Below are 57671 nucleotides of genomic sequence, written 5' to 3' on the forward strand. Positions count from 1 at the left end.
TAGGTTATTGATCAATCACTTCCTTGGTGTAGAGTATACCTCCCAACTCAAAAATTAACAAGCCTATATTTTATTTTTTGGTAAGCAAAAGCAGCTTCATCGTCTTTACAGGAGTATGGGCTTCCCGTAACAGCGAAAATAGAAAAGGCCACACACACGTGAGGCCTAACAGATAAATTTACTATTTTACTTAAGCGAACCCGTCTATGCGAGCTTAATCGCGGCTCCGCAGCTTAGCCAGCAGGCGAAGAATTTCAACGTAAAGCCATACAAGTGTGACCATGAGGCCGAATGCTCCGTACCACTCCATATATTTTGGAGCGCCTTCCTCTGCCCCTTTTTCAATAAAATCGAAGTCGAGCACCAGATTGAGCGCAGCCACGATGACGATAACAACCGAAATACCGATGCCAATCGCGCTGTTGCTGTGAAGATAAGGTACGGTTACACCGAACAGCCCAAGCACAAAGCTCAGTAAATACATGATTGCAATTCCGGCTGTCGCGGCGAATACGCCAAGCTTGAAATTTTCCGTCGCCTTGATGATTCTTGTCTTATAGGCAAGCAGCAAAGCTACAAATATACTTACCGTCAAAAGGGCAGCCTGCAGCGTTATGCCATAGTACAGAGTCTCATACGACGCTGACAGAGCGCCGAGGAACAATCCTTCAGCAAGCGCATAAAAAGGTACCAGATAAGGTGCGGCTGCCGGCTTGAAGCTGATGATCAGCGCGAGTACGAACCCGGTAATCACGCCCCCGATAGCAAGAGCGCCCACATCTTGACCGTTGAAATACATCGACCAGGCGCTAAAAGCTCCTGCCAGCAAAATGGTCAGTGTAATGAAGGTTTTGTTGACTGTTCCGTTAATGCTCATCCGTTCCTGACCCGAGTACCGCTCTTCACGCTCAAAGGTCTTGTCATTTAGAGTAGGGTTGCCACTGCGTCCGATCAAAGGATCATCTCTTTTCATCAATTATTTGTGTTCAATCTATTATATCGGCAGGAATGTAAATATTCGACTGCAAGCTCTTATTTCGTATGATGAAAGGGACAGACCGGTTCTGCCGTTTGGCCCGAGTGAGGTTCTGGAGCTTTGCTACGAGCAATATTCTCTGGTTCAACCTCCGCATCCTGCCCCGGCCAATCGGCATACATTGGCTTCTGATAGACAAGCTTTGGGCTAAGCTTCAGCTCCTTCAGCTTGTTATCATTCCATATCGGTGTAGCCGACGGAGACATCGGCGGAATTAACCAGCCCCACTTGCCGGACACCTGGCGCCCCTGCTCCTGCTCCCGTTCCTGAAAACGGACGAACTGCTCGGCTGCGGTATGATGGTCTACGATGCTGACCCCGGCCTGCTTGTAGGAATGGAGTACGGCCCGGTTCAATTCTAATAGTGCCCGGTCCTTCCATAATGAAGTATTGGTGGAGCGGTCCAGGCCAAGCAGATCCGCGACATCCGGGAGACGGTTATAGCGATCAGCATCTCCGAGATTACGGGAACCGATTTCCGTCCCCATGTACCACCCGTTAAAAGGGGCCGCCGTATAAGTAATTCCCCCAATCTCCAGTAGCATGTCGGAAACGATAGGAACCGAATACCAGCGCAGTCCAAGCTCCGGGAACCGTTCAATTTCAGGATGGCTCAGCGGGACCTCCTGGACCAGCTCAGGCGGAATAGCGAACCAGAACGGCGGTTCATTACCGATGCTGACCACCAGCGGCAGCACATCAAAGTCGCCGCCGCTACCCTCCCAGCCCAGCCGTCGGCAGACCGCTGTAAAAGCATCCGATGCGGGATCACCCTTCCTGGCATGACCATTCTCCGCCGGATAGCCGGCATAGCGGATCAATTGATGATTCCAAATCCGGATTGCCTTCGCAGCATCCCTGCTACTGTGGAAGACGGTCATCGTAGGGCGGATACGTCCACCATTGTTCGCTTGTTCCACATGACGCAGCAGCGCCGCCGCCACCTCCTCTGCGGTCTCAGCCGCCCGGGCGTCAATGACTTGAAGACTCTGCCAGAATAATCGCCCGATGCAGCGGCTGTTATTGCGCCAGGCCATTTTTGCCCCATGCGCCAGCTCTTCCTCCGTATGTATATAAGTGCCGGATTGCTCCACTTCCCTGTGTATGGCCTGAATGCGTTCTGCCGCTTGCTGTTCTGTTTTCTCCAGTTCCGCATAGCATTGCCGAATGAACGATTCGGACTGTTCCATCAGCTTCGTGCGTGATTCTCCAAGCTTCAAATTCTCCATACTGTCCACTCCCCGGTTCCGGCGGGTCACGCCGGACATTCTGCTCCATGGTATTACTTACCACTCAATCATAGTAACTCCTATAGGGACATGCAAGAATGGCCGTCCGCTCCATTCCAGCGAAGAGGGCCATTAACAGGGCATTGAGTGATTCGCCAACCGCACTACTTTTTCGGCTACCCCTAAAGGGGTCCTTCTATTTCTTCTTCTTTCGATTCTCTTGGGTTTCTTCTCCTGTAAATGGATCGATGTATTCCATCATCGTTATTTGTTCCGTGACGATATCTTCCTGTAAATGGATCGGATATATTCTTCGATCACTTTCTTGTTCCTTCCGACACGTAAAATCCTTTGCACCAAAATTTCCGATTCCCATACCGATATTTTAAATGGGCATGTCGATCAAATATCATCAAACTACTCTTTCCTTTTAAATATCCGATAAACGCGGACACACTTAGCTTGGGGGGGAATACTCACTAACATGTGTATATGATCCTTGCACACTTCTGCTTCGATAATTTCCACGTTTTTTCTTTCGCATAATTGTCTCAATATTTTCCCGATATCTTGTTTTAACTTCCCATAGATCACCTGGCGTCTATACTTTGGGGCAAATACAATGTGATACTTACAATTCCATTTTGTATGTGCTAAACTGTTCACATCAGATGACATCTGTATTCCTCCTTATGTTCGATAAATTCGGTTGGCGAACCAAATTTATTGTAACACTTGGGAGGAATTTTTTTGATACATCGCTTGAAGCTCTCCTGAACCATACGCATAGCGTATGGTTTTCTTCTGACAACAAAAAAGCGCGATCCGCTTGGACCACGCTTTCTACTCTTGACAGCTTACTTATAAAAAACCTTTTCCACATTGTATCTTCAAAATGCTTTTTGATGAGAAGGGGCTGGGGTTCGCCCAGCCTTTCCTGTAGTAACAGGATGTCACTTTGATCTAAAGCACTTGGCTGACGATGTCACGAACCTTTTCGGGAAGGGTACGGCCCGTCTGCGGATCAATGGTCTTGCCAAAGATATGAGGCATAATTAACGGGATCGGTGTTTTTAGCAGCGCATCCATAAGATTGCGGATATTGCCGGCATGGATACCGCCTGCCGGCTCGATACCGTAAATGCCGTGTCGAGCGGCGGCCTCGGCGATAGCTATGACCTCATCAAGATGGTCAAGGCCGCCAACCGGCATCACCTTAATGGAAGGGATGCCCAGCAAAGCAGCCATTTCCATGAACGGCTCCAGAGCGATCTCGCGGCCGTCACCCAGCCGGATCAGTCCCACCTTGCCCGTTGGTGCGAGCAGGCCGTTGACGTATTGCGGAAGCCCTGCCTGATCGAATACACCCAGCGCAAAAGGGGCTTTATGGAATGGCTGATTAATATGTCCGGGGTCGGAAAGGAGTGCAATATCAATGACATGCTTCCAGCGGGACAGATCGCCATTTCCACCCAGACCGATACTTACAACAGATGATACTTGCTTCAGCGCTGTTACGGCTGCAGCGGCGGATTCTGCATCGGCGTAGCTGCTGGAGACGATGCCAGGAACCGTATAACCGTGCGAGGCCTCTAGAACTTCGGCTGCGTTGGCTGCATCGGCTGCCAGGAAGTTAAACAGGATGCGGTTCTGAATTTTGGGCATAGCTAAAATACTGCTCATGAATGTTGGTCCTTCCTAACCTTGCGGATCAGTGTGACGATATTGTTCACCGCTGTATCAATAATGGTCTTGCCTTTTTCAGCGGTTGCCAGCGTAGCGTCTCCCAGCACTCCGCTTTTCGTTACCTGCTGCCACGGCACATTCATGACTTCAAATTCGGCAGGGAAGGTCAGATTTTCTTTGACCGCCTTGTCCATTTGAACCTCTTCCGGAGCGATGTACAGCATATAGGATGTTTCGATTTCGCAAGCATGAAAGTAGGAAGGGTGCGGCCGGTCTGATTCACAGACCTCCTGTATAACTTTGCCTACACCTGGATATGTGAAGAACATAACCTTCAACTCCGGACATTCGTCGAATAACACCCGAGCTGCTTCCTTCATCGCGGTCAGGTTACCCATATGTCCGTTGATGAGAGCCAGCAGGCGAATGCCCTGCCGGTACAGGCTGCGGCCGATATCCGCGATGAATCCAGTCAGCACCTCACCGGAAATGGACAAGGTGCCGGGGAAATCTCGCAACGACCAGACTTGTCCGTATGCGATGGTCGGGAGAATCAGGACATTGTCCAGCTTCTCCGCAACTTTCTGTGCAACTCCTTCAGCCAGCACATTGTCTGTACCGAGCGGCAGATGAGGGCCGTGAGCCTCCACAGCGCCGATCGGCAGCAGAACTGTGGGCAGAGATGACAGCAGCTCTGCAGCTTCTCCGGATGTTAGCTTAGCATAATCCATTCGCGTTCGTACCCCCTTACTTTTTAAATGTGAAACACTTGCTCGGATTATGGATGAAGAAATCCTCAATTAATGCTTTGCCGTCGAAGCCCGCCGCGTTCGCCTCTTCGATAAATCTCGGCACCCACTCACCGATAATGTAGCGGAGACCGAGACCGTGGCCGTAATGCTTATAATAAGTCTTGCGCGCCGTATCGCCGCTGACCAGAATTTGTTTACCATAACCGCGTTTTACCAGCTCAAGTATACAGTTGATACGTACGCTTTCTGGCGCGTATTTGATCTTGCCGATTCCGTCGAATGAAAGAAAGGCTCCTTCATCCGCTACTTTTAGATGATAGTAGGTATCGGGATTTCGGTCCAAATGGCCGATCGACAAGTACTCAATGTTGACCCCCTCCTCCTTAAGCAGGGCAATCTGCTCCAGCGCCATCGTTCCCACCTCGGTATGGGAATGCATCGGAGCTTTGGTTGCATGGTGCGCCCGGGCCACTGCCCGCAGCGTCTTCTCCTCCAGTGGGGAGATCATATTGTAGCCGGTGCCGAATTTGACCTGCCCGGCACGCACATCGGTACCCTCTATGCCAACCTCGACTTCGGAAATGACGAAATTAGCTAGTTCATCAATCGTGGATCTCGCAATCCAATCTTCATACGTATCTTGTCCCATTGGACGCTTGGAATCCCATAGGAAGCTTTTGTTAAAACCGGCAGTACCGACGATATGAATGCCCGCCTCTTCCGAGATACGTTTTACTGCAGGTATATCGCGGCCGTAATCGACCGCCGTAGCATCAACAATTGCGTTGCCGCCAAGTCCCTTGAAATCCAAGACGTCTTTAAGTGATTTGGCTGGATCATCAAGCAGAAGATCATCCTCGCCACGATCCACCCAGTGACCAGGACGGCATACGATATGCTCATGCGAATATGTGAAACCCATTGATGAGGGTTCGATATCTCCCAACATTGTACGGATAAAGCTCATTTATGTTCTCTCCTTCTTGTTATGTCAATGTAGCTGGATATGCTATTTCCGTTCAGCGGCTTCTGCGCAGATGATTAATCGCAACCATGACTGCGATAACGAGGCCCTGGCATATGAATTTACCGGCTTCCGGCACGTTCAGCATGGTTAGAAGGCTTTGCAGCAGCAGCATAATTAGAACTCCAGCAAACGTACCGGCAAGGCCGCCCTTGCCTCCGGTAAAGGCGGTGCCGCCGATGACCGCAGCAGCCACAGAATCCAGCGTATAATCGTTGCCAACGCCAACGGAGGCTACTCCAATATAGGCTGACAACAGAAGTCCCGCGCAGCCGGCCAGAAGTCCGCTCAGCGTGTACATTATTACAGTTATTCTACGGGAGGCGATGCCCGACAGCAGACTAGTCATGCTGTTGCCGCCGGTCGCATACACCTTGCGCCCCCATACCGTACGGTATAGCAGAAAGGCAAACAGCAGCCAGAAGGCCCCCCAAATCAGCCCGGCCAGTGGCAGTGGTCCGATCCATCCGTCTGACAGGTATCGGAAGCCTTTGCTAATGCTCCCCTTTGGAGATCCTTTGGTATAGACCATATAGACACCCTGAATGATCATGGACATCGCCAGAGTAACCAGAAAGGGCGGAATATTAATGCGTGTGATGAGAACTCCATTCAGAAGCCCGATAACTGCAGAAATCAGCAGGGTTATGAGTACAGCCTCCGCGATATTGCCATTTTGCCCCATCATAATGGAGGCAGCGGCAATGTTGGTCAGCGAGATGATGGCTCCAACCGAAAGATCGATGCCGGCAACCAGCAGCACCATTGTTTGCCCGATAGCTATTATCCCGAGCGGGGCGGCCTGACGGACAATATTAAGCAGATTGGAGGTCGAAAAGCTCTGTGGGGAGAGGACGGCCGACACCGCCAGTACGGCCAGCAGCAGTGCGAAGACGCCTAGCGTCTGCTTATGCTTCTTGCACACTCCCTGTACGATGTTCATTACCGTCTCCTCCTTCTTAGTTGAAAGAATAACAAGGCTGACACTAGAATAAAGCCTTTAATAATGTACTGATAATAGGCAAAAATATCGAGCATATTCAAAATATTATTTGTCATCGAGATCAGGAATACCCCGGCCAATGTGCCGATAATACCGCCGATGCCTCCGGTCAGTGCTGTTCCGCCGACTACCGCAGCGGCGATGGAATCTAGCGAATACGGGTCGCCAACCACAGGGTCGCCGGAGAATAAGCGCGCCGACAGGATCATTCCCGCAGCTGCAGCAAGAAGGCCGGACAGCATATATCCGGTAATATGCATGCGAATAACGGGAACACCAGACTTCAGGGCATGCTGCTCGTCACCGCCCGCAGCATAGATATAGCGGCCGGTGCGCGTACTGGACAACAGTACGAAGAAGACTGCATATAGCACCATGATGATGATTCCGGAGACGGTGACGATTCCCCAGCCGGAAGTGATGAATTCCATGAAAGCCAAGTTGACCATGCCTCCCGGTGAAGGGAGCAGATACAGGGAAATCCCTTTGATGATTGTCATCATCGACAAGGTCATGATCAACGGAGGGATACGGAATCGGGTAATACCGATGCCGTTAATCCAGCCAATTAGTGCACCTGCAGCCAAGCAAAGGGCTATGCTTCCTGCCAATCCGAAAGGTCCTTTGTCGCTGTACAGCGCCATAATAACAGTTGCCAGGCTGATGACGGAACCGACAGACAGATCAATGCCGCCGAGCAGCAGTACGAGTGTCTGTCCGATGGCAGCGACGGCAAGCGGCGCTACTTGAGCGATGATGTTAACCATATTGTCAGTTGTTCTAAAGGTGGGCGACATGAAGGATGTGACCGAAAGCAGGATGAGCAGAACGATATAGACCGGTATGGCCAATTTAGCATGTTTAGGTGTGGAGCCTTGCAGCATGTTGGGCCTTCCCTTCTTCTATAAAATTCGCGTGCTGTCCGGAGCTTAGTGCCATGATGTCTTCTTCTGTAGCCTGTGCTCCGGCAATGGAGCCGGCAACCCTGCCCTCGTACAACACGTGGATGGAGTCGCTTAGGCCGATCAGCTCCAGCATATCGCTGGTAATGAGCAGGATGGAGACGCCGCGGCCGGTTAGCTCACGCAGCAGACGGTATATTTCCACTTTGGATTGAATATCAATCCCCCGCGTAGGCTCATGAAGAATGAGCAACTTCGGGTCTTCGTAAAGCCATTTTGCGAAAATCACTTTTTGCTGGTTACCGCCGCTAAGCGACTGAACCGGCTGTTCCATCGAGGAGGTCTTCACGGCCAGCCGAGCAATTCCTTCTTCAGTCTGCTTGCGCTCCGCTGAACGGCTGATAATGCCGCGAGTCGAAACCAGGCCAAAGTGACGCATAGACATGTTCTCGCGGACGGATAAAGGAAGCACCAGGCCTTCTTGCTTGCGGTCATCCGGGATGTAGGCGATGCCGTGGGCGATGGCTTGAGTAGGGGAACGCAGCGTCACTGCTGTGCCATCAAGCACTACTTCACCTCCGGTGAACGGGTTGATTCCGAACAGGCCACGGGCCAACTGTCGCTGGCCCTGGCCCTCCAGACCTCCGATACCGACGATGGTACCGCGCAGGATGGTAAAGGAGACGCCGTAAAGCTGTCCTCCATCCTGCAGATCGGTTACCCTAAGCAGTTCGTCCGTCTCTTGGACAGCATTTGGGCGCGGGGGGAATGTCTGGGTGATCTCTCTACCGACCATGGCGCGAATCAGATCGTCCTTGGTCAGATTGGCGGTGGAATCAGTAATGCTCATCCTTCCGTCTTTCAGCACTACAGCTTCGTCGCAAATCTCGAAGATTTCGTCCATACGATGTGTGATGAGGACGAGAGAAGCGCCGTCTGCCTTCAGCTTGCAGATTAAGTTGAATAGCTGTGCAGTCTCTGTCTTGGATAGGCTTGAAGTCGGCTCGTCCAGAATGAGCACAGCCGGACGCCCTATCCATGCCTTAGCGATTTCGACCATCTGTTTCTCCGCAGGCGACAACGTCTTGACTAGCCGCCGCGGCTCGATGCGGAACCCGATCTTGTTCAGCATTTCGGCGGCAATCTCGTGCAGTTTGTGATGTCGGATCAGGCCGAAGGACCTTGGCTCGCATCCAAGCAGCATGTTTTCCCCCACAGATAGTTCCGGCAGAAGGCTAAGCTCCTGATGCACGATCGCGATGCCCATGCTGCGGGCTGCCTGCGGATTTCTGAACGTAACGGGGCTGCCGTTAAATATGATTGTTCCTCCATCAGGCGCGAGGGTTCCTGTCAAAATATTCATCAGTGTACTTTTACCTGCTCCGTTCTCACCCACTAGGGCAAGCACGGAGCCTTTTTTACATTCGATGGATACATCCTCAAGAACGGTATTCCCGTAGAAACGTTTGGTCAGGCCGCTTCCTTTCAACACGATTTCTGCTTCTGTGAGCATGGTCATGGCCGACCCTCCTCCTCTAAATTTACTCGCTGAAAGTCTCTCTGATTTCTTCGTCGGTCATCCGGGTGTTGGCCCAGAAGCTGTCCGGCATATCCTCGCGGACGAACTTGGCAAGGTTATCCGCTGTAATCTGCGGTACCTCCAATTCAAGGTTCTTGCTGACCGTCTTGCCGTCAAGCAGATTCAGCGTTACCCGAAGCGCTTCGGCACTCAGCCATGTCGGCTTGGCGACAGCGATACTCTTGAAGCCGCTGTCCTTAAGCTCGTTCCATTTTTTCAGGAATCCGTTGTTATCCTCGGAGGTCATCGGCACGAGCGTTCGTCCGGCAGCCTGGAATGCTTCAATAGCTCCCAGTGTCATCCCCCCGCCCTGCGACCATACCCCGTCGATCTGCGGATTGGCAGCGAGAAGGCTGCTTACCTCCAGCTTAGCCTTGGCATAGTCCCAATCGGCATTAACTGAAGAGATGACTTGAATGTCCGGGTAACGATCGAATACTTGCTTGGCGCCCTGCCATCTTTCATCACTGACCGAGATTCCGGCCATGCCGTTCAGAGCGATAATCTTGCCCTTGCCGCCGATCGCGTCAACAAGCCATTTGGCACCAGCCACACCGAAGTCATAGTCGTTAACTGTTACAAGAGAGTCATAATAATCAGCGTTGATTTTGGCAGCAAGCAGAACGACCTTGATACCTTTCTCCTGAGCCTTCTTCAGGACAGGTACAAGAGCAGTAGGAGAATTTGGAGTAATGATAATGGCGTCTACGCCTTTGACGATCAGGTCTTCAATGTTAGAAATCTGTTTATCGACCTTGCCTTCGGATTCAGTGTAGATGACACTTTTAATGGAATCTGGGTGGCGTTTCACTTCCGCCTGGAACTCCTTGTAAAGCTGAACAGACCAGGAATTGGCTACCGAGTAGATATCGTAACCGATGGTGTATTTGCCCGTTCCTGTAGTCTCTTCGGATGAAGCTGGACTCTGTGAGGCGCTAGCCTCCTGCGTTGCACTTGCAGAATTATTGTTCGAACTTCCACTGGAGCATGCTGTCAGCATTGTCCCCAAGATCATGATAGCTGCCAATAACCAGACTGTACTTTTCTTCATCCTTGTTCCTCCCGAGATTTGATGTTCACATCTTGCCCTGCGTGCACTCAGGGGGTACAGTAAATATACCTTACGTCATAAGACGGTGATGTTGAACAACATCATAGCACCTGTCTGCTTGACTAGTCAACTGATTATGTGAGATATTATTACATGTCATATTTGTTTTTACCGGAAAGGATGAACTTATGCTTAAACGTGATGGCCATGTGCCTCTATATTACCAATTAAAAACACTGCTAATGTCCATGATAGCTGACATGAAGGAAGATGAGCAGCTGTCAAGCGAGCCTGAACTTGCAAAAAAGTTCAATATCAGCAGAGGGACAGTAAAGCAAGCCATAATGGACTTGGTTCATGAAGGCATACTGTATCGCATTCAAGGAAAGGGCACCTTCGTCGCCCCTCCGAAAATTAAGCGTTCTACTGAGCGCCTGCCTACATTCACCGACGATATCCGGCGGATGGGGGTAGAGCCGAAAAATCAATTGCTTGCCTTCGAGCACCGTCAGGCCTCGGATTATGTGGCCAATAAGCTCGGAATTGCCCCGGGCAGCCTGGTATTGGTCTATATCCGCCTCGTGCTGGCACAGAACAAACCGGTTGCCGTTGTTAAATCTTACTTACATGGGGATATCTATCATGGGTTAAAGGCGGAGCAGATCGGAGAATCGCTGTATGATACGCTTGCCCAGCATTTTGGCAAGGTGCCGGTGCGAGCCAGTGATACTTATTCGCCTATAAATTGCCGCAGTCAGATCGCTGCGCTGCTGAAGGTGCGGGACGGCGATGCAATCTTTTATTCCGAGCGGATTGCCTATTTCGCTGACGGGACTGCCGTTGAATTTGTAGAAAGCTATATACGCGGCGACCGCTTCACGCTCGATATTTGCTTTTCCGGCGCCGAAACTGAACAGAGTAGAAAGGATGAATCGGATGTCGCTCATATTGGCTTTGGACTTGGGAACCTCTTCAGCTAAAAGCATGCTGCTTCGCGCAGACGGGGCAGTGCTGAATGTTCATTCTGAGCCTTACCGCACGATGATGCCGAAGGCTGGATGGTCAGAGCAGCAGCCTGAGGAATGGATGAAGGCTGTCGTACAGTCGGCACATGCTGTTCTCAAACATAAGGATAGCAGTAAGGTTGAGGCCATTTCGCTGTCGGGACATATGAGCGGAGTAGTGCTGATTGACCGTGATGGGACGCCGGTACACCCCTGTGTCACACTCGCAGACAGCCGCAGCCGTGCCCAGACCTTGTGGCTTCGGGAACGTTATGGAAGAAGAATTCTGGAGTCTACAGGCAACGAAGTTATCGATGCCTTCGCTGCACCCAAGCTGCTGTGGCTGCAGGAATGCCGCCCAGAGGCCTTTGCACGAGCAGAGTGGCTGCTGTTCCCTAAGGACTATGTCCGCTTTCGTTTGACCGGAGAGATATATACCGACTGCACCGATGCCGGGAACAGTCTATTCTTCGATCCCCGATCCGGCCGTTGGGATCTTGAACTGGTGCGCGAGCTCGGCCTGCCGGAAGGGATGCTGCCCCCAGTACTGGCTCCCTTTGAACTGGCAGGGCACTTGACAGCTGAAATGGCCGGGGTACTCGGGCTTCCCGAGGGCATCCCGGTAGCTGCTGGAGCCGCAGATATGGCGGCCGGAGCGCTCGGAACCGGAGCGCTCCGGCCTGGCGATGCGGTTCTGACCGTCGGCACCAGTGCAACGTTGCTGGCGGTTGCAGGCCAGGTGCCGGCTGGAGGCGGGGCCGGTATCACTTACCATCCGCATGCCGTCCCAGGCTTATACTATGCGTTGGGCTCACATTTTTCAGGGGGCTTAAGCCTTAACTGGTTCTCGCAGCTCCTTCAGACCGAGGTCAGCTATGAGCTGCTGCAGGAACTGGCATGCGAGGCACAATCCATTCCGCCGGGCAGCGGCGGGACGATCTTCCTGCCCTTTCTCGCTGGCAGTGGCTCTCCGCAATTTAACCCCTCGATGCGAGGGGCCTTCCTCGGTCTGGATACGAGAGCTGACCGGTCAATCCTGTTCCGGGCGCTCCTTGAAGGCATCTCGTATAATATTAAAGAAACACTGGAGCGGATGAATGCGCTGGGTGAAGAGCCGGTTTCGCGCCTTGGTACGGGCGGCGGCGGCATGAGGCTTGGTTTGTGGCCTGGCCTGATAGCCTCGGTATCCGGACTTCCGGTCCGGCGGCTGGAGCAGGCCGACGCTTCCGCGCTCGGGGCCGCCATTCTGGGTGGACATGCAGTCGGGATGTTCCCTGATCTTGCCGCCGCTTCCACAGAGTTGAGCCGCGCAGGCACAGAGATATTTCCTGACGAGGAAGCTGTGAGTATGTATAACAAGGAGTATAGTTTGTACAAGGAATACCGTGCAGCGCTTGAGCCGCTGTTCAACCGGCGTTTCGGCGGCTGACGGATGTTTTGCTGCTTACCGCAAATACTAGAATGAAGGGATTTGAACTTATGCACCTATCTTTGTGGACGTATCCTTGGGACCTGCTCGACATCGGAATTGACAGGGCATTTAAGGAAATCTCCGACGCTGGTCTGAACGGTGTCAGCATAACAACCAGCTATCATGCGGGCCGTTTTCTGCAACCGCGCAGTCCGAAGCGCAAAGTGTATTTTCCCGAGGATGGCACCTTATATTTTCCGTTCCGGCCGGAGCGCTATGCCGATTCGCTGATTCAGCCTTCGGCTGCTTCCCTGATCCGTGACAACGCCAGCTTCTGGGACCGTACCTTCGAGGCGGCGGATAAGCATAATCTGAAGGTCTCGGGATGGACCGTTTGCCTACACAACACGCTACTCGGAATGCGTTACCCGGAGATGACGGTGCATAACGCCTTCGGAGATGCATATTATTACAATCTGTGTCCTGGCCATGAGGGCGTGCGCCTCTACATGAAGACAATGATCGCCGATCTGGCGGAGCAATATCCATTTTATGCACTTGAGCTGGAATCACTGAATTATATGGGTTTCCCGCATGAGTTTCATCATGAGAAGGACGGTGTAGGGCTGACGCGGAAGGATGAATTTCTGCTGTCACTCTGCTTCTGTGACGCCTGCAAGGCAAGGGCGCTGCGAGAAGGTCTGGATTTGACCGAAGCTCAGGCTCTGGTGAAAAGCTGGATTGAAGAGATGAGCGAGCGAGAGCTGCCGGTCAGTGATGATGAGGCCTTTATGGCTCAGGGTATTGATTATTTCCGAGGCACACCGGCGGTGGAGTCATATCTGCGCTGGCGATCGACGGTGGTTACATCATTGGCTGAAGAATTGAAGAATATCATGCCGGAGCGTACCAAGCTGTTCTTCCTCAGCTTGCTTACACCTGATTCCTCTTGGTTGTTCGGAGTTGATTTCGCCGAGATTAGCCGAGTGAATGACGGGATCGTCGTCTGCTGTTACGATACAGATGCTCCTGCCATAGGCAAAGATATGACTGACAGCAGGGCTTCCTCAGGAGATGCGAAGCTGTATACGGGCCTCAGGCTGTTCTATCCCGAGGTGACAAGCAAGGCGAACCTGATTGAAAAAGTGACCGAAGCTGCAGTATCCGGTACGGACGGCTTTGTCTTCTACAATTATGGGCTGATCCCGCAGGCTAGACTGGCATGGCTCCCGGATGCCATTGCTGCTGCAAAAGATGCCCGGTAAGCATCTGTGAAGTTTCTTGATGCCTGGAATGGATTTTGGTTTCACATGTCGAATAGCTAAGAAAACATACGAGACGAGAGATGAGCATGAAAATCCCGGCAGGCTAAGGCGTACCTGACGTGGCGGCAACAATCTGAAGATCGTGAAGCAGGTACTGGAGCAAGGATTTTTTGCTATTAATAGATGTTTTTAGAAGCAACTAATTCGTTACTCTTAACAGCAAAAAAAGCATTCCCGGCAATAAGCCGGAAATGCCAAAGCAGTCGGTTATTTCATAAAGCTGTACATGAAATTGCACATGAAATTGTGACGCTTATTGTTTCCCTTTCAGATTCTCCACTTCGGCGAGTCTGCTTTTTTCAGCTTCCAGCCGTTCTTCGGTCAAATCCACCCCATGGCCTCCCACGGAGCCTTCCGGGGCATGGCGGACCGCTTCTTCGGCATGCTCCAGACTGTTCTCCGCCTGGGTAATGGTCTGTTCGTTCGGATGGCTAAGCGCCTGGCTCACTGAATTGTGCAGCCGGGTCACCGCATCCTGCGCCTGATCCACTGTACTGTTGGTCCGCTGGCTGGACTCGTAATGCTTCATAATGTATATCTCTCCCTTCAGGCACGCTTTCTGTTCCCTTTTAGCATGGATGAAGAGAGCTAATCTTATTCATCATCCCCGCAGCAGCTAGACCAGAAACATGGCGACAATCGTCGTCGCCGCAAGTCCAAGCAGGACCGGCTTCAGGTTGCGCCGGGCCAGCTCAAACGGGCTGACACCGCAGATGGCAGCCGCCGGGATGAGCGCCCACGGAATCAGGGTGCCGCCGCCAACCCAGATGGCGGCCACCTGGCCCAGGGCGGTCAGCGTTGCCGCGCCGGAGTGAATGGCGGCGGCAAATAACTGGGCAATCGAGCCGGCCAGCGAGATGCCGGAGAAGCCGGAGCCGTCGAGACCGGTGATCGCTCCGATCACCGTCATCGTTACGGCTCCTGCAGCACCGTTAAGCGGCACGTCGTTCGCCAGAGCGACGCCAAGATCGTTCACGATGCCGTGCGAGCCCTCCGGCAGCACCTTGCCGAACAGTTCGGCAAAGGCGGAATCGCCGAGGTAGAAGAAGGCTGCAATCGGAATGACCGGGCCGAATACTTTGAAGCCGAAGACGAAGCCTTCGATCAGGTAAGAGGTGATTTTCTCCAGCCCTTGATTGCGGTGGGCCAGCAGCGTGATGACGATCAAAATGAGCACGGCAGTTCCGCCGACGAGGGCCGTGGCGTCTCCGCCTTGCAGGCCAAGCGCAAACATCGCCGCTACATCCAGCAGAAAGAGCAGCGGAATGACAATGGCCAGCGCTTGCCGCAGACGGGGAGCGAGCTGAACCGGAGCCTCCTCCACCGAATTCGCATCCGGTCCCCTGAGCTTCCCGCCTGAGCCTTTGGCGGAGACCAGTCCGTCTCTCCAGGAGCCGTTCTTCTGGTCACGGCGCATCATCCAGAATGCGGTGACGGTAGTCACAAGACCCATCACTATAACAAGCGGAATGCTCGCTTCCATCACACTTGAGACCGGAAGCCCCGCTGCATCTGCGGTGAGCTTCGGCGCGCCTTGAATAATGTAATCCCCGGATAACGCGATTCCATGACCGAACAGATTCATTGCCATTGCAGCGCCGAGCGCGGGCAATCCGACCCGGATGGCTACCGGCAGCAGGACCGCGCCTACCAGTGCAACCGCAGGCGAAGGCCAGAAGAAGAAGGAAGTCACCATCATAATCAGCCCAATTCCCCAATAAGCCATCGCCGGCGTGCGCAAAAAACGGGTAACCGGGGCAACCATCGTCTCATTGATGCCGGTGATGATGAGAATCCGGCTCATCGCCACAATGATGGAAATGATCATGATCGTCCCAAGCAGCTCCTTGGTGGCATAAACAAAGGAATTGAAAATCCCCGATACCGAGCCGCTAAGCGTCTCCGTCGCTAGCAGCCCCAAGGCAAAAATACCGGCCACACAGATCATCGTCGTATCGCGCCGCCGGATCAGCAGCACCAGTATAAACACAATAAAGGCCAGATAAACCCAGTGAATGGCTGTAAGCTGAATGCCCATATTGAATGCGCCCCCCCTTCCTACATCTAGCAATTTGGTGCTACATGCTATGCAGGAGGATGGGCTATTGTTCGTATGGAGTCTATTGTCTTGTAAACTTTGTAATCCCTCTGGTGAACTACTTAACCCGAAGTCAGTGTCCTCTGTGTGACCTTATGGCTCGCATCAGCAAAATCTGGTGCAGCCATTCCTGTGACGGTGCTTCATGCACGGAAACTGCATCCGAAACCGAATGAGCATCCCCTTGCGGGGGAAGCAGGTTTCTGGATAAGACCGGAAGCGCGGATTGAAATGACTGGAGCCCTCCAGAGGTTTCCCGCGCTTTTTTCTTCAGTTCCTGCTGCTTCTCCACATCCTCCGGGGAGGCTGCCGAAGATGATCCATACACTGTGAATGTGCCGTCCTTATGTATAATCAGACTGCGGCCCATCGCCTTCATCCCCAGCTTCTGCCCCATATGATTCAGACCCTTCGGCTCTTCATTGACGAAATCATCAATATAACTGTATACCTTCTTGCTTAAGACAGTGTCCTTAACCATCTGCTGCAGGATATTTGGAGCAATCACAAGCTCCGGCAAGCTGTTACTTGCACCGAGGTCTGTAATTTCCTTCTCGTCACTATCGACCGATAGAATGCCGACATTCAAGCCATATTTCCGCTTAATTCTCTGTACCTGCGCCTGGCTTGCAGCGGTAACAGCCGCCAAGGTTGCAGTGAAGCTAAACGGAGAAGTCTCAGTAGAGGCTTTGATCTCTGGCTGCTGCGGCGGCCGGGTTAAGGAGATGGGATTGATTCCGTTTATGGGAATATTCATCTTATATTCCTCCTCTCAGATGCTCGTAACCTTTATATCGGCTGCGGGAGAAAGATATCTTAAAAACCACTCCGGCAAGCCGAAGTGGTCGATTTGAGAAGCTTGGCGCAGCCGCCTATAAGTCAAGCCGCAGTTTGATAATCTATTGCCCGGCTATTTGCCGGCCGTAATGAAAAACCTGTGCTCCGTGCTGCGGATGCAGCCTTCTTGGCGCAAGTCTTTGCTGGAGCAGACAGAGCCTATCGAAGCATTTCTCCACGGTGAAGCCGGGGAATTCCCATTCAATGATTTTAGCGAAATATACCAGCGCCCCTACATCATAGAACCTAAGCTCGGGGAAACATTCCGCAGCCGAAGACACGGTAAATCCGCCCCGCCGCAGTTCATCACAAACCGCGTCCAAGTAAAAAGCCTCATCCACTGCCGCAGCTTCTCCGCCAAGCAGCATTTCGGACAAAGCCCGGTTATTCTGCCCGCCCACCTGTTGGGTTACAAACACACCGCCCGGCTTCAGAATCCGGTACACCTCTTGAATCGAAAACGACTCGTGGCGGTTGATCACCACATCGAAGAATCCGTCCTCAAATGGCAGCCTATCGTCGCTGAACACCTGTCTAACCTCAATGCCATATGGCGGCAAAAGCTTCTTGCACAGCTCATAATTGGGCGGGTATGCTTCCGTGGCAAAGGTCTTCCCCCTTGGCGGGTCCAGAGATAAGAGAAACTCTCCTCCGCCTGTGCCCATATCCAGCAGGGTGGTCTTGTCATTTATATATAGTCTAACAGCCGCTTCATAGCTCCAAGGCGGTTCATCCCCTGCCATACGCCCATCCAGCGATGAGAAATCCCAACCCTTGAAGACTCTCTGTTCCTCCTGCAGCCATTGCTTCTTCAATTCCTTGATATTCATATTCTGTACCCCTCTCGCATTTTAGAATAATAACAGCTATGCGGATAGGTGCAGTTGATCTAAATAAGCTAAACTAGAGATTTTCATATTGGGGTCTGGTCGTAACTGCGGGGAATGTTTGGACTCCCTCTGTCACTTCTGCCCTTTTTATGTTTCTTAGTTCAACTTATATATCAAACTGATAACAGCTCTAATTATTACGCCCGGTACATCCTGTTATCAGGTTCCCTCAACCGCACCGGGCAGTTACCGAATTTGATCACCATTAGATTAACTCCTCTAGCAGATTCATCAGCGTATATCCACTGATTTCCATATCATCTTATCATAAAAGTAACCAAAACTACCACGCAAAAAGAGGGAAGCCACTGGCTTCCCCCTTACTCATAAACGCTAAAGCTTATTTTCCCAAAGCTCCTGCTGCTGCATCCTCGCCGCCAAGACGGCCGGAGGTGAATGAATAGCCGAGGCCCACACCGTTACCGACATAAGTATCATTAAACAATACGCCTTCGGATTCAAGCCCGACCGCATACAGGCCTTTGATTGGCACCCGTTTGTCATTCAGCACCTGGAACTTTGTATTGACCAGCAGTCCGCCAACCGAACCCAGATTGTTAACTTCTGCGATAATGGCGTAATATGGACCGCTCTCTCCCATCGGAAGCAAATATTCTTTCGCTTTGCCGAACTCGGTATCTACACCTGTCTTCGCTGCCTCCTGATATTTCTTGAAGGCATCGCTGAACACGGCGGCATCCATGCCAGCATTCTTAGCCAGTTCTTCAATGGTGTTGCCTTTATAACCATCACCATTGGCGACCATGGATTCGAATACTTTATCGGCATCCTTCCAAGGGTTATCCAGCTTGAATTGATCCTTGAAGGAGGCATAGAATTCCGGCGGCATTCCTGGCAACGCAGGCGCTTTTACACCATTCATACCTTTCGCCTTCAAGGCGTCGATCTGTGCTTTCGAGACGATTACCAGGTGATACGCGCCGTTAAAAGCACTGGTATTGGCAGCAGCTACGGCAGTAAGTGTAGCCGCTTCGTCTCTGAATCTCGCTCCCGAAGGACCGACATTCATCAGCGTAGGCAGGTAGGAGAGCATCAGCGGATAGCTGGCCTCGAACGGCTTGTACTGTGCTTTCAGCTTCTCCGTGGCTCTCGCCAGGGTCTGGTGCAGCATTTGTCCGCCGAAATTATCGGGAACCTTGGCCCCGGCATCCCAGGACATCTTCAGCCCTTCGCCGACATTCTGGCCCAGCCCGCCGTTGACGCCTTCAAAGCCGAAGGCCTCTTTAACCATTTCTTTATTTCCGGCATAACCGCCGGTGGCCATGACGATACTTTTACCGGTAATTTCAAGCGTTGTGCCGTCAGCCTTCTCAGCTACTACACCAGTCACTTCACCGTTAGCGCCGGTAATCAGCTTCTTGGCGGTTGTTTCGGTGAGGACCTGTCCGCCGCCCTTCTCTACCGATGCCTGCAGCATCGCCCGGAGGGTCGGCTGGCGGGTTTCGTAGGCCGGAAGCATATGCAACTGCTCCCCGGAAAAATTGATAAAGGTAGTTTTATAGCCTTTCTTGTTCAGCCAATCATAGGTTTCACCGGACTTCGTCACATACTGGCGGATGGCCGCCGCATCAACTCTCCAGTGATTGTTAACGATCCATTCCGAGATTTCCTTCTCCACATTTACCTTCAGCCCGCTGCTGACAGCAGCCGAAGAGTTGTAGAACTTGCCTGCCCAGGACAGATTGCTCGCTCCGCCAATGGTCGCTGTTTTCTCAATGATAATAACCTTCGCGCCCTTGTCTGCCGCCGAGACGGCTGCCGACACACCGGATGCGCCCGCGCCTACAACGACAACATCCGCCGATAGCTGCTCGGTTTTGCCTTCGCCTGCTTTGGCTACCGTTCTGGATTTGAACGCCTCCACATTGCCGCCCGCCTGCTTCACAGCATCTTCAACAGCGGTCAGAATGGCCTTGCTGGATTCAGAAGCCCCGCTGACAGCGTCAATCGCCAGGGTCTGGCCTGCAATGATCTCATCCTTGATCTTGTTGATGGCTTCAACGCCGATCCCTGCGGTCTCCTTCTGGCTGACCACCTTAATGTCGGTAATCTTCGACTCTGCATCCAGAGTGACTTCCACCTGGATCTTTCCGTCCTTCCCGTCGGCTTCCGCCTTATAGGTTCCTGCTTTAAAAGAAGCCGGTACCCCGCTGTTCTCTGCCGCCTGCTGCGTCGCCTCAGGCGATGCCGATGCTGATGCTGACGGCTGCTCCGCAGCGGCCGGCTCGGCCGAATTATTGCCGCTGCAGCCGCTGATCAGCGACAGAATCATGACGAGACACACGGATAACAATAACATTTTGTTCTGTGCTTGCTTACGCATTAGTTTCCCCCCTGTGTGATTAGTGCGCAGCCCCCTGTCTCTTTCTGGCGGGACCGCTAGCCTACGCACAGAGTCTAAACCTTGGTGCAGCACCAAGGTCAATGAATGTTATGTGAAATTTTTCCCAATGGGAATGTTGATTTCAAGAAATGTTGTGTTTCCTTCGCTCTTTCTTTCCGTGAACAGAATCTTGCCGCTGATATCGCCGGTGATGGCATAGCGCTGCTCGAGGGCGTAATCCAGCATAAATTGAAAGGCCTCCCGCCCAAGATCCTCCTCATAGGAGCTGGCAATCACTGCGGAAATGCAGGTGGACGGCTCAATGTACTCCATGCTCTCATTTACATCAACCCCCAGCCGCTGCTGATCGGCTTCAAGCAAGGCCAGCCCCCAGCTATATTCCAGCTCTGCACTCCCTAGAATATCCTCCGTGTTCTCGATTCTGAAGGAATAGAACGTAAAGGGCAGCAGCTCCATCCAGGCCTGCACTGTTCTTTTGATGCAATCCTTTTGCAGCAAATGATTTTTGTTCGTCTGCTGAACTCTGTACATTCCGGGGACCTGCTTGATTCGGCATGTATAAAAAGCTTCGCCGATACTCCGCAGCTCCGTGTGGATCTCATTGATTTTATCCAGCAGCATGGTACTGCGCTTAATTTCCTCCTCCAGCTGCAGTTGTGCGGCGGCGATAGACTCCAGAACCTGCTCGGCAGGAGCGTCATTAATCAGCCCGGCGACATCCTGCAGCGGAATCTGCATGCTCCGGTACCACCGGCTCGACAGTAAATTTCTGGCGTCCAAATCATTGAAATAGCGGTAATTGTTATGATGATCCTTCATGGGGCGGACAATATCATGCTTCTCATAGAGCCGCAATGTATCCGCCGTCACACCCAGAATTGAGGCAAACTCGCCGATTGAATATTTCATGAAAAGCCCCCCAGCCTCATTGCTTTCAATCTTTCCTATTATTTATGATAGAGGGTTTTCATAGGAGGCTTTGTGGATTATGTCACATCGTTTATACTGAAATATACTAGAGCACGCGAACTTGGAGGGAACCTCATGGATTTGGCAGAGAAGGTAGCAGAGCTCCCGTTATCGCCCGGCGTCTACCTGATGAAGGACAGTCTGGGCCATATCATCTATGTCGGCAAGGCCAAACAGCTAAAGAAACGGGTACAGTCCTATTTTTACAATTCCAAAGGTCATTCCCCCAAGGTTAAGCAGCTGGTAAAACACATCAGAGATCTCGATTACAGGCTCACCGATACGGAATTTGAAGCCTTTTTGCTGGAGTGCCAGCTCATTAAGGAAATCAAACCGATGTACAACAAAAAAATGAAGAATCCGCTCGCCTACAGCTATATTGCCATTCGCACAGATACTCCTTACCGGCAGCTAGCCGTAACCTATGATCCCGGCGAGTTTGAGGATAGCCTGTATTTTGGACCTTATACGAGCAGGAGTACAGTTGAACGTGCGCTGCAGGGAATTAAGGAATGCCAGAAGATTCTCTGCAGCACGCCCCATGCCAAAAGCACCTTCTGCCTCAATCATTCGCTCGGCTTATGTATCGGCATGTGCGGGGGCGGGGCAGCGCTTGAGCGGTACAATGAAATTATTGGCGATGTTATTGAACTGCTGCAAGGGAATGACAATGGAATACTGAGTGATTTGGAGCGGCGCATGAACACCGCTGCGGAGAATTTCGAGTTCGAGACTGCGGCCAAATACCGCGATTATGTCACCGCCGTCCGTTCCCTGCTGCAGAAGGAGAAGGTGATCGGCTTCACTGCGCAGAACCAGAACATCGCCGTCCTTGAGCCAATAAATGAACAGACCCTTAAGCTTATGCTGATAAAAGGCAGCGAGATTATCTTCCGTTCCAGGCTGGAGGCCGGGGATATGCCAATGGAGCAGCTCTGTGGCGTCATACAGACAGCCATTACGGACAGCTTTGGGAAGCTAGTAAGCAGGGAGCCGGAGGAAATCAGCCGCCACAAGCTGGACGAAGCCCAGATCATTTACAGCCACCTGGCAAGCAGCTCCGGCAGCTATGTCCTGATTCCTGAGGAATGGCTTGCGGCGGAGAACGAGTCTGAGCTGGCTGCAGCGGTCAGCGAACTGCTTCAGAATATTAAAAAATCCCCTCGCCTGATCTGATGGCGAGGGGATTGTCATTTCTATTGAAGATAAGTCTGAATTTAGGCCAGCAACTCTTTTACGCCTTCGCTAAGCGGTGTAAGCGGACGCTGCAGCAGCTTCGCGAAATCACTGCTGGTAATATCGAGTGCGCCTTCGCGGATCGCACGCTGGATTCCAACTACGATTGGCAGGGCTGCCTCCGGCACTCCCACTCCAGCCATAATGCTGGAATACGCAGCATCATCAACCTGCTGCACCTGAACCTCCTTGCCAAGCACTCCTCCGACAATCGCCGCAAGCTCTGCCTGGGTTACCGGTGTGCCAGACAACTCATATACAGTATTGTTATGGCCTTCGCTTGCCAGTACGGCTGCTGCCGCTTCAGCATAATCGCGGCGTGTCGCCCAGCCTACCTTGCCTTCACCCGCCGAAGTCACCCAAGGCGCTCCTGCTTGTACAGCCTGGATGGAGCCGGCCTCATTCTCCAGATACCAGTTATTGCGCAGGAAGGAGTACGGGATACCGGATTCGCGGATAAATTGCTCCGTTGCTTTGTGTACTGGAGCGAGGAAAAGCGAGCTGCTATCGGCACGGCCTACGCTGGTGTAGACGATGAAGCCGACACCGGCACGCACGGCAGCATCGACAGCAGCCTTATGCTGGCGAATCCGGGTGTCATTGTCTCCGTCTGCCGATACGATCAGCAGCCGGTCCACTCCGGCAAATGCCGCATCCAGCGTCTCCGGCTTGTCGAAATCACCATGACGAACGTCTACTCCGCGGGCCCGCAGACTTTCAGCCTTCTCCGGGTTTCTGACACTGGCTACCAGGCTGTCTGCCGGAACCGACTTCAGCAAAGCTTCTGCCACAATGGAACCAAAATGTCCTGTTGCTCCTGTTAGTGCGATTTTCATTTTTCATTCCTCCATTTGGGTATATTTATAATGTAATACCTGATACTTGCCGGGTTTGTTGTAAAGAACCTCTCTACATGTAACCATTTTAGTTACAAGTAGGCGAAATGTCAAACACAAAAAAACGGCTCATCCAGAGCACGTTGTATCTGTACATTCAGCCGTAATATGCGCAGGCTCATTGCATAATTGTTAGCCTACCCGCTTTTTGCTATTCTTAATAGTAAACACTCACTTTCAGAAAGGTCTTGCGCCATGTCTAAACCAAGAGCAAGCATTTATAAACGATATATTCCGGCAGTTAGCCCTGACCCTGACTTCAGCGGTTCCGCCTATTGGCTGATCTTCCACTCCGGCAAGCTGCTGGTTACGGAAACTGGCGGGCTGACCGGCATCCCTCTGGCACGATCACTTGAAGAGCTATCCATGACTCCGATTAGAACACTCTACCTTGGAACATTCGAAGACATCCCTTGTTTCGCAGCAGAGGTGGCCGCTGAGACGGCCGAGCCTGAGGGCATGGCTTTCCGCCCGCTGCGCCCCCTGTATGAGCTGCTGGACGAAGACCTGTTCCACCTCGCAGGCAGAGGCATTCAGCTCCTTGCCTGGGATGAAACCCATCAATTCTGCGGCAAATGCGCTACTAGCACTGTCCTGTCTCAAGTCGAGCATTCACGGACCTGCCCGGCATGCGGTCAGGTCAGCTACCCCCGGATTGCCCCTGCAGTAATTACCGCAATTCTTAAGGACAATAAGCTCCTGCTGGCCCACTCCCCCCATTTTGTGAACAACATGTACGGACTGATTGCCGGATTTGTTGAACCTGGCGAAACGCTGGAGGACTGCGTGCAGCGCGAGATCCAGGAGGAAGTAGGCATCGGGGTCAAGAACATCACCTATTTTGGCAGCCAGCAGTGGCCTTTCCCCCACTCTCTGATGGTGGGCTTCCTGGCGGAATACGAGAGCGGGGAAATCACCGTGGACGGCGAGGAGCTGGATCATGCCGAGTGGTTCGAGCTGGATCAGCTCCCGGTCATTCCTCCCCACGTCAGCATTGCCCGTAAAATCATCGACTGGGTGGTTCAGCACCATTCCTGAGGCAAGTATAACGCCGCTCTCTAACAAGGGCGGCTTTTTTACTCGCTGATTGTTTTGAAATACCGGTAGATTCTATCCAGCTTCTGAGCGTGCTTGCCCCGCTTGCTCTCCATGCTTCCGAACTCAAAGAATTTTACTTTGCGTATGCCGACGTAGTTGAACAGCGCTTTGCGCATTAACACCTTGTGCGCGTTATGCAGCCACAGCAGCGGGTAATTGGCCGGACCTTGCATCGTGGAGATGCACACTACCGATTTATTTTTCAGCAGCCCCTCCGGCATCAGTCCGCCTGTATTCTTATAGGCGAACCCCGTAGCAAACATCTTGTCAATATAACCCAGCAGCATGGCCGGAGGCCGTCCCCACCAGATCGGATAGATGAAGACAATTTTGTCCGCCCACAGCAGTTGCTCCCTATATTTCTCCAGATCCGGGTCCTTATCCATATCTCTCCTGCGCTTATTTTCATTGAACACCAGAACAGGGTCGAAGCCCTCCTCATATAAATCAAGCACCTTAACCTCAGTTATCTTCGTGTTCTCCCGAATGCCCCGGAGCACCTCCTGCATAAAAGCATAGTTAAGGCTCTGATGATTCGGATGCGTATAGATAATCAGTGTGTTCATACCGCCACTCCTTTACTTGTCATTTGATAAGTAAATCCTAGCATCAATATATTTAGTTGTCAAATGATAATTATTATATGATAATTGTTTTATGATAATTATTTTGCTATGGTGTCTCAGGAGGTGATCTTTATGGACAAGAACAACTTATTCCAGAAATTCGTAACCTTTACGACTGCCGTCCATCAAATAACAAGTGAACTAAGCAAAGATGTGAAATCCGAAGCTCTGACACCCGTTCAATATAGAATTCTCGAATATATCGCTGTCAGCCAGCCTGTCACTCTCAGCGAGATCAGCGATTGTATGAACATGTCGATGCCGAACACAAGCCGTGAGCTGAAGAAGCTGAGCAGGAAAGACCTATGCGACAAAATCGTCGACCCGGCCGACCGCCGCAAGCACGGCATCACTCTCTCCGCTGCAGGCGAAGCCATGATGAACGAAGCGTTTCAGCTTATCGCCTCCCGGTTTGCCGAGCGCATTGACAATGTAACGGGCGAGGAACGCAAAGAAATCGAGCATGCGCTTGAGGTGCTGCAGGAGAAGGTATTTTACTCGGACAGATAATAGTCTTCTACACAGAAAGAAAAGCCGCGAGGACGGTCTGATTGATCATATCAGGCGCCCCGCGGCTTTATTATAGAATGCAGCGTATTCTTATGCGTTTATGCTTTTCTGACAAACTCCGATTTGAGCTTCATCGCTCCAAAGCCGTCGATTTTGCAATCAATATCATGATCGCCCTCTACCAGCCTGATGTTCTTCACTTTAGTTCCTATCTTCAGCACGGAAGAGCTGCCTTTGACCTTCAGATCCTTGATTACAGTTACCGTATCGCCATCGCTCAAAATATTGCCATTGGCATCCTTAACCACCTTCTGGTCCTCGCTGCCTGCATTCTCCGAACCTTGAGCCCACTCATGGCCACATTCCGGGCAGATCATAAGCCCTCCGTCTTCGTAAGTGTACTCCGAGCCGCATTGCGGACAGTTTGGCAATTCATTCATGTTTTCATTTCTCCATTCTTCTCGACAATTAGTAGTCTTAGATAAATTCTATTTATTGTAACATGTCCCTTGATTTCACGCATGGATTTTATTATTATCTAATTAGATATTCATTTAATTTACTGTTCGAAAATCTAGCATTCCACCATTACATTAAGGAAGGTGTATCCATTGATCACTTTAGAACCCGTTGCCGATCCGTTGTCCTCAGAAAGTATCGAGCTTCAAGCCGCTATCCTCAACTCACAGCCTGCGTTCAACCTCATGGTGCTGCACAAAGAGGCCCTCACCGCGGAGGAGATCCGCGAGGAGAACCGGCAGAATCTCGAGATGAACGAGAAGATGCTGTTCATCAAGGAGAATAATCAGTACATCGGCATTGTTACCTATCTGCCCAATAACCCAGGCGATAACGTCCCTTGGATCGGTCTTTTCATACTTCACAAGAGTTATGCCGGACAGGGGATCGGATCTATTGCCGTGAATGTGCTGGAAAGACACTTGAAGCAGAACAATGTAACGTCAGCCAGACTGGCAGTCCAATTGGAAAATGAGATTGGGGCGTTATTTTGGACCAAGAATGGCTTTATCAAAACCAGCAGCAACAGGGATCAGCACGGAAATAAGGTCGATGTGTACGAGAAGCAATTTGCTTAAGACGCGTGGGACGCTCACATGAATCCCAGCAGCGTTCCCCCAGCGGCGCCGGCGAGAACAATCACCCAAGGCGGAAGCTTCCAGAAGAACAGCATCACAAATAAAATAACGGCCAAGGCGAAGTCCAGCGGTTGCAGAATCGCGGTGGTCCACAGCGGATCGTACAGAGCCGCCAGCAGAATCCCCACCACAGCGGCGTTGATGCCTGCAAGTGCACCCTGGACCTTGGGGCTGTTCCTGAGGCCGTTCCAGAACGGAAGCGCTCCGACCACTAGCAAAAAGGCAGGCAGGAAGATCCCAAGCGTAGCAATCACGGCCCCTGGAATCCCTGCAGCCATTGCCCCAAGGTAGCCTGCAAAGGTGAACAGCGGTCCCGGCACGGCTTGTGCCGCTCCGTAACCGGCGAGGAAATCCTCCCGGCTGACCCATCCGGTAGGGACAACCTCTCTCTCCAGCAGCGGAAGCACAACATGCCCTCCACCAAACACCAATGAACCGGAACGGTAGAAGCTGTCGAAGATTGCAAGCCCTCCCGCACCGTCAGATGTTCTGAGCAGCGGGAGAACAATCAGCAGAATGAAAAATAAAGCCAGGCAGAGCAGGGCAACTGTCCGGCTAATTGCGATAGGCAGCTCCGCTGTTCCCTTCTCCGGTTCCTTCCGGTACAGCCACAGCCCGATCATACCGGCTGCCATAAGGATCAGAATTTGACTGTATGCGGCATGCCAGGACAAGACGACCGCAGCAGCAATCACCGCGATGGTAACCCTCCCCCGGTCGGGCGTGAGCTTTTGCCCCATTCCCAGCACCGCTTGAGCTACAATTGCAACAGCTACAATCTTCAGCCCATGAATCCACCCCGCACTAGCTATATCGAACCCCTGAAGCAAAAAAGCAAATGCAACCAGTGCAATAACCGAAGGCAGCGTGAACCCCAGCCATGCGACCAGGCCGCCAAGCAAGCCGGCTCTCACAACTCCAATACCAATGCCTACCTGGCTGCTCGCCGGACCCGGCAGGAACTGGCAGAGTGCTACCAGATCCGCATAGCTGCGTTCATCCATCCATTTCCGGCGGCGGATATATTCATTATGGAAATACCCGAGATGTGCAATAGGCCCCCCGAAGGAGGTAAGTCCCAGCTTGGCGGATACACCAAGCACTTCCAGCAGTGTAGCCCATTTTCCTTGTAGAACCCGGGCTTCCGTTGACTCCTGTTTCAGCACTTCCATGCGGCAGACTCACCTCTTCTCTCTTTACTCGTTTCAACTCGCACAGTACGCAGCTCCAGAATAGCACGGCTTTGTTAACGCTGAATGGCCTGAGGATTAAAGCTGTGAAAAAACGTCAAAGGGAACTGACATTCGTATGCACTTTTTAAAGGAGGTTGTATTCTTGGCATCCTAATTATATATTAGAAGCAAGATGCAAGACTTTAGGCCCAAAGCCCACATATAAGACTATTATAAGCAAGAAGGTGTAATTTATTGGGTTTAGTGGTGTGGATTGATCTGATACTATTTTTTATTTTGTTTGCACTATTCGTCTATGTTTTTGTCTCTGTTACAATAACGAAGCTGCACAAAGTATACTTAGCCTTTCATTTTTCCATGATGTTGTGGCCCTTCTGCCAGTTTGCCATCAAAACCACCGATGATCCCATCTTTCAATTATTTTATGTGAAGGCCGCCTTTGTAGACGGAGCATTTCTGAGTATAGGGTGGATGTTCTTTACCATTTTATTGACCGGACAAATCCAATTTCTGAAAAAAAGGGTATTGCTGCTTCTGTCCGTTCCGATAACCCTGGCCTCGCTCGGCCTGATCCTGAATCCCTACGGCTGGTTTGTGCAGCCTGTAGACGGAGGTTACGTCCAAAGAACCTACGGACCTGTTTTTTGGTTCTATATCGCCGTCATCGTTATCCATGTCATCGTTTCGCTATATGTTATCACTGTTTCCCTGATTCACAGTAAAGTCCCCCGTATCAAAACACAGATTATGCTTGTGCTCAAGGGCCTATTGTCAGCGGCAATATTCATCATGCTGGATGTTCTGCTGAACGTGGTCCTGGACCGGTTTCTTCCGGTGATCCCGGGGATGACTTCGCTCGGCATTTTACTGTCGGCGATCTTTTTTGTGATTTCCATAGACCGCGATAAGGTATTTGATATTATAACCATTGCCCACCGGGATGTGATGGACACGATTGCGCTGGGTATTCTGGTGATCGACGATAACGAAATGGTATTAGAAATCAATAAGGCACTGCTTCCCCACACCTTGCTGCGTGTTGGAGACCGCTTCAGCATCGAGAACATTCTTCCGGTGGGAAGCATCCGCGTTGCAGAGTTCCTTCAGGCCTACCGGGAGCGTCCGCTGGCAACAAGCGAAATCGAAGTGCTGCATCCCGCCATCAAGCGGCATCTCCACATTCAGGCTGCACCTATTTTGGTTAGCGGGGAGCGGGTTGGACGTATTATTACGTTCCAGGATACCAGCGAGCTGCAACGTCTCATTGAAGAAACCCATAATCAGAATATGATCCTGCAGGAGCGCAACCAGGCGTTGATCGAAGTGCAGAAGAAGCTGTTCCAGACCAACCGGCAGCTTAAGCAGATGGCGATAACCGACAGCTTAACCGGCTGCTACAACCGTCATTATCTGACCCAGCAGTTAGAGGCCGAGGTCGTTAAGAACAGAAAATTGCATAATCCTTTCGCTCTGATCCTGCTCGATATTGATTATTTCAAACAGGTGAACGATACATACGGCCACTTGGCCGGGGATGAAGTGATCTGCAGCACGGTGGAGATTGTCAAGCGGTCTTTGCGGAGGACTGACATATTTGCCCGGTATGGCGGCGAAGAGTTCATCATATATTTACCCCATGTCGGTGAATCTCAGGCACATCTTATAGCGGAGCAAATCAAAACAAGCGTGGAAACCAATCAGGTGATCATTGCGAGTGACTTCCAGCCTATATCCGTTACCATAAGCATGGGACTGCTGACCATCAATGATTTCTCAGTTGAGAGCGATCTGCTTGAAGCTGTGGACAAGGCCTTGTATCAGGCGAAGCACGAAGGGCGCAACCGGATTGTCCATTTGAAAAGATAGATCAGGGCTCATTTCGTTATTCACAAACGATGAAAGGCGGAGGTCCACATGTCCAACAGCAACGAGACAAGAGTCATTTTAACCAAAGAAGATTTAGTGACCCAATTCAAAAGCTGCGGACTAACACAAGGACAGCATGTATTTGTGCATACTTCCTTAAGCAAACTGGGTTTCGTTGTAGGAGGACCCGAAACATTCATCCGGTCCCTCCTTGAAATTGTCGGTGAAGAGGGAACCTTGATGATGCCCTCCCAGACCTGGAAGAATCTCGATCCTTCAACCGGAGTCCACTGGGAAGTGCCCGCAGAATGCTGGCCGGTGATTCGGGAGCACTGGCCCGCCTATGATAAGGACATTACTCCGGCCATTGGTATGGGCGCCGTGGCTGAGATGTTTCGCAAATGGCCGGGAGCGGTAAGATCGGATCACCCGGCACGTTCCATCGCCGCAGTAGGCAAGTATGCGGAATATTTAACGAAAAATCATGATCTGAGCAATATTTTTGGCCAGGGCTCTCCGCTTGATAAACTGTATCATTTGAATGGCCATGTTCTGCTCGTAGGCGTCGGCTATGATAAAAATACATCTCTGCATTTGGCAGAAACCAAAGCTGACTTCCCCGCTAAAAAATTTGTCAATGAAAGCAGCGCAGTTATGGCAGAAGGCAAGCGCAAGTGGGTGACTTATGAAACGCAGGCTGTTGACGATGAGGATTTTATCCGGTTAGGTGAAGAATATGATCAAGAAATGGGGATCAAAGCTTACACCGTTGGAAATGCAGAGGTCAGATTTCTGGAGCAACGCCCACTGGTCGATTGGGCCACTGCCTGGATGGAGAGGAACAGGCTGTAAGCTATAAGCTGCAGGCTCTCAGCCGCCTCTCAATACTTCATGTTGTTATGAACCGCGATCATTTCTCCGGCACATATTCGCTTAATTTCCCCTGATAGATCAATTGCAGCCTGTCGCTCTGCCGAAAATCATCCGGTGTAACGAGCGCAGGCAGCTTATTCCACAGCCTGATGCCGGAACGGTCCAGAATTTCCGCAACAAACTGCGAGCAGAAGTAGGAGTTGCTGAATTCGACCGGTTCTTTGAGGGCAACGCCAATGATGCCCAGCAGGTTGTAGAGGTATTTTTGACGGCTGCGGATGAAGATGTGCAAGACCCGCCGCATTTTCTCAATCTCGCGTTCCGATACTGTGAGCTCGTAGATCACACAGGTCGTATTCGGGTATTTGCTGAATGTGCCTGTCTGCAAATCTTCCCTCACGAACCCGCCATTCAGCGGGTTATTCGGATGCTTCCGCCCGAAGCTGTACAGCTCCGACAGTGCGCGGTCAAAGGAGATTGAGGCATGATTGTAAGGTGCCTTGGTGTAGCCTTGTATAAGCTTTGTAAAAAGCGTTCCTGTATTCGTAAGCAGGATAAAAACCGAGTGCCCAGCATCCATCTGCAAAATTTCCCCTTATCCAGATTGAAAAGTTAACATGCAACTTGTGCTTTTAGATATATTAACATATGATTCCTTTGTTGGAATCCTATTCTGCGACAAGTTGGTGATTGCTTGAACAGCTCGCTTTTTACATTACTCCTTATACTAGCAGCTCTATCTGCCATTCATTTGATATATGTGGTGGTGAGCAGACTTCAGAAAGACAAGGATTATACGGGCATTGGCTTCCGCCTCAAAACATGGTGGGGCATGCTCTTCATCTTCTGCCTGGCCACGCTGTTCAATCCGGTCGTGTCTCTGCTGTCCCTAATGGTGCTGGCCTTCTTCGCGCTCAAGGAATACTTCTCTATGATCCGCACGAGAAAAGCTGACCGCAGACTGTTTCTATGGGCATACCTGTCCATTCCGGTGCAATTCTACTGGATCTACATCGAATGGTACGGCATGTTCATCGTTTTCATTCCGGTGTATGTCTTCCTGCTCCTGCCGCTTCCCAGGCTTATCAATAAAGGCACACTTGGTTTCCTGCGCAGCGTAAGCGCTACCCAGTGGGGGCTCATGCTGATGGTCTTCGGGCTTAGCCATCTGGCCTACTTCCAATTTGCCACTCCAGAGTATGGTGCAGGACTCGTGCTGTTCCTTGTGGTGCTCACTCAATTAAATGATGCCGTTCATTACCTGGCTTCAATCTATATTGGCAAGCGCAAGGTCGTTCCGACCGCCAATCCGAATCTGACCTGGGAAGGCTTCGCCTGCGCATTCGTGGTCACTACAGGGGTATCTTACCTGATCTACTCTTACTTCACGCCGCTGACCCCGATATTCGGGCTGTTCTCCGGGGTGTTGATCAGTCTCGCCGGCTTCTTCGGCAGCTTAACGGTATCCGTACTGAAGCGCGATCTGCTGATTGGCGATGACGACAAGTTCGTCGCCCTGCAGACAAGCTACCTCAGCCGCGTCGACAGCCTGGCCTACACCTCGCCGGTGTTCTTCCATGTGATCCGTTATTTTTTTGATTTTATGTAGAACAACAGTGACCCCAAGTGGAAAAAGTCCCACTATTCCTGGACGTCCTGTCCCCAGACAGTTCCTAGTGGGAAAAAGTAGACCTAATCTGGTTGAATTCCCTCTTATCCGGTGATTTCGCTGAAAATAGGTCTACTAAATCCAACTAAATGCCGCCGCTGAACAGATTTGAGCCAATTAGTTGGACAAATTCCACCTAGCTCTGTCACCTGAGTAGATATTGTAATTCCAAACAACAAACGGCCCTCTCCATTTACCAGAAAGGGGCCGTTTGTTGTTGTTTACCGCTGCTTTTAATTTGCAGTTCCGCTTGTACCCTCTGAAGAGGTGCCACCACCGGTTCCACCCTGAGGCGGTGTGCCGCCAGCGCCCCGGTCGGGTCTAGCGCCTCCTCCTCCACCGCCGCCAGGGCCACGGCCTGTATTGGCGGTGGTGACACCCGACTCATTAAGCCAGGTTACGCTGTTCGAAATGTCGAACGTTACGACCTGAGTGCCGCCGGTATACTTACCGTCTGAATACAATCCATCTACTGCGGTTCCGGTAGAGGTTCCGCCCGAGTAAAGCTTGTAAGAGCCGCCCTGCTTCAGTTCCGGGGAGCTGACGACTACGGACCGATAATTCTTGGAAGGTGCAAAGGTCAGGATGTTGTTGCCGTCACCGTCTTCCAAATGCACCAGAGTGCCTGCCTGCTGATCTTCGGTGAAGCTCATGCTGACCGAATATTGGCTGGAATCCTCACCCGGTGCCTGAGCCATGCCTGCGCTGCCCGCTGCCACCAGATAACCGCCTGTCATATTGAAGGTGCCGTCGTAGTCCAGCGGGCCGTTGCCGTCATTGGTAGGACCATTGACAATTACGGTGCCGCCTGTCATGGTAACCGATCCGTTCGAATCCAGTCCGTCGCCGGTGGCATCAACTGTTAGAGTACCGCCGCTGATCGTCAGCATGTTGCTGCCGGAGCTTGCGAATTGGTCCTGCTGCGCTGTTCCCTGCGCTGCGTTGTCGTCATTGCCACCCGCAACGTTCACACCGTCATCCGAGGCTACGACATGAATCTCACCGCCTGCAATTGTGATATTCGCGCCTTCAATGCCTTCATAGCTCTTCGTAATATCAATGGTGCCGCCGGATACCGCCGCAAGGCTGTCCGCATGGATGCCGTCGTCGCCTGCAGTAATCTTGAACTCGCCGTCCGTAACAGAGACATTGCTGTTGCTGTGCACCGCATCATCTGCGGAATTAATCGTGAAGCTGCCGCCGTTCACGGTAAGGTCTCCACCGGCCTTCAGCCCCTTGGCGCTCGTAGACTCTGTTTCGGCCGTCGTTGCAGTCGTCGCCGTTGTAGTCACCGCTGCTGTAGTCACTGCTGCTGTATCTTTGGCAGCCGAAGTTGTACTTGCCGCCGGAGAAGCCGCATCAGCTGAAGCTGCCGAGGTTCCGTCCACTGCCCCCTGATTGTTGAAGCCGCCGCCTCTGTTGTCGCCCATGCCCATGCCGCCTGGTCCTTGATCGCCTGTCTTCACTTCAGCATTCTCGTAGCCTCCGTTCGTCACGATGCTGTACGTGCCGCCGTCAATCACTTCCGCGTTCTCGGCTTGAATACCGTCGTTGCCTGCCGTAATGTCGAAGGTTCCGGCTGCAATAGCTACGAAGCCTTTGGTTGTATCCTCATCATTGGTGGACTTGATGCCGTCTCCCTCCGCTTTGATGGTAATCGTTCCATCTTGAACGGCGACCATGTCTTTCCCGACAATGCCGTCATCTGCCGCCTGAATCTCAAGCGTGCCGCTCACAATCTTCAGGTCATCCTTGCTCGTGATACCATCTTTATAGCTTGCGGCAACCTTCAATTTCCCGGTTCCGTTAATCGTCAGATCTGCCTTACTGAAGATGGCCGCACTTGGCTCATCCGTGGTGGCATCAGCGAACACATACTTTGCTCCATCGGCAATGCTGTTCTCCGTGCCTTCCTGCAGGGTAATCACGACTTTGCCCGCTTCCTTGATGTAAATCGGAGCGCTGTCACTGTCCTTGAGGTCCACCCCGTTCAGCACCAGCCGCACAGTTCCCTTCGCCTGCTCATCAACGATGATCTGGCCGTCGCTCAGCTTCCCGGAGAGGATATAGGTCCCCGCTTCCGTAATCGTTACCGATCCATCCTGGGCTGTAGCGCCAGTGCCGCCTTCGATCTCCGCAGTTGCTCCCGCCAGGAGAATATCAGTGGAGGTATCAGCAGTCCATGCGGTAGTTGTATCGTCTTCATCATAAGTTACCAGATCACTCGTCTTAACATTTGCCAGTTCTACAGCAGCAGCAGTTCCACTCGTTACACTGGTTGTAACGGCTGTACCTGTTGCCGCGCTATTCGCAGCACTCGTCGCCCCGCCATTCGTGCTGCATGCCGTCATAAGTGCCGCAGCCAGCATCACCAGTCCCACCTTGCTCCCTGTCATAAAATTCTTCATATATCATCGTTCCCTTCTGTTTTTAATAGTCGGTTGTAGTTGGACTCATCGTCAGTGAGAGATCCAGATTACCATTGCGGGTGCGGATCGCATCCAGAAATTCCTTTTGGCTGGTGTGCTCATCAATCGTAACGTCATAGACCAGTTCGTATAAGCTGCCCAGCTCGGTGGTTCGAATCTTTTTCAGCTCAAAGCGGACATTGAATTTCTTAAATACTTCTGCAAAAGCTTCCTCATACCCCAGATTCTCAGGAATGGTTACCTTCAGCGTCTTCTGCAGTGTCTTTCTCGCTCCGAAGCCGGTACGGTTCAGAATGAACATCAGCACGCAAAGAACAAGGGTGAAAAGTACGGCGTAACCAAAGGAGCCAACTCCGCAGGCAAGACCGGCAGCCATAGTGAACAGGACAAAAGTGATATCCTTCGGGTCGCCCGGCGCGCTGCGGAAACGGATGATCGAAAATGCTCCGGCAAGGCTGAAGGCGCGGGCTACGTTGCTGCCAATGAGCAGAATGATGACCGCCACAATCACCGGCAGCAGAACCATTGTGAGCGTGAAGCTTTGCGAATACCCTCCCGGATTGGTCTTCATATAGGTGAGGCTGATCATGCCTCCGAGTACAATTGCGACAACAATAGTCAGAATAGCGTCAGTGAAGGTTAATTCGGTGCTCGTCAGAGCGGCGGAAAAAATAGAATCAAGCATAGAGGGCACTCTCCCTTTCGATTTTGCTGTCCTTGAGCATTTTTTTATATTCATTGCCGTATTTGGAGAAGCTGGTGCGGTACATCCGGTGCTCTGAGAGCATTTTTGCCAGCCAGACCGGAATCGTCTTCTCAGCCTTCACTTCCATCAGCCATAAGCCCGGTTCCATCAGGTACTCGCCATGTGTGCCATGCTCCAGCTTCAGATCATAGCGGCGGCTGCGGATATTGGTGTCGAAGGTGATCCGCAGATCACGGTTGTTTTTGCAGAACAGCGCCTTGCGGTCATAGGAGAGGTACACCTTGGGCTGCAGATCATACCGGGATAAAAAATACTTGATCTCCTCGATCACCTGCTTGTTCATATAATCCTTGAATTCCGGCTCCACGCCAGTAGCGACAAAATCATAGGCTTCCTGCAGCCCCAGCGAGGTTCTTCTTTTGTTAACCAGGCCGAAGACCTTCTTCTTGATCTCCAGATACACCTTCGTCTCCTGGTTCGGAATCCCGTAAGCTCTTAACCGGAGCTTCTCTTTGTATTTTGGCTTCGCCAGGCTGCTGCGGATCAGGGAATCATGGGCGGTGTCGTAATAGAGATTCGTGATGGAGTAAAATTCATGCTGCTTGTTGTAATCGTCCGGCTCCATATATTCCAGCAGGTCATTATAAAGCTTCAAATAGGCTGCGTGATCGAACAGATATTTGTTCTCGTACCGGTTGAATACCTCAATCGCCATAAGGGTCAGATCCTTTCATAAGTAGAGTTTGGGATGCTGTATGTGTGTGCGCTTCTTGTATGTTTCCGGTGTGATCCGGTGTGTCCCGCTTGCTATGAATGTATCTTAGCCCCGGAACCTTTAGTGAATCTTAAATGGTTTTACACCGCCCTGATCTTTTTACACCCGTTTAACAAATGGCTGTTGCCCATCACGATTCCTTCATCTATAGCGCCACCAGCGGATAAAATCCGGTTAAGGTTGGTTAAAGGTAATCTTGCTATAATGGCTTAAGCAATAAGCAAACTTTCGATGCAGAGGATGGGCATACCCATGAGAATATTGATAGTGGAAGACGAAGTGCATCTGGCGGAAGCCTTGAGCCAAATATTGAAGAAGATGAACTATTCGGTGGATGCGGTCCATGATGGCAGATCGGGGCTGGACTATGCACAGAGCGGGATCTATGATCTGCTGCTACTGGACATTATGATGCCGGAAATGGATGGAATCACCGTACTGAAGAAGCTGCGCAACGAAGGCGTGTCCACGCCAGTGATCATGCTGACCGCCAAGGGAGAGATTTCGGATATGGTGACCGGACTTGATTATGGAGCCGATGACTATATCGCCAAGCCCTTCTCGTCGGAGGAGCTGCTGGCCCGGATTCGGGCGGCGCTGCGCCGCAAAGGCGAGGTCATCCCGGATGATACCCTGAAGCTTGGGGATATAGAGCTGAATACGTCGAACCTGAAGCTATCCGTCAAAGGCAAGGAGATCAAGCTGAATCTGAAGGAGAACGAGCTGCTGGAGCTGCTGATCCTGAGAAAACAGGCAGTGACCTCGAAGGAACAGATTATCGAGAAGCTGTGGGGCTTCGATTCGGAGGCGGAGCATAACAATGTGGAGGTGTACATCTCTTTTTTGCGGAAAAAGCTGACGTTCCTGAATTCGGAGGTACGCATTAACACGATTCGAAATGTAGGTTATGTACTAGAGGTGACAAGCTGATGTTCAAAAAACTCAGGAACCGGTTTCTGATCGTAAATCTGGCCACCATCTCGGTGATTATGCTGATCGCCTTCGCTTCTATCTACGTGTATACCTACCAGAATGTGCAGAGCGACATTAATATGAATCTCCACCGGATTGCGGATTATCAGCAGAAAGGCCCCGGCGATACAGGCCGCCCAGGCACTGACAAAGGAAGCACACCGCCCAAAGGCGGCAAAGACAGCGGACTTGTGGAGGGCGGCAACCCGCCGCCGGAGCGCTCCGTTTCCTTCATGCTGCGAGCAGACAAAGACGGAAACCTTGTGGAGACGGACTCTAAATTTACGATGGACGATGAGTTCTATACGGCAGCGCTTAAGGAAGCCCTTAGCATGGACAAGGATACCGGACGGTTCACCCTGGATGACAGCCGCTGGATCTTCACGATCAAGCATACGACTGACGGGTCGATGATCGTCTTCCTGGACATCACCGCCCAGCAGAAAATCCTCACCAACCTGATCTACACCTTCACCGCCGTCGGCCTGCTGATGCTGATTATTCTCTATTTCACCAGCCGTTTCTTCGCCAACCGCTCGATTACACCTGTCCGTGAGGCTTTCGACAAGCAAAAGCAGTTCATCGCCGATGCCTCGCATGAGCTGAAGACACCGCTGACGATTATCAACACAAACGCGGATGTGCTGCTGTCGAACAGCGACGACACGATCCGCAATCAGGCGAAGTGGCTCCAGTACATCAAGTCGGAAACCGAGCGGATGACGCGGCTGACCAATGACCTGCTGTACCTGACGGAGATGGACGATTCCAGAACAGGCATGATCCATAGCAAATTCAATATGAGCGATGCGGTGGAGAATATTATTTTGACGATGGAAGCTGTAATTTTCGAGAAAAATATCTCCTTCGACTATAATATCGAGCCGGAGCTGAGTGTGCAGGGCAACAGTGAGCAGATCAAGCAGGTGGTGATGATCCTTCTCGACAATGCCGTGAAATATACGAACCCCAAAGGCTCGGTAACCATTACGCTAAAAAAACAGCATAACGATGTGCTCCTGTCCGTCACGAACACCGGAGAAGGCATTGCCGCCGAGCATCTGACCCGCATCTTCGACCGCTTCTACCGCACAGATACATCCCGGGCGCGCAAGCAGGGCGGGTACGGGCTGGGTCTGGCTATCGCCAAGTCGATTGTGGATCAGCATAAAGGGAAAATCTACGCCAAAAGCGTGGCCGGAGAATCTACTACGTTCTATGTACAGCTTACTTGAAAACCTATCGCCTGAAGAATTGGACAATGAGCTTAACTTAAGTTAGATTATGTAACATTAATGGTGCGAAAATAACTGAATAAAGCATAAAAAATAATAATTTTAAATTTTTATGTTATTATTATTGACATTTCATTTGAAGCTAATTATATTGACAATATAAGATTTCAGCGACACAACAATGTGTCAACTTAGGGCGCAACCGTGCATCTCCCACAATGCTGTGGCGTGATAGGCGTGTTGTACCGGTGTTCTTCCATCCAATCATAAAGTCAGCCACGAAGACGTGGCTGCAATGGCAACGGGGCCGATTAGCAAAATCCGCAGATGTGCGGGTTCTGTCAGTCGGCCCTTTTTTGTCGGTTCATTTACTTGGGGTTCATTAAAAGGAGGATGTCAGCATGGAAGCAAAGAGTTTTCGCAAGGCGGGTCATGCCCCGAGTTTATTGTCTGCTTTTTTGTATTTTGATGTAAGCTTTATGATTTGGGTGCTGTGCGGGGCTTTATCGCTCTATATCACCAAGGATTTCGGATTGTCCGATACCCAGAAAGCTGCCATGGTCGCCATCCCCATCCTCGGCGGTTCAATCTTCCGGATTCCGATGGGCATCCTGGCTGACCGCATTGGCAGCAAAAAAGCCGGACTAACCGGAATGTTCCTCACCATTATCCCTCTTCTGTGGGGCTGGCTGGGCGGAACCAGCCTGCTGCAGATTCATATGATCGGCTTCCTGCTCGGTTTTGCAGGGGCAAGCTTCGCCGTATCCCTATCCTTGGCAAGCCGCTGGTACCCGCCTGAGTATCAGGGACTGGCGATGGGCATTGCTGGCGCAGGGAACAGCGGTACCGCACTGGCTACCTTTTTCGGACCTCAGATCGCTCAGGCTTACGGATGGCACAGCGTGTTCGGAATTGCGCTGATTCCCCTGGTCCTCGTTATGATTGCTTTTACTTTATTAGCCAAAGATGCCCCGAACGCTCCTGCGCCTAAGCCGCTCAAAGATTATCTCAGCGTCTTCAAGCATGCGGATACCTGGTGGTTCTCAATGTTCTACGCCATTACCTTTGGCGGTTTCGTCGGGTTCGCCAACTATGCGAGCATTTTCTTTTATGACGTATACGGCGACAACGCACATGCCGGGGGTCTGACCAAGGTTCAGGTAGGATACCTCGTCACCATCACTGTTATCGCAGGCAGCTTCTTCCGGCCTTTGGGCGGCTGGATCGCGGACCGGATTGGCGGCATGCGCCTCCTTCTTGTTTTGTATAGTGTCATTTCCGTATGTGCGTTTGCCATTGCGTCGATGCCCAGCTCCTTCCTGGTGATGCTGCTCTATACCAGCGTGATGATGGCCTGCCTTGGGATGGGGAACGGCTCAGTATTTCAGATTATTCCTCAGCGTTTCTCCAAAGAAATCGGAGTCATTACCGGAATTGTCGGCGCTGCAGGCGGTCTGGGAGGATACCTGCTGCCCACCTACGTCCTGGGTCCGCTTAAGCAATCTACAGGCTCCCAGGTTACAGGATTTCTCGTGGTAGGTTCGATCGTACTCTTAACAACCCTTATTTTCTATGCCGTAACCCGTTCCTGGAGAAAATCGTGGGCCAAAGCAGAATCGGGGGTCAATTTCTAAATCGCAATCAAGAGAACTTCGGTGGTGGTGAACTTACATGACAACGAACAAAGTCAAAAGCGTCTGTCCTTACTGCGGCGTAGGCTGCGGAATCGTACTCGAAGTGTCTGGCAACCGCGTTGTCAAAATCACCGGAGACAAGGAGCATCCGGCCAATTTCGGCAGACTGTGCACCAAAGGCAGCACTGCTGCCGTGGCCCTCACGGAATCGGGGCGGATGGAGAACGCATATATACGTCCTGCGAGAACAGCACAACCCGTCAAGGCTGGCATGGAGGAAGCGATCCGCGATACAGCGAGGCGGCTCCGTTCCATCCTTGATGAACATGGCCCGGATGCGCTGGCCTTCTATGTCTCGGGTCAAATGTCGCTGGAGGCGCAGTACCTGATCAATAAGCTGGCCAAAGGCTTCGTGCGGACGCAGAATATGGAGTCCAATTCACGCCTGTGTATGGCGGGCGCGGGCAACGGCTACAAGCTGTCCCTTGGAGCGGACGGACCTCCGGGTTCTTATCAGGATATGGACAGAACGAATCTGTTCTTCGTAACCGGAGCCAATATGGCCGACTGCCATCCGATTCTGTTCCTCCGCATGATGGACCGGGTAAAAGCCGGGGCAAAGCTGATTGTTGTCGATCCCCGCCGGACTGCTACTGCGGAAAAAGCCGATCTCTTCATGCAGATCAGGCCCGGTACGGATCTTGCCCTGCTTAACGGGCTGCTGCATTTGCTGCTGAAGAACGGGCATACGGACCCTGCTTTTATCGCCAAGTATACCTCCGGGTTCGAGAGTATGCCGGAGTTCCTGGAGGATTATCCGCCGGACACCGTTGCTGAGATTACCGGAATTCCCGAGGCGGATATCCGCCTCGCCGCTGAGTGGATCGGCGCTGCGCCGGAGTGGATGTCCTGCTGGACGATGGGTCTCAACCAGAGCATACACGGGACTTGGCATACGAATGCCATCTGCAACCTGCACCTTGCTACAGGAGCAATTTGCCGTCCAGGGAGCGGCCCCTTTTCGCTCACCGGCCAGCCTAACGCGATGGGGGGCCGGGAGATGGGATACATGGGTCCGGGCCTGCCCGGACAGCGCTCTCTCCTGGCCGAAGCCGACCGGAGATTCACCGAGGAGCTGTGGAGCATCCCCCAAGGCACTCTTCGCACCGAGGCCGGCAACGGTACCATCTCCATGTTCGAGAACATGATCTCCGGCAGCATCAAAGCCTGCTGGATTATTTGCACCAATCCGGTAGCGACAGTCCCTAATCGCAGGAAGGTGATAGCCGCCCTCGAAGCGGCCGAACTGGTCATTACGCAGGACAGCTTCCTGGATACGGAAACGAACAGATACGCCGATATCATGCTCCCCGGAGCATTATGGGCCGAAGGCGACGGGGTAATGGTCAACTCCGAACGCAACCTGACCTTGATGCAGCAAGCGGTCGATCCGCCCGGAGAGGCCCTGCCCGACTGGCAGATCATTGCCAGGGTCGCCTCTGAAATGGGCTATGCCTCCGCTTTTTCCTACAGCTCCTCTGCAGAGGTCTATCAGGAAATCCAGCAAGCCTGGAATCCGAAGACCGGCTATGACCTGCGCGGAGCAACCTATGAGCGGCTGCGTGAGACGCCCATGCAGTGGCCCGCTGCGCCCGATAGCGGGAATGACCGGAACCCTATCCGTTATTTGAATGTTAACGCGGACCGAGCTGTGAAAGGACATGAGGAAGGCTCCGGTGAACCACGTATCATGTTTCCGACCGAAAGCGGAAAGGGAGTATTCTGGGCACGTCCATATATGCCTCCGGCAGAAATGCCGGATAACGATTATCCCTTTGTGCTTAATTCCGGACGGCTGCAGCATCAATGGCACACCTTGACCAAGACCGGGAAGATCGACAAGCTGAACAAGCTGAATCCCGGTCCCTTTGTGGAAATTCACCCGGAGGATGCTGCGAATCTTGGCATTGAGGACCGCCAGCCGGTCGAAATCCGCTCGAAGCGGGGGCACGCCATTCTCCCTGCGGTCCTCTCTGACCGGGTGCTCCCCGGGAACTGCTTCGCCCCTTTTCACTGGAACGACGTATTCGGGACGCAGCTTGCGGTCAATGACATCACCAATGATGCTGTCGATCCCCTGTCCTTGCAGCCCGAATTGAAATTTTGTTCCGTGTCGCTGGTTAAGGCCGCAGAGCTGCCTTCAAGGGAGCAGAATCCGCCTGAACAGGACCGGATTCAGACTCCAGCCGGTGCAGAGACCGCCCAACCGAAGGAGGAGGCAACGATTATGGCGCAGCTTGATACGCTCTCTGGTCTGCTCGGCCTTCCGGCTCCCCAAGCCATAAGTCTGGATAGCCACGAACAAGCTTATCTATCGGGCTTCCTGACAAGCCTGCGCACTGCGGATTCCCGGACAGCTCCAGGTATTCCGGTTCTGCCGCCCACTGCGCCGTTTGAACCTTCCAGGCGTTATTTTGTCGATGGCCTGCTTGCCGGAATGTTCTCCCGCATCCCGCTTCCCGCTATGGGGAACCCGCTCATGCAGGAAACGCTCCCGGCCCCGGAGGCGGCTGCAAAGAACAAGCTTGCCGTCACTCTTCTGTGGGCGTCGCAGACCGGCAATGCCGAGGGTGCGGCCATCCGGTGCGCGGAGCAATTGCAGCAATCCGGGCTTGATGTAAAACTTGTCAATATGAATCAATATTCCGCAGCGGACTTAGCCAAGGACCGGCTTGCCCTGTTCATCGCCAGCACCTTCGGGGCCGGAGATCCTCCGGACAACGGCGAGAGCTTCTACCAGGCGCTGCAAGGGGAACACGCCCCCCTTCTGAGCAATTTACGTTACGCCGTGCTCGCGTTCGGAGATTCGAGTTATGATCTCTTTTGCGGCTTTGGACGAAATCTGGATACCCGCCTGACTGCGCTTGGCGCGCAGCGGCTTCTGGATTGTGCTTGCTGCGATTCGGATTTCGAGGAGCAGGCGGATGCATGGACATTGGCAGTCTCGGAGCTGTTAAGCGGATTGGCAGACCAGCCGGAGCCGCCCTTGCAGGTGGCGTCAGGCAGTGCCGGAACAGCTTCGGTCACCCTTGCCGATGCCACTCCCCAGAGCAAGGAGCAGCGTGGCTATCACCGGAATCACCCGCTGCATTCGCGTATTCTGTCCAAACGGCTCCTGAATACAGCAGGCTCAGCCAAAGAAACCCGCCACTATGCTTTCGATCTCAGCGATACCGGATTGCAATTCGAAGCAGGGGACGCACTCGGCGTATGGCCGACCAATTGCCCTGATCTGACAGATGATTTGCTGCGCGCGCTGAAGCTGGACCCTTCCACTCCGGTAACGGTAAAAGGCCACGGAGAGCTGCCCATCGCCGAAGCGCTGCTCCGCCACTTCGAGATCACCCGTGTTACACCGGAAATGCTCCGGCGCATCCGGGAGCGGTCACAGGATGAAAGGCTAAGCGCGCTCCTGGATGCTGAAGACCCGGCCCTTCTGAAGCAATGGCTATGGGGACGCCAGCTCATAGATGTACTGCTCGAATTCCCGGTTTCCTTCAGCGCGGCAGAGCTTACGCAAATGCTCAAGCCTCTGCAGCCTCGCCTATATTCTATTTCATCCAGTCCGAAGGCGAATCCGCACGAGGTTCATATTACAGTGTCCACTGTGCGTTACGAGAACAACGGCAGCCCCCGCAAGGGAGTATGCTCAACATTCCTTGCCGACCTAACCACAGCGGATACAGAGGTTCCGATTTTCATTCACAAGAACGCTCATTTCCGTCCTCCGGCCAACCCGGATGTACCAATGATCATGGTGGGTCCGGGTACAGGCATCGCTCCGTTCCGCAGCTTCCTGCAAGATCGTATGGCCGCCGGAGCCAAAGGCCGGAACTGGCTGATCTTCGGGGAGCAGCATGAAGAGAGTGATTTCTACTTCCGGGAGGAGCTTGAAGCGTTCCGGGAGGAGGGCTACCTGCACCGGCTCGATACCGCCTTTTCCCGCGATCAGGCTGACAAAATCTATGTGCAGCACCGGATCACCCAGCATGGCGCCGAGCTATGGTCCTGGCTCCAGGAGGGCGCTCACTTCTATGTATGCGGAGATGCCGATCAAATGGCTAAAGCGGTGGATGCCGCGCTGAAGACGGTGATCCGGCAGCATGGGGGACTGAATGATGAAGAGGCGCAGGAGTACGTGAAGGAGATGTCGCTTAGCAAGCGATACGCGAGGGATATTTATTAAGAGGATGCATAAAATCGTCCGCTGACGATCAACCTACTGGTTAGCGTGCTCAATGAGCGCGTCAACTACCAGGAGGCGATTAACGAATGGCAAAGCCGGATAATCGGGCAGATAACGTTGAACATTTACAGCAAAGTATTCAGCATACCATGCAAAACCTGCATGAGGCCGAAGACTATTTGGACGAATTTTCTTCTGAAATCAGCAGTGAAGAACGTCAGCAAATCGAAGAAAAGAACGAACGCCGCAAACACAGCATCAGAGGCTTTCGCGAGGAAATTAAGGACGAAGCCGCGCATTCACAAGAGTAGACAGCTATTAGCGATGCCGCCTCAGTATAACAGGGCGGCATCGCTATTTTTTACTGCGGCGCTATGCTCTTTGTCTTGGAGCGGCTAAACCGTTTATCCAGATAATAAGTAACAATAATGAACACGGACGTAATTGCAAAGTAAGTGATGATAATGTCAAGAGGATTGCCGCTTGAACGATTCTCTTTACCAGCAGGACGGTTGCCGGTACCACCCGGCTTGCCGCCTGCGAATTCAGGTCTGTTGCCCTCCAGCCTCTTCCCGCCTGCTTCCCCCTTGTGCTCTCCAACATTCATTCCCTGTGCGGAATTGATGCTAACAATATTTGCGGCAGAGGCTGCCCTGGATATAAATCCAGTCGAATACATTTCATAGCTTCCAAAAGCGAGCAGCAGGACAACAGCCAATCGGGCCGCATACCGCCCCCATTTCACCGCTTTTGGCAAATGCAGCAGCCGTTTCGATACACTAACAACCCACTTCCAATGAAGCCCCACATGGATTCCAATCAGAATAAGCGCAACAAAAGGAAGCGAAAGATGAATGATTTTGAACAAAGCTCCGTTACCGATATTCAAGCCTGGAAAAACAACCCTGGATATCAGAATGCCGCTTCCGATAATCGCAATCATGGTGATGAGCAGCAGCAGATTTAAGCAATACCCGAACCGCACCTTGGCCGCCAGCTTCCGGTTAAAGATTTGGCGGCTGACGTTTTTGACCCAGCGCCAGTTCAGCAGAATATGGGTGATGAAGGCGATTCCGATGATCAGACCGGCAATTTCATGAAAGGTGAGTCCCGCAATCACGCGGCTGTTGAACAGCAGGGCAAAGGTCACGCCCATTAAGAGATCCAAGACATATTTGATATAATTGATCTTTTTCATGCCTATAAACTCCTCATTGATTTATTGTGTAAGGTGAACTATGGATTATCATAGAGGAGAATTGTTACCGTTTTATCACAGCTGTTTATACGTTTGCTTTTCCATAATCGCTAGGTTATGTTGTTGAAAAGAGAGGTGAGTTCATGGTTCAGATTTTGATTGCGGACGATGATGAGCGGATGAGAAAACTGCTGCGGGATTTTCTGGTACGCCAGGAATATACGGTAGCTGAAGCTGGGAACGGCCATGAGGCGCTGGAGCAATTCCATAAGCTTGATCCGCTCCATCTGGTCATCCTGGATATTATGATGCCGGGCCTGGATGGCTGGGAGGTCTGCCGAAAAATTAGAGAAGGCTCAAGCGTCCCCATTCTGTTACTCACGGCAAAAGGGGAAGAGTATGATGAGCTGTTCGGATTCCAAATTGGCGCGAGTGATTACATAACCAAACCCTTCAGCCCTTCTATCCTCGTGGCCCGGGTAGGCGCTTTATTGAGCCGGGTCCTTCCTAAGACCAAACCAGGAACGGATTGGGTGAAGCAGGGATTACGGATACAATTCGGGGCCTGCCGCGTGTTCGTGGACGAGCATATCGTGGAGCTTAGTCCCCGGGAATATGATCTGCTCGTCTTTTTTGTCCAGAATGAAGGGATTGTGCTTATGCGTGAGGTGCTGCTGGAGAAGGTCTGGGGATACGACTATTTCGGTGATCCGCGTACAGTGGACACCCATATCAATAGATTGCGCCTCAAACTTTCGCCTTATGATGCTTTTATTCAGACCATTCGCGGCAAAGGCTACCGCTTCGAGGGGCAATATGCGGAATAAACCGATTCGGAGCCAATTTCTACTGGTGTTTTCATCCCTTCTGGGACTGCTGATCCTCTGTCTCTTTGTCGTCAATCTGTTCTTGTTAAAACCGTTCTATGTATGGACCAAAACGGAGCAGCTAAAAACGCTGAACGACAAGTTCAACGCTCAGAGCCTGCAAAGGCAAGACCCGTCCTTTCAGAAGCTTATCGAGGAAATGTTCTACCGCAACCAAGCCACGCTGGATATCTATGACGCAACAGGAATGAATGTGTTCAGTACCCGAAATTCGAAGGAGCAGCATGAACAGAGAATGCGGGAGTCCTTCACGGCGGAGGATATGGAGCGGCTGACAAGCGGGGATTTCATCGTCCGCCAAAAGCAGGAAAATGGACGCAATCTCTTATTTCTGACGGTATACCGGATGTTGCCGGACGGCCGTATCATTTCACTTAGTTCCGCTATGGCGGCCATAGATGAGAGTGTGAGGGTATTCAACCAGTTTTTACTCCCACTCCTGCTGCTGTTTCTGATCATCGCTTGGGTCTCGGCGACGAAATTCGCCAATTATTTCTCCAGACCGATTGTAAACCTGCAGCAAATGGCGCATCGCATGACCGAATTTGACTTCAGTCAGAGCTGGAAGGATCAAAGGCGGGACGAGCTTGGTAATTTGGGGGAGAACATGAATCAGCTGACGGCCATTATCGGCCAGTTCACCAAAGAGCTGCAGAGCAAGAACAAGCAGCTCGAAATCGAACTGGAACGTAAAAGCCGCATGGAGCAGAACCGTAAACGGTTTGTCTCCGATGTATCCCATGAATTGAAAACACCCATCGCCCTTATCCAAGGCTATGCTGAAGGGCTGCGTCTCAACGTGAATGAAGACGAAGCAAGCCGCAACGAATATTGTGATGTAATTACCGATGAAGCCCGGAAAATGAATGAGCTGGTCAAAGAACTGCTGTTGTTATCCAGGCTGGAGTCGGAGCAAGCGGCGTTATGCGCGCAGCCTTTCAATATTGACGATGCCATCCGCACAGCGGTGACCCGGCTGCAAAATCTGTATGCCGCCCAGGAAATTTCATTCCAGCTGGAACTGCAGCCAGGCGCCACGTGGGTGATCGGAGATGATTCCAAAATCAATCAAGTACTGATTAACTATCTGACGAATGCGGCCTATTTTGGCAGCAAGCCGGGTCTTATCCGAATATCATCAACGAGATTGGACAGCATAGTGAGAATATCCGTCTATAATTCGGGGCCGAATATCCCCGAAGCGGAGCTTGCGCAAATCTGGGACAGCTTCTACAAAGTCGATAAGGCCCGGACCCGCGGAGACAGCGGCACAGGTCTGGGTCTATCCATCGTCAATCGTATTATCGAGCTACATGGAACAAGCTGCGGAGCGCAGAACACAGAAGATGGAGTTGTTTTCTGGTTCGAGCTTGAGGCCTGTAGTACATTAATTAATACAGATGGCGCATAAAGTATCCGGCAGTTATGTTCAGCTTACTTGTGAAAGTCCGGTCCTGTGGGGCCGGGCTTTTTAGCTGGCTAAAGACCGTTTCACCCTGTTCATCGCCAGCACCCTCGGGGCAGGCGATCCTCCGGACAATGGCGAGAGCTTCTACCGGGCTCCTGATCTTGATAAATTAAAATTCTTTTTATTTGACATATTGAAATATTTAAAGTTATGATATCACTTAATGAGAATGATAATCATTTACTGGGGGATATTAGAGATGATAAAACGGAAATTATTTGCTCCATTGCTTACAGGGCTCATGACCGTCGGCCTGCTGACAGGCTGCGGTGCGGACAAGGCGAACAACGCTGCCAGCCCGGGCGAGAGCCAGCCGGCTGCAACTGCACAGACTGCAGAGCAGGCAGTTAATATTTATTCTGCCCGCAGCTACGACGTAGACACCCTTCTGTATGAGAAATTCACTGCGGAAACCGGAATTAAGGTAAATGTAATTGACGGCAAAGCAGAGGAATTGATTGAACGCCTTAAGCGTGAAGGAGAAAGCTCGCAGGCAGATTTGTTCCTTACCGTTGACGGAGGCGTGCTGAACAATGCCAAGCAGGCTGGATTGCTGCAGCCGGTAACTTCCGAAATTATCGACCAGAACGTGCCAAAAGAATATCGTGATCCTGACAACGAATGGATTGGTCTGTCCACACGCGCCCGCGTCATTGTATATTCCAAGGATCGTGTAAAACCAGAGCAGTTGTCCACCTATGAGGACCTGACTAGCCCGGCCTGGAAAGGCAAAGTATTGGTCAGACCGTCTTCAAGCCTCTACAACCAGTCTCTGCTGTCTTCCTTCATTGAACTGAACGGTGAGGCGAAAGCGGAGGAATGGTCCAAAGGTCTGGTTGCCAACCTGGCCCGTACTCCAGAAGGAAACGACCGTGACCAGGCGAAGGCTATCGCTGCCGGTGTTGGCGATGTCGCCCTCATGAACACTTACTATGTAGGTCTGCTGCTGAATTCGGATGATCCGGAGGAAGTGAAGGTCGGAAAGAGCGTCGGCGTCTTTTTCCCGAATCAGGAAACAACGGGCACTCATGTGAACATCAGCGGCGTTGGCTTAACCAAGAACAGCAAGAATAAGGAAAATGCCTTAAAGCTGATCGAATTCCTGACGGGTAAGGAAGCTCAGACTATGGTTACCAATGACAACTACGAGTTCCCGGTAAATGCCGCAGCAGAGCTGCCTGAACTGCTCAAATCCTGGGAAACCTTCAAAGCGCAGAAAATCGACTTCAACACACTGGGCGTTCACAATGCCAAAGCGATTGAAATCATGAACAAAACAGGCTGGAAGTAACAGATGAACTTTGGTGCGATCAAGGTACAGATCAAAAGACACCTTAGCGTTTGGCGAATCGTGAGCTTGGCGGGGGCAGCAGTTATTTTGCTGCCCATTTTTTTCGTATTTCTCTCGATTTTTGAAGCGCCGAACGAAAACTGGGTACAAATCAGGCAGTACCTGGTCAAGGATTATTTCGCCCAAACCATTCAGCTCACATTGACCGTTGCCGTACTGGCGGGACTGCTCGGTGTGACGCTGGCCTGGCTGGTATCGGTGTTTGATTTTCCGGGCAAACGGTTTTTCAGGTGGGCGCTTGTGCTGCCGCTGGCGGTCCCTCCATATATTGCAGCCTTTACGTACAGCACCATGTTCAGCTACACCGGGGTTGTCCAGACTACTCTGCGGAATCAACTAGGGATTATGCCCAATCAGGAACTGATTACCTTCTCGTCCATGCGGGGCGCGGTCATTATATTTACCTTATTTCTGTTCCCTTATGTCTATCTGATCACCAAGTCGTTCCTGGAAAGACAGAGCGCTGCCTACATTGAGAACGCCCGGCTGCTTGGACGAAACGGCTGGTCCATCTTTATCCGGGTCGCGATCCCGCTGTCCCGTCCCGCACTTGTGAGCGGCGTCAGCCTGGTCATATTCGAGGTGCTGAGCGATTACGGGGTTACGAGCTATTTTGGAATTCAGACGGTATCTACGGCGATTTTTCAGACCTGGTTCGGAATGTATGATGCCGATTCGGCTATGCGCCTTGCCGCCTGGCTGATGGTGATTGTAATGGGCCTATTCTTCGTGGAAATGCTGCTACGCAAACGGAGGGCTTACAGCTCAACGACGAGCAAATCCAGACCGCTGACACCAAGACGCCTTACAGGACTGCGAGGAATGACCGCCGCCGCTTTCTGTACGCTAGTCTGGTGTGTTTCGTTCCTGTTTCCTCTTGTGCAGCTGATCGTATGGGCCATCTGGACCTTCGATTCCATGTGGAATGCGGATTTTGTTCATCTTGTCTACCAGACCTTATCCGTAGCGGCGGTCTCCACCCTGATTATCATGGTGTTCGCGCTCATTGTCGCGGCAACGAACCGTTCCCGTTCCACCGCTTCATTGCTCCTCGCCAAAGCCGTTACGGCCGGATACTCCATCCCCGGGGCGATTATCGCCATCGGTGTGCTGGTTGTGTTCCTTCAGCTTGATAAAGGCTGGGCTGCGGTTCACCACCGGCTTGCTCTAAATGGACCGCCGCTGGTGCTCAGCTTGACCCTGGCCATGCTGGTGATGGGGTACGTGATCCGGTTTATGGCTACCGGTTACAATGCTGTGGAGGTAGGCTTTGAAAAAACAGGACGGAAGTTCACGGAGGCATCGAGGATGCTGGGTCATGGAAGGCTGCGTACTTTTTTCAGCGTGGATTTACCTTTGATTAAGGGGGCTGTAATGAGCGGCTGCATTCTAACCTTTGTAGAAATTTGCAAGGAGCTGCCGCTTGCGCTAATCTTGAGACCCTTCAATTTCGAGACTCTGGCTACCAAGGCCTACCGGTATGCAAACGACGAACAGATTGTCAAAGCGGCCATTCCGTCACTGCTGATTATCTGCGTCAGCTTCATCTCAGTTTATGTTATGCATCACTTAGACAGGAAGTGGGAAAAATGAGCATCGTAGAAATCCGCAATCTTTCGTTTTCTTATGGACGTGGGAACGCTCCGGTGATCGACCGGTTCTCCTGCGCCATTGAAAAAGGGGATATTGTCGGTATTGTCGGGGCAAGCGGCAACGGAAAAAGCACGCTGCTGCGATTGATCGCGGGCCTGGAAATTCCAGCAGGAGGAGAAATCCGGATTAACGGAGTCCCTGTAGTCAATGCAAGCACTTTCGTTCAGCCAGAGCGCCGCGGAGTGGGGATGGTGTTCCAGGATTACGCGCTGTTCCCGCATATGAGCGTCCGCAAAAATATCGAGTTTGCCCTCCACAAGCTGCCGCGCAAAGAGCGCGCCAAGCATCTGGAGGAAATGCTGGAGCTGGTACAGCTCAGTGAATTCAAAGAACGCTATCCGCATGAGCTCAGCGGCGGACAGCAGCAGAGGGTAGCCCTTGCCCGGGCGCTGGCGCAAAAGCCGGCAATTCTGCTGATGGACGAACCCTTCAGCAACCTCGATGCCGGGCTGAAGGACTCGATCCGTTCCGAGCTGCAGACGATCCTGAAGAAAGCGGACATGACCTGCCTGTTCGTCACCCATGACCAGCAGGATGTCGAAGCCATCAGCGACCGGTCTATTCATTTACGATTAGAGGCGGAAATTAGGAAGGGTTGATCTGCTATCGCTCGGATGCCGCAAACAAGGATTGAGACAGTAAAGCCATCGTTTGTTTGTAAACAGTATGAGCCGCATTGACATCACCAAGGAAACCACCCATGTAGAGGTGGATTACACCGTGCAGCGAAGCCCATATGGTGCTGACAATCATCTGCGTCTCTTCCTGGTCCGAGATCTTTCCTTGCTGCTGGGCGTCACTGATTAGAATCTGCAAACGGCGTATTGCAGTCATCGTGCCCTGCATACTCTGCTCATCCGGCTTGAACTCGGCAAAAGCTCCTCCGAACATCAGCTTGTAATAGCTGGCATAGTCCTGCCCGAACTGCCAGAAGGCTTCGCCCAAATCCAGCAAATGCAGCTGGAGGTCAGAGGACGGCGGTACTTCTTCCAGACGCTGGGCCAGCAATTTGCAGCCCTCCAGATATAGCTGCTGGGCCAGGCCTTCTTTATTGACGAACAAACTGTAAATAATCTTGGTGGAGCAGCCCATCTTTTGCGATACTTTACGGACGGTAACGGCCTCCGGCCCTTCCTCCTGCAAAATAACGGCGGCCGCGTCAACCACAAGCTTACGGAGATTTTCCGTATTCTGCAGACGTGCTTCCTGATATGTCTTTAACTCCCGCCCCGCAGATTGCGTGGGCTTATCTTCGTTATGGATAAGAATCACCTTCATTCGGTTATCATGTTATTGACAGGAAACAAAGTTACTGGTTTCTATCAGGCATTCTAACCATTTGCAGAGGGGTTGTCAATTGATTCGTCACGCTGAAAAAATGATTTGACACCGATGTGCCCTTTGGGTTACTATGATTCACATCGGAAACAGTGTTACCGATTAATTATATGCCTACATGGATTTGGCATTATTTTTTTCGACATTCGGTAACGACGTTTCCATAACAAAACACTGTATTCAAAGGAGCGAAAATCATGAATATTAAAGGAAAATGGTCGCTGATCACCGGGGCATCCTCAGGCATTGGCGAACAGTTTGCAAGACAACTGGCAAAGGAGGGCAGCCATTTAGTGCTTGTAGCCAGATCCAAACGCAGACTTGATGCACTTGCAGCCGAATTGACCCGCAGCTATGGAGTTCAGGCTCAGGTTATTCCCCTGGATCTATCCGTCGAAGGTGCTGCCAGAGAATTGTATGAGAAGTGCCAGCAGCTCAACCTCAAGATTGAACTACTGGTCAACAATGCGGGTTTTGCCACTCATGGTCTGTTCGAGCAAGTCTCCGGCGAACGCCAGCATGAAGAAGTGATGCTCAATGTCGCCGCTGTAGTGGACATGACTCATTTGTTCTTACCGGGGATGCTCCAAAGAGGTGCGGGTGCTGTGATCAATGTTTCGTCTACCGCAGGCTTTCAGCCACTGCCTTATATGGCTGTCTATGGGGCGACTAAAGCTTTTGTCCTGTCCTTTACGGATGCCCTTTGGTGGGAGAACCGTGACCGTGGCGTGCAATTTTTTGCCCTGTGCCCGGGCTCGACGGATACGAATTTCTTCAATGTCGTTGGCACGGAGGCGGCTTCAGTCGGCGCGAAGGACACGCCGGAGCGTGTAGTGGCAGTCACACTGCGCGCTATGAAAAAAGGCAAGCAGTACGTTGTTCCAGGATTCCAGAACTATCTGGGCGCCCAGATTTCCCGCTTCATGACCCGCAGACAAAGCCTGCGGCTGGTTGGGGGCATGCTTCGCCCCAGCAAGCAATAAGGGTGGCCGCAGACGGATTGCTGATACCGGAAGCTTCGCAGCGGCTATGCAATCCGTCAACGTCATTCCCGCAGCAGGTGCTTTTTATTAATTATGACTTCCGTACTGGCCTAATATACTTAAAAAACCGTTCCGGATTAAAATAAAAGTAAATTATTCTACCGGGGGAAGTATCAAAGCAGTAACCAGTGCCTGCAAAATCAAAAGTTGCCATTGCCTTTTCAATCTTTTCCTCTACACTACGATTTTCCTGCTCATAATCGAATGGCCCATGTTCAAAAACAATATACTCGGCTTCGGGAACATCAATCATAAGCATTTGTGGTGGTACTTCGCCTGTATAATCAAAAGGAAGACGTGCACCATGACACTCTGTACGTGGAATCCCCCAATCGCAGAGTCTGCCGTCCGGGTCGTTAATGTACGCCATAATCTGACCGCTGCCGCCGTTAGGTTCGCTCCCGCCATCATCATCCAATTTGCCCTTGATACTATCGAGCAAGCCGCAAATTGTTTCGTAGTCCTGTCCCGGAATAAGACTTTGCTTTTGCCAAAAATCCCAATACCCATTACTCTCATAGTTTTTAATGTGCAAAAATTTGTGTGCGGGAATGGTTACAAAATAAATTTTAACATCATCTGTAGATTTGATCATACCAATCTCTCCAAATCCGAAAAAGTAGCGGTCGAAAGGGTGTATTTTTGTACGAAGAACGACAGGCTTAGGTTTTTTTCGGTATTCACTTGGAGTTACACCATATGTTCCCTTGAAAGCTCTGGTAAAAGCTTCATGTGATGAAAAACCATAATCAAAAGCAATATCCAAAATGCTTTTTTCACTATCCCGAACCTCTTTTAGTGCAAAAGCTAATTTTCTATGCCGCAGATAATCCCTAAATTGCATACCCGATATTTCTTTGAATTTTCTCGTTGTATAAAATTCGGAATAACCCAGCCTGCGAGAAAGAAAGTGTAGTGTCAAGGCTTCATCATTATAATTTTTAATACATTTGTCAATTTCATCAGCGATTATTTGAATTTGCTTCTGCCACTCGTACATTCGTCCGTTCACCTCGTTTCAACCACCCTATAGTCACTATAGAGTAATGGAAGTCGCACTACTTGATTTTACTTGCGGAAAAGAGAGGATATGGTTTAGTTCCCGGTAGCTTCAGTATAAGACATTACGTTACATCAGGTTCAAGTGGAAAAAAGCAGCCCATCGCTGTTGGATGAACTGCTTCTAGCTTAACCTTTGACCTCCGGCCCGCTCCCCAGCCTAACCCGCATCTGCGCGTAAGCTTCAGGAGTGCCGACATCTTCAATAGTGCCCTCCGTATAGTAGGCCCGGACCTCCTGGCGGGAGTGCAGCCATGCAGGAAAATAACTCGGCGCATCCGGGTTGCCCCCCTCAGCAAGATAACGCGCGAACAGCGGCAGCGTAGACCGTTTATAGATATAGAGTGCAAATACGCCAATGTTCGTCCGGGGCGCCTGAGGTTTTTCTTCCAAGGACAGGACCCGCATCTCTGCATCCAGCTCAGCCACGCCAACACTGCGAAGCTCCCCGATATCGTCCACCGTTCGGACCAGAATACAGTCTTTGTCAACCTTATGAAAATAATTCAAATACCCCTCAAGGCCAAATCCGAGCACATTATCGCCCGCCAGTACCAGCAGATCATCCTGCAATTGTTCCCGCTCAATGACAAACTGAATATCGCCAATCGCACCTAACCGCCCCTCAGGAGAAGAAGTGCCGTCATTCAGAATACGGATCGACTTCGTTCCCCTGTACTGGTGATGCCACTGCTCAAAAGCATGAAAAAAACGCTCATTCGTCACAATGAGAATCTCCGTAATTTCCTCCAGCACCTCAAGGCGGTCGATCAGCAAATCCAGAATTGTACGGCTTCCTTGAACCGGCAGCAGCGGCTTCGGCGTATCTCTCGTTAACGGATAGAGACGGGTCGCATACCCCGCAGCCAAGATTAATGCAATCATCCCTGTTCGCTCCTCTGCCTGCAAAATATATCCCCTACTATATACCACCGGAGACGGCCAGCCAAGCTTTCCGCTGCTGCAAGCCTCTTTCTTCTACTGTTGCTCTATTCGGCGCTGCGCGGACGGTACGCGATACCATCCATCTGTACCTTCAGCCCATCCGGCCCGCCGACATGCGCGAACTCGGTGGAAATGGTTTTCCGCGCCGGATACCCACCCTGAAATCTGCGCTTGAACACTGCCTCCATCACCGGAATATCCCACACATCCCGCAGTAAAATATCCAGCTTCACCACATCCGCAAGCGTCAGCCCCACCTGCCGCAACCGGTCACTCATATGCTCCAGCGCACCCTCCACCTGCTCCTCCACCGTTCCCCCCACATTACCCACACAGAAGTTAAGGAAAACAAAATCCCCCGCCTCCACAAATCCGGAATACGCATACTCCTCGTTCACATCATGTCTAATGATTTCGTGCATACCTTTCGTCTCCTTATCGGTTAAGATAAGTTGATTATAGGAGGGGAAATCGGACAACTGTGTGTCGTGGTTTGGGTGAGTTCGCATATTAAACTATGAAGAAGAATTGCCCTTTAAAATTTCTCTCAACACATTTTTAGCTAACTGTACCTTATCACCGTTTGATTCTCGAAGCATGTCCACAATTTCTTGAATGTTATTTTCTTGTTCAGTGAATTCTATTTCCTCATCTACATACGCAAAAAGCTGAAGCAAATTAAGGCCCAAGGCCTCAGCTATTTTAGACAAATTCAGTAACGATACGTTTTTCTCACCACGTTCAATTTGCCCTATATATGAAAAATGAAATCCACCCTTCTCCCCAAGAGCTTCCTGTGATAATCCTTTTTCTTTCCGAAGGCTGCGTATCCTCGCTCCCACAAGCTTGAGCACTTCTTTGTCTTTCACGGCGTTCACCTCTCTATATGGTTTCATTAGACCCCCACATACCGCAGTTCAAGGAGCTCCAAAGCCACCTGTCCCAAGCACTCCGTCATCGCCTCATGATATCGCCGGGCCTGCTCTGTCGTAACCCCTTCACGCAATAATTCGAACAATGCCAGACAGCGCTTGAAATTCCCGTCATGTCCTGTCTCGTGGGCCAGCATTAAAGATTGTATCGTCCAGTCCAGCGCCTCCGGCAGCCTGCCTGCCCACTTATGATATAACGCCAAGTGATAACAATAGCTGAAATAATGCGAGATATTGCCTGCATCCTCATAGTCTCCAAATCCGGCACTCTGTTCCGCGAACGTATGCAGCAGATCGTCCACATCAAGTCCGTACTGCACTGCAGCCTGTAAAATAGTCCCTAGCCCCGGCAGCAGTTCCTCGGGATTATCCCGCAAAAACCCTGCGTACCCCTCCAGCAGTTCCGTCTTACCGGACAGAATCTCCACTATATACAGGTTGGCTCGTGCCAAGTATCTGAACTCCTCGGCAATCTCCTGCCCTTCCTCTCCCAAGTCCTCCATCCAGCCAAGCTCGGCATAACGGTATATGGATTCTCTGGCCTCATCATACTTCCCCTGCTTCTGGCACACGATGCCCCGCATCAGGTGACTGAACCCGAAATAATAGATTAGCGGGCGCCCCATATCCAGAATCGGCATTGGAAGCTTCTTAGCCTTGTGATACTGCCGCTCCTCATAGATGCACTGCGCATAGCTGTACAGAATCCCTGCCGTATTCAGCATCTTGTCCCAATCCTCGAAGCGATAAGCCATTTCCAGCATTTCTACAATAATATCCGGCTTGAGTGATTTCAGAATGGAAGGGCGCACGGGTGGGCCTCCGTTTGCTTTATCAATTTGTTAAGAAGTAGTACAATAAATCAAATATACTGCTATAAAGTAGTATTATCAATATATTTTACCGCCTTTATTACCCTGCTATTTATGCCTATACTCTCCTAACCTTTAGGAGAGGTGATTACCATGACAAACTTACGGAATACAGTCGGAGACAGAATTCGGGCTATTAGAAAAGCAAAAGGATTAACACAACAACAGTTAGCGGAACTATCCAACTTGGATGATGCATACATAGGGGCAGTAGAACGTGGAGAACGTAATTTTTCTATTGATACATTGGAGAAAATAGTAGTCGCACTGAAAATTCAACCAACAGAGTTATTTCAACATCTTGATGATTTGAGTGAGGTTGAAGCAGCACAGCGTAGAGCAATTGATGAATATGCGGTTACTGTTAGTGACTTGAGTGTTAAACAAATTGATGCGTTGAAGAGGATTGTTAGAGAGGTTAAGGGAGCTTTCGAGGATTAGGCATACACGAGGTGATCCTATGAATTTACCAGAAAGTGTAGGAAATCGGATACGTGAATTCAGAAAAGCAAAAGGCTGGACACAAGAGCAATTAGCCGAAGCAGCATCGCTTCATTACAGTTACATAGGTGGGGTTGAACGAGGAGACCGTAACATTTCTTTGGAGACTCTGGAGAAAATAATTGCTGCCTTTCAAGTTCCG

53 protein-coding genes and 1 pseudogene (1 of these 54 running past the window's edge) are annotated in these 57671 nt (G+C 51.4%); 23 read left to right on the top strand and 31 right to left on the bottom strand.

What is annotated here, in order from left to right:
- Nucleotides 1-214 precede the first annotated feature (214 nt).
- The 10 genes and pseudogenes from AC0LWN_RS12760 to AC0LWN_RS12805 form a co-directional block, all read right to left on the bottom strand.
- The gene (locus AC0LWN_RS12760) at nt 215-955 is read right to left on the bottom strand and encodes a Bax inhibitor-1/YccA family protein (protein ID WP_474665786.1); all 741 of its coding nucleotides are present in this window, start codon (nt 953-955) and stop codon (nt 215-217) included.
- Between the two features lie 77 nt (nt 956-1032).
- Nucleotides 1033-2265 carry a nitric oxide synthase oxygenase gene (locus AC0LWN_RS12765; protein WP_474665788.1) on the bottom strand — a complete coding sequence of 411 codons (1233 nt, stop codon included), beginning with the start codon at nt 2263-2265 and terminating at the stop codon, nt 1033-1035.
- 196 nt (nt 2266-2461) lie between these two features.
- Nucleotides 2462-2943: pseudogene (gene tnpA, locus AC0LWN_RS12770) on the bottom strand (IS200/IS605 family transposase).
- A 285-nt stretch (nt 2944-3228) separates the two neighbouring features.
- Nucleotides 3229-3948 carry a KDGP aldolase gene (locus AC0LWN_RS12775; protein ID WP_474665790.1) on the bottom strand — a complete coding sequence of 240 codons (720 nt, stop codon included), beginning with the start codon at nt 3946-3948 and terminating at the stop codon, nt 3229-3231.
- The gene (locus tag AC0LWN_RS12780) at nt 3945-4682 is read right to left on the bottom strand and encodes a creatininase family protein (protein WP_474665792.1); all 738 of its coding nucleotides are present in this window, start codon (nt 4680-4682) and stop codon (nt 3945-3947) included. The genes AC0LWN_RS12775 and AC0LWN_RS12780 overlap by 4 nt, the downstream gene beginning before the upstream one ends.
- A gap of 16 nt (nt 4683-4698) precedes the next feature.
- A complete protein-coding gene (locus AC0LWN_RS12785; RefSeq protein ID WP_474665794.1) occupies nt 4699-5670 on the bottom strand; it encodes a phosphotriesterase family protein in 972 nt (323 codons plus the stop codon).
- A 52-nt stretch (nt 5671-5722) separates the two neighbouring features.
- Nucleotides 5723-6670 carry an ABC transporter permease gene (locus AC0LWN_RS12790; protein ID WP_474665796.1) on the bottom strand — a complete coding sequence of 316 codons (948 nt, stop codon included), beginning with the start codon at nt 6668-6670 and terminating at the stop codon, nt 5723-5725.
- Nucleotides 6670-7614: an ABC transporter permease gene (locus AC0LWN_RS12795; RefSeq protein ID WP_474665798.1), complete on the bottom strand. Its 945-nt coding sequence runs from the start codon at nt 7612-7614 to the stop codon at nt 6670-6672. Before AC0LWN_RS12795 ends, AC0LWN_RS12790 begins: the two co-directional genes overlap by 1 nt.
- Nucleotides 7592-9151 carry a sugar ABC transporter ATP-binding protein gene (locus AC0LWN_RS12800; RefSeq protein ID WP_474665800.1) on the bottom strand — a complete coding sequence of 520 codons (1560 nt, stop codon included), beginning with the start codon at nt 9149-9151 and terminating at the stop codon, nt 7592-7594. The genes AC0LWN_RS12795 and AC0LWN_RS12800 overlap by 23 nt, the downstream gene beginning before the upstream one ends.
- Nucleotides 9152-9173: 22 nt before the next feature.
- Entirely contained in the window at nt 9174-10262 is a 1089-nt protein-coding gene (locus AC0LWN_RS12805; protein WP_474665802.1) for an ABC transporter substrate-binding protein, read from the bottom strand.
- A gap of 188 nt (nt 10263-10450) precedes the next feature.
- Between AC0LWN_RS12805 and AC0LWN_RS12810 the strand changes: the two genes are divergently transcribed.
- From AC0LWN_RS12810 to AC0LWN_RS12820, 3 genes are read left to right on the top strand one after another with little or no spacing between them, the layout of a single operon-like run.
- Entirely contained in the window at nt 10451-11242 is a 792-nt protein-coding gene (locus AC0LWN_RS12810) for a GntR family transcriptional regulator (RefSeq protein ID WP_474665804.1), read from the top strand.
- Entirely contained in the window at nt 11199-12695 is a 1497-nt protein-coding gene (gene xylB, locus AC0LWN_RS12815; RefSeq protein WP_474665806.1) for a xylulokinase, read from the top strand. The genes AC0LWN_RS12810 and xylB overlap by 44 nt, the downstream gene beginning before the upstream one ends.
- A 50-nt stretch (nt 12696-12745) precedes the next feature.
- Complete coding sequence (locus tag AC0LWN_RS12820; RefSeq protein ID WP_474665808.1) at nt 12746-13942, top strand: hypothetical protein; 1197 nt, start codon at nt 12746-12748, stop codon at nt 13940-13942.
- 313 nt (nt 13943-14255) lie between these two features.
- Here the strand turns inward: AC0LWN_RS12820 and AC0LWN_RS12825 are convergent, their stop codons facing one another.
- The 6 genes from AC0LWN_RS12825 to AC0LWN_RS12850 form a co-directional block, all read right to left on the bottom strand.
- Entirely contained in the window at nt 14256-14531 is a 276-nt protein-coding gene (locus AC0LWN_RS12825; RefSeq protein ID WP_474665810.1) for a hypothetical protein, read from the bottom strand.
- A gap of 87 nt (nt 14532-14618) precedes the next feature.
- Complete coding sequence (locus tag AC0LWN_RS12830) at nt 14619-16040, bottom strand: hypothetical protein (protein ID WP_474665812.1); 1422 nt, start codon at nt 16038-16040, stop codon at nt 14619-14621.
- 133 nt (nt 16041-16173) lie between these two features.
- The gene (locus tag AC0LWN_RS12835; protein ID WP_474665814.1) at nt 16174-16857 is read right to left on the bottom strand and encodes a DUF6033 family protein; all 684 of its coding nucleotides are present in this window, start codon (nt 16855-16857) and stop codon (nt 16174-16176) included.
- Between the two features lie 142 nt (nt 16858-16999).
- Complete coding sequence (locus AC0LWN_RS12840; RefSeq protein WP_474665816.1) at nt 17000-17767, bottom strand: class I SAM-dependent methyltransferase; 768 nt, start codon at nt 17765-17767, stop codon at nt 17000-17002.
- Between the two features lie 400 nt (nt 17768-18167).
- A complete protein-coding gene (locus tag AC0LWN_RS12845; protein ID WP_474665818.1) occupies nt 18168-20171 on the bottom strand; it encodes an FAD-binding protein in 2004 nt (667 codons plus the stop codon).
- Nucleotides 20172-20279: 108 nt separating this feature from the next.
- Nucleotides 20280-21101: a MerR family transcriptional regulator gene (locus AC0LWN_RS12850; RefSeq protein ID WP_474665820.1), complete on the bottom strand. Its 822-nt coding sequence runs from the start codon at nt 21099-21101 to the stop codon at nt 20280-20282.
- A 135-nt stretch (nt 21102-21236) separates the two neighbouring features.
- Here AC0LWN_RS12850 and AC0LWN_RS12855 point away from each other — a divergent pair, with 135 nt between their 5' ends.
- Nucleotides 21237-22337 carry a UvrB/UvrC motif-containing protein gene (locus AC0LWN_RS12855; protein WP_474665822.1) on the top strand — a complete coding sequence of 367 codons (1101 nt, stop codon included), beginning with the start codon at nt 21237-21239 and terminating at the stop codon, nt 22335-22337.
- 41 nt (nt 22338-22378) lie between these two features.
- Here the strand turns inward: AC0LWN_RS12855 and AC0LWN_RS12860 are convergent, their stop codons facing one another.
- Nucleotides 22379-23233 (bottom strand): SDR family oxidoreductase, encoded by an 855-nt coding sequence (locus tag AC0LWN_RS12860; protein ID WP_474665824.1) that lies wholly within the window; start codon nt 23231-23233, stop codon nt 22379-22381.
- A 255-nt stretch (nt 23234-23488) separates the two neighbouring features.
- On the opposite strand from AC0LWN_RS12860, the gene nudC reads away from it, so the two are divergent.
- A complete protein-coding gene (gene nudC / locus AC0LWN_RS12865) occupies nt 23489-24331 on the top strand; it encodes an NAD(+) diphosphatase (RefSeq protein ID WP_474665826.1) in 843 nt (280 codons plus the stop codon).
- Between the two features lie 38 nt (nt 24332-24369).
- Here the strand turns inward: nudC and AC0LWN_RS12870 are convergent, their stop codons facing one another.
- Nucleotides 24370-24957, bottom strand: a complete 588-nt coding sequence (locus AC0LWN_RS12870) for an NAD(P)H-dependent oxidoreductase (RefSeq protein ID WP_474665828.1) — start codon at nt 24955-24957, stop codon at nt 24370-24372.
- A 132-nt stretch (nt 24958-25089) separates the two neighbouring features.
- Between AC0LWN_RS12870 and AC0LWN_RS12875 the strand changes: the two genes are divergently transcribed.
- On the top strand, nt 25090-25527 hold the full coding sequence (locus tag AC0LWN_RS12875; protein WP_474665830.1) for a MarR family winged helix-turn-helix transcriptional regulator: 438 nt from the start codon (nt 25090-25092) through the stop codon (nt 25525-25527).
- A 98-nt stretch (nt 25528-25625) separates the two neighbouring features.
- Here AC0LWN_RS12875 and AC0LWN_RS12880 read toward each other — a convergent pair whose 3' ends face one another.
- Nucleotides 25626-25967 (bottom strand): zinc ribbon domain-containing protein YjdM, encoded by a 342-nt coding sequence (locus AC0LWN_RS12880; RefSeq protein WP_474665832.1) that lies wholly within the window; start codon nt 25965-25967, stop codon nt 25626-25628.
- 171 nt (nt 25968-26138) lie between these two features.
- Between AC0LWN_RS12880 and AC0LWN_RS12885 the strand changes: the two genes are divergently transcribed.
- The gene (locus AC0LWN_RS12885) at nt 26139-26624 is read left to right on the top strand and encodes a GNAT family N-acetyltransferase (RefSeq protein ID WP_474665834.1); all 486 of its coding nucleotides are present in this window, start codon (nt 26139-26141) and stop codon (nt 26622-26624) included.
- A 14-nt stretch (nt 26625-26638) separates the two neighbouring features.
- Here AC0LWN_RS12885 and AC0LWN_RS12890 read toward each other — a convergent pair whose 3' ends face one another.
- Complete coding sequence (locus AC0LWN_RS12890) at nt 26639-27856, bottom strand: chromate transporter (RefSeq protein ID WP_474665836.1); 1218 nt, start codon at nt 27854-27856, stop codon at nt 26639-26641.
- 264 nt (nt 27857-28120) lie between these two features.
- Here AC0LWN_RS12890 and AC0LWN_RS12895 point away from each other — a divergent pair, with 264 nt between their 5' ends.
- Both AC0LWN_RS12895 and AC0LWN_RS12900 read left to right on the top strand, forming a co-directional pair.
- The gene (locus AC0LWN_RS12895; RefSeq protein ID WP_474666076.1) at nt 28121-29743 is read left to right on the top strand and encodes a histidine kinase N-terminal 7TM domain-containing diguanylate cyclase; all 1623 of its coding nucleotides are present in this window, start codon (nt 28121-28123) and stop codon (nt 29741-29743) included.
- 48 nt (nt 29744-29791) lie between these two features.
- Nucleotides 29792-30595 carry an AAC(3) family N-acetyltransferase gene (locus AC0LWN_RS12900; protein WP_474665838.1) on the top strand — a complete coding sequence of 268 codons (804 nt, stop codon included), beginning with the start codon at nt 29792-29794 and terminating at the stop codon, nt 30593-30595.
- A gap of 58 nt (nt 30596-30653) precedes the next feature.
- On the opposite strand, the gene AC0LWN_RS12905 is transcribed toward AC0LWN_RS12900, so the two are convergent.
- Nucleotides 30654-31196 carry a hypothetical protein gene (locus tag AC0LWN_RS12905; RefSeq protein WP_474665840.1) on the bottom strand — a complete coding sequence of 181 codons (543 nt, stop codon included), beginning with the start codon at nt 31194-31196 and terminating at the stop codon, nt 30654-30656.
- A gap of 114 nt (nt 31197-31310) precedes the next feature.
- Between AC0LWN_RS12905 and AC0LWN_RS12910 the strand changes: the two genes are divergently transcribed.
- Entirely contained in the window at nt 31311-32225 is a 915-nt protein-coding gene (locus tag AC0LWN_RS12910) for a phosphatidate cytidylyltransferase (RefSeq protein WP_474665842.1), read from the top strand.
- Nucleotides 32226-32518: 293 nt separating this feature from the next.
- Here the strand turns inward: AC0LWN_RS12910 and AC0LWN_RS12915 are convergent, their stop codons facing one another.
- From AC0LWN_RS12915 to AC0LWN_RS12925, 3 genes are read right to left on the bottom strand one after another with little or no spacing between them, the layout of a single operon-like run.
- Nucleotides 32519-34693 (bottom strand): carbohydrate-binding domain-containing protein, encoded by a 2175-nt coding sequence (locus AC0LWN_RS12915; protein ID WP_474665844.1) that lies wholly within the window; start codon nt 34691-34693, stop codon nt 32519-32521.
- A 22-nt stretch (nt 34694-34715) separates the two neighbouring features.
- Nucleotides 34716-35399, bottom strand: a complete 684-nt coding sequence (locus AC0LWN_RS12920; protein WP_474665846.1) for a DUF4956 domain-containing protein — start codon at nt 35397-35399, stop codon at nt 34716-34718.
- The gene (locus tag AC0LWN_RS12925; protein ID WP_474665848.1) at nt 35392-36135 is read right to left on the bottom strand and encodes a polyphosphate polymerase domain-containing protein; all 744 of its coding nucleotides are present in this window, start codon (nt 36133-36135) and stop codon (nt 35392-35394) included. Before AC0LWN_RS12925 ends, AC0LWN_RS12920 begins: the two co-directional genes overlap by 8 nt.
- Before the next feature lie 312 nt (nt 36136-36447).
- Between AC0LWN_RS12925 and AC0LWN_RS12930 the strand changes: the two genes are divergently transcribed.
- From AC0LWN_RS12930 to tlp, 5 genes are all read left to right on the top strand, one after another.
- Nucleotides 36448-37125, top strand: a complete 678-nt coding sequence (locus tag AC0LWN_RS12930; RefSeq protein WP_474665850.1) for a response regulator transcription factor — start codon at nt 36448-36450, stop codon at nt 37123-37125.
- Nucleotides 37125-38402, top strand: a complete 1278-nt coding sequence (locus tag AC0LWN_RS12935; protein WP_474665852.1) for a sensor histidine kinase — start codon at nt 37125-37127, stop codon at nt 38400-38402. The genes AC0LWN_RS12930 and AC0LWN_RS12935 overlap by 1 nt, the downstream gene beginning before the upstream one ends.
- A gap of 401 nt (nt 38403-38803) precedes the next feature.
- Nucleotides 38804-40036, top strand: coding sequence for a nitrate/nitrite transporter (locus AC0LWN_RS12940; protein WP_474665854.1), 1233 nt, complete (start codon nt 38804-38806; stop codon nt 40034-40036).
- Between the two features lie 37 nt (nt 40037-40073).
- Nucleotides 40074-44282 carry a bifunctional nitrate reductase/sulfite reductase flavoprotein subunit alpha gene (locus tag AC0LWN_RS12945; RefSeq protein ID WP_474665856.1) on the top strand — a complete coding sequence of 1403 codons (4209 nt, stop codon included), beginning with the start codon at nt 40074-40076 and terminating at the stop codon, nt 44280-44282.
- Between the two features lie 86 nt (nt 44283-44368).
- The gene (gene tlp / locus AC0LWN_RS12950) at nt 44369-44593 is read left to right on the top strand and encodes a small acid-soluble spore protein Tlp (protein WP_458965065.1); all 225 of its coding nucleotides are present in this window, start codon (nt 44369-44371) and stop codon (nt 44591-44593) included.
- Between the two features lie 50 nt (nt 44594-44643).
- Here the strand turns inward: tlp and AC0LWN_RS12955 are convergent, their stop codons facing one another.
- Entirely contained in the window at nt 44644-45480 is an 837-nt protein-coding gene (locus AC0LWN_RS12955) for a DUF4405 domain-containing protein (RefSeq protein WP_474665858.1), read from the bottom strand.
- A gap of 143 nt (nt 45481-45623) precedes the next feature.
- Between AC0LWN_RS12955 and AC0LWN_RS12960 the strand changes: the two genes are divergently transcribed.
- The 5 genes from AC0LWN_RS12960 to AC0LWN_RS12980 all read left to right on the top strand — a co-directional run bounded on the left by AC0LWN_RS12960 (nt 45624) and on the right by AC0LWN_RS12980 (nt 51438).
- Nucleotides 45624-46307, top strand: coding sequence for a response regulator transcription factor (locus AC0LWN_RS12960; protein ID WP_474665860.1), 684 nt, complete (start codon nt 45624-45626; stop codon nt 46305-46307).
- Nucleotides 46297-47778 carry a sensor histidine kinase gene (locus tag AC0LWN_RS12965; RefSeq protein ID WP_474665862.1) on the top strand — a complete coding sequence of 494 codons (1482 nt, stop codon included), beginning with the start codon at nt 46297-46299 and terminating at the stop codon, nt 47776-47778. Before AC0LWN_RS12960 ends, AC0LWN_RS12965 begins: the two co-directional genes overlap by 11 nt.
- Nucleotides 47779-48034: 256 nt before the next feature.
- Nucleotides 48035-49126: a Fe(3+) ABC transporter substrate-binding protein gene (locus AC0LWN_RS12970; protein ID WP_474665864.1), complete on the top strand. Its 1092-nt coding sequence runs from the start codon at nt 48035-48037 to the stop codon at nt 49124-49126.
- 3 nt (nt 49127-49129) lie between these two features.
- The gene (locus AC0LWN_RS12975) at nt 49130-50779 is read left to right on the top strand and encodes an ABC transporter permease (RefSeq protein WP_474665866.1); all 1650 of its coding nucleotides are present in this window, start codon (nt 49130-49132) and stop codon (nt 50777-50779) included.
- Nucleotides 50776-51438, top strand: a complete 663-nt coding sequence (locus tag AC0LWN_RS12980) for an ABC transporter ATP-binding protein (protein ID WP_474665868.1) — start codon at nt 50776-50778, stop codon at nt 51436-51438. Before AC0LWN_RS12975 ends, AC0LWN_RS12980 begins: the two co-directional genes overlap by 4 nt.
- Nucleotides 51439-51442: 4 nt before the next feature.
- Here AC0LWN_RS12980 and AC0LWN_RS12985 read toward each other — a convergent pair whose 3' ends face one another.
- On the bottom strand, nt 51443-52117 hold the full coding sequence (locus AC0LWN_RS12985) for a TetR/AcrR family transcriptional regulator (RefSeq protein WP_474665870.1): 675 nt from the start codon (nt 52115-52117) through the stop codon (nt 51443-51445).
- Between the two features lie 257 nt (nt 52118-52374).
- On the opposite strand from AC0LWN_RS12985, the gene AC0LWN_RS12990 reads away from it, so the two are divergent.
- Entirely contained in the window at nt 52375-53160 is a 786-nt protein-coding gene (locus AC0LWN_RS12990) for an SDR family NAD(P)-dependent oxidoreductase (RefSeq protein WP_474665872.1), read from the top strand.
- Between the two features lie 91 nt (nt 53161-53251).
- Here AC0LWN_RS12990 and AC0LWN_RS12995 read toward each other — a convergent pair whose 3' ends face one another.
- The 5 genes from AC0LWN_RS12995 to AC0LWN_RS13015 all read right to left on the bottom strand — a co-directional run bounded on the left by AC0LWN_RS12995 (nt 53252) and on the right by AC0LWN_RS13015 (nt 56968).
- Nucleotides 53252-54220, bottom strand: a complete 969-nt coding sequence (locus AC0LWN_RS12995) for a helix-turn-helix transcriptional regulator (protein ID WP_474665874.1) — start codon at nt 54218-54220, stop codon at nt 53252-53254.
- A gap of 188 nt (nt 54221-54408) precedes the next feature.
- Entirely contained in the window at nt 54409-55164 is a 756-nt protein-coding gene (locus tag AC0LWN_RS13000) for a sugar phosphate nucleotidyltransferase (protein ID WP_474665876.1), read from the bottom strand.
- 104 nt (nt 55165-55268) lie between these two features.
- Nucleotides 55269-55646, bottom strand: coding sequence for a RidA family protein (locus tag AC0LWN_RS13005; RefSeq protein WP_474665878.1), 378 nt, complete (start codon nt 55644-55646; stop codon nt 55269-55271).
- A 93-nt stretch (nt 55647-55739) separates the two neighbouring features.
- Complete coding sequence (locus tag AC0LWN_RS13010; protein WP_474665880.1) at nt 55740-56093, bottom strand: helix-turn-helix domain-containing protein; 354 nt, start codon at nt 56091-56093, stop codon at nt 55740-55742.
- A 26-nt stretch (nt 56094-56119) separates the two neighbouring features.
- Nucleotides 56120-56968, bottom strand: coding sequence for a DNA-binding protein (locus AC0LWN_RS13015; protein WP_474665882.1), 849 nt, complete (start codon nt 56966-56968; stop codon nt 56120-56122).
- Nucleotides 56969-57121: 153 nt separating this feature from the next.
- On the opposite strand from AC0LWN_RS13015, the gene AC0LWN_RS13020 reads away from it, so the two are divergent.
- Together AC0LWN_RS13020 and AC0LWN_RS13025 are read left to right on the top strand one after the other, a co-directional pair.
- Nucleotides 57122-57469 (top strand): helix-turn-helix domain-containing protein, encoded by a 348-nt coding sequence (locus AC0LWN_RS13020; protein WP_474665884.1) that lies wholly within the window; start codon nt 57122-57124, stop codon nt 57467-57469.
- 19 nt (nt 57470-57488) lie between these two features.
- A protein-coding gene (locus AC0LWN_RS13025; RefSeq protein WP_474665886.1) for a helix-turn-helix domain-containing protein crosses the window boundary here: on the top strand, nt 57489-57671 show its 5' portion. The gene runs 168 nt beyond the window's last position; only the first 183 of its 351 coding nucleotides appear in the window; it begins with the start codon at nt 57489-57491; its stop codon lies beyond the right edge, outside the window.

Source organism: Paenibacillus sp. sgz302115, assembly GCF_056120445.1.

Excerpts from the sequence above, each read along its gene's own strand:
- AC0LWN_RS12765 (WP_474665788.1), bottom strand. The coding sequence starts at position 2,265 with ATGGAGAATTTGAAGCTTGGAGAATCACGCACGAAGCTGATGGAACAG.
- AC0LWN_RS12775 (WP_474665790.1), bottom strand. The coding sequence starts at position 3,948 with ATGAGCAGTATTTTAGCTATGCCCAAAATTCAGAACCGCATCCTGTTT.
- AC0LWN_RS12780 (WP_474665792.1), bottom strand. The coding sequence starts at position 4,682 with ATGGATTATGCTAAGCTAACATCCGGAGAAGCTGCAGAGCTGCTGTCA.
- AC0LWN_RS12785 (WP_474665794.1), bottom strand. The coding sequence starts at position 5,670 with ATGAGCTTTATCCGTACAATGTTGGGAGATATCGAACCCTCATCAATG.
- AC0LWN_RS12790 (WP_474665796.1), bottom strand. The coding sequence starts at position 6,670 with ATGAACATCGTACAGGGAGTGTGCAAGAAGCATAAGCAGACGCTAGGC.
- AC0LWN_RS12795 (WP_474665798.1), bottom strand. The coding sequence starts at position 7,614 with ATGCTGCAAGGCTCCACACCTAAACATGCTAAATTGGCCATACCGGTC.
- AC0LWN_RS12800 (WP_474665800.1), bottom strand. The coding sequence starts at position 9,151 with ATGACCATGCTCACAGAAGCAGAAATCGTGTTGAAAGGAAGCGGCCTG.
- AC0LWN_RS12805 (WP_474665802.1), bottom strand. The coding sequence starts at position 10,262 with ATGAAGAAAAGTACAGTCTGGTTATTGGCAGCTATCATGATCTTGGGG.
- AC0LWN_RS12810 (WP_474665804.1), top strand. The coding sequence starts at position 10,451 with ATGCTTAAACGTGATGGCCATGTGCCTCTATATTACCAATTAAAAACA.
- xylB (WP_474665806.1), top strand. The coding sequence starts at position 11,199 with ATGTCGCTCATATTGGCTTTGGACTTGGGAACCTCTTCAGCTAAAAGC.
- AC0LWN_RS12820 (WP_474665808.1), top strand. The coding sequence starts at position 12,746 with ATGCACCTATCTTTGTGGACGTATCCTTGGGACCTGCTCGACATCGGA.
- AC0LWN_RS12825 (WP_474665810.1), bottom strand. The coding sequence starts at position 14,531 with ATGAAGCATTACGAGTCCAGCCAGCGGACCAACAGTACAGTGGATCAG.
- AC0LWN_RS12830 (WP_474665812.1), bottom strand. The coding sequence starts at position 16,040 with ATGGGCATTCAGCTTACAGCCATTCACTGGGTTTATCTGGCCTTTATT.
- AC0LWN_RS12835 (WP_474665814.1), bottom strand. The coding sequence starts at position 16,857 with ATGAATATTCCCATAAACGGAATCAATCCCATCTCCTTAACCCGGCCG.
- AC0LWN_RS12840 (WP_474665816.1), bottom strand. The coding sequence starts at position 17,767 with ATGAATATCAAGGAATTGAAGAAGCAATGGCTGCAGGAGGAACAGAGA.
- AC0LWN_RS12845 (WP_474665818.1), bottom strand. The coding sequence starts at position 20,171 with ATGCGTAAGCAAGCACAGAACAAAATGTTATTGTTATCCGTGTGTCTC.
- AC0LWN_RS12850 (WP_474665820.1), bottom strand. The coding sequence starts at position 21,101 with ATGAAATATTCAATCGGCGAGTTTGCCTCAATTCTGGGTGTGACGGCG.
- AC0LWN_RS12855 (WP_474665822.1), top strand. The coding sequence starts at position 21,237 with ATGGATTTGGCAGAGAAGGTAGCAGAGCTCCCGTTATCGCCCGGCGTC.
- AC0LWN_RS12860 (WP_474665824.1), bottom strand. The coding sequence starts at position 23,233 with ATGAAAATCGCACTAACAGGAGCAACAGGACATTTTGGTTCCATTGTG.
- nudC (WP_474665826.1), top strand. The coding sequence starts at position 23,489 with ATGTCTAAACCAAGAGCAAGCATTTATAAACGATATATTCCGGCAGTT.
- AC0LWN_RS12870 (WP_474665828.1), bottom strand. The coding sequence starts at position 24,957 with ATGAACACACTGATTATCTATACGCATCCGAATCATCAGAGCCTTAAC.
- AC0LWN_RS12875 (WP_474665830.1), top strand. The coding sequence starts at position 25,090 with ATGGACAAGAACAACTTATTCCAGAAATTCGTAACCTTTACGACTGCC.
- AC0LWN_RS12880 (WP_474665832.1), bottom strand. The coding sequence starts at position 25,967 with ATGAATGAATTGCCAAACTGTCCGCAATGCGGCTCGGAGTACACTTAC.
- AC0LWN_RS12890 (WP_474665836.1), bottom strand. The coding sequence starts at position 27,856 with ATGGAAGTGCTGAAACAGGAGTCAACGGAAGCCCGGGTTCTACAAGGA.
- AC0LWN_RS12900 (WP_474665838.1), top strand. The coding sequence starts at position 29,792 with ATGTCCAACAGCAACGAGACAAGAGTCATTTTAACCAAAGAAGATTTA.
- AC0LWN_RS12905 (WP_474665840.1), bottom strand. The coding sequence starts at position 31,196 with ATGGATGCTGGGCACTCGGTTTTTATCCTGCTTACGAATACAGGAACG.
- AC0LWN_RS12915 (WP_474665844.1), bottom strand. The coding sequence starts at position 34,693 with ATGAAGAATTTTATGACAGGGAGCAAGGTGGGACTGGTGATGCTGGCT.
- AC0LWN_RS12920 (WP_474665846.1), bottom strand. The coding sequence starts at position 35,399 with ATGCTTGATTCTATTTTTTCCGCCGCTCTGACGAGCACCGAATTAACC.
- AC0LWN_RS12925 (WP_474665848.1), bottom strand. The coding sequence starts at position 36,135 with ATGGCGATTGAGGTATTCAACCGGTACGAGAACAAATATCTGTTCGAT.
- AC0LWN_RS12930 (WP_474665850.1), top strand. The coding sequence starts at position 36,448 with ATGAGAATATTGATAGTGGAAGACGAAGTGCATCTGGCGGAAGCCTTG.
- AC0LWN_RS12935 (WP_474665852.1), top strand. The coding sequence starts at position 37,125 with ATGTTCAAAAAACTCAGGAACCGGTTTCTGATCGTAAATCTGGCCACC.
- AC0LWN_RS12940 (WP_474665854.1), top strand. The coding sequence starts at position 38,804 with ATGGAAGCAAAGAGTTTTCGCAAGGCGGGTCATGCCCCGAGTTTATTG.
- AC0LWN_RS12945 (WP_474665856.1), top strand. The coding sequence starts at position 40,074 with ATGACAACGAACAAAGTCAAAAGCGTCTGTCCTTACTGCGGCGTAGGC.
- tlp (WP_458965065.1), top strand. The coding sequence starts at position 44,369 with ATGGCAAAGCCGGATAATCGGGCAGATAACGTTGAACATTTACAGCAA.
- AC0LWN_RS12955 (WP_474665858.1), bottom strand. The coding sequence starts at position 45,480 with ATGAAAAAGATCAATTATATCAAATATGTCTTGGATCTCTTAATGGGC.
- AC0LWN_RS12960 (WP_474665860.1), top strand. The coding sequence starts at position 45,624 with ATGGTTCAGATTTTGATTGCGGACGATGATGAGCGGATGAGAAAACTG.
- AC0LWN_RS12965 (WP_474665862.1), top strand. The coding sequence starts at position 46,297 with ATGCGGAATAAACCGATTCGGAGCCAATTTCTACTGGTGTTTTCATCC.
- AC0LWN_RS12970 (WP_474665864.1), top strand. The coding sequence starts at position 48,035 with ATGATAAAACGGAAATTATTTGCTCCATTGCTTACAGGGCTCATGACC.
- AC0LWN_RS12975 (WP_474665866.1), top strand. The coding sequence starts at position 49,130 with ATGAACTTTGGTGCGATCAAGGTACAGATCAAAAGACACCTTAGCGTT.
- AC0LWN_RS12980 (WP_474665868.1), top strand. The coding sequence starts at position 50,776 with ATGAGCATCGTAGAAATCCGCAATCTTTCGTTTTCTTATGGACGTGGG.
- AC0LWN_RS12985 (WP_474665870.1), bottom strand. The coding sequence starts at position 52,117 with ATGAAGGTGATTCTTATCCATAACGAAGATAAGCCCACGCAATCTGCG.
- AC0LWN_RS12990 (WP_474665872.1), top strand. The coding sequence starts at position 52,375 with ATGAATATTAAAGGAAAATGGTCGCTGATCACCGGGGCATCCTCAGGC.
- AC0LWN_RS12995 (WP_474665874.1), bottom strand. The coding sequence starts at position 54,220 with ATGTACGAGTGGCAGAAGCAAATTCAAATAATCGCTGATGAAATTGAC.
- AC0LWN_RS13000 (WP_474665876.1), bottom strand. The coding sequence starts at position 55,164 with ATGATTGCATTAATCTTGGCTGCGGGGTATGCGACCCGTCTCTATCCG.
- AC0LWN_RS13005 (WP_474665878.1), bottom strand. The coding sequence starts at position 55,646 with ATGCACGAAATCATTAGACATGATGTGAACGAGGAGTATGCGTATTCC.
- AC0LWN_RS13020 (WP_474665884.1), top strand. The coding sequence starts at position 57,122 with ATGACAAACTTACGGAATACAGTCGGAGACAGAATTCGGGCTATTAGA.